54 protein-coding genes and 2 pseudogenes (1 of these 56 running past the window's edge) are annotated in these 53,837 nt (G+C 69.6%); 20 read left to right on the top strand and 36 right to left on the bottom strand.

Translation table 11 applies throughout. The features are described from left to right. Positions 1–849 carry the final stretch of an ATP-binding protein gene (locus E8A49_RS07785; protein WP_293378567.1) on the top strand. The gene continues 1,098 nt to the left of window position 1, outside the view, so the window shows 849 of its 1,947 coding nt (coding positions 1,099–1,947); the start codon falls outside the window, past its left edge; the stop codon is at positions 847–849. A 271-nt stretch (positions 850–1,120) separates the two neighbouring features. On the opposite strand, the gene E8A49_RS07780 is transcribed toward E8A49_RS07785, so the two are convergent. The 3 genes from E8A49_RS07780 to thiD all read right to left on the bottom strand — a co-directional run bounded on the left by E8A49_RS07780 (position 1,121) and on the right by thiD (position 3,415). Beyond that, entirely contained in the window at positions 1,121–1,942 is an 822-nt protein-coding gene (locus E8A49_RS07780; protein WP_293378564.1) for a PhzF family phenazine biosynthesis protein, read from the bottom strand. A gap of 70 nt (positions 1,943–2,012) precedes the next feature. Continuing rightward, positions 2,013–2,531 (bottom strand): nucleotidyltransferase family protein, encoded by a 519-nt coding sequence (locus E8A49_RS07775; protein WP_293378603.1) that lies wholly within the window; start codon positions 2,529–2,531, stop codon positions 2,013–2,015. 83 nt (positions 2,532–2,614) lie between these two features. Beyond that, entirely contained in the window at positions 2,615–3,415 is an 801-nt protein-coding gene (gene thiD / locus E8A49_RS07770) for a bifunctional hydroxymethylpyrimidine kinase/phosphomethylpyrimidine kinase (protein WP_293378562.1), read from the bottom strand. An 84-nt stretch (positions 3,416–3,499) separates the two neighbouring features. On the opposite strand from thiD, the gene E8A49_RS07765 reads away from it, so the two are divergent. Genes E8A49_RS07765 through E8A49_RS07755 form a run of 3 tightly spaced genes read left to right on the top strand, consistent with a single transcriptional unit; the run spans position 3,500 to position 4,835 of the window. Next, complete coding sequence (locus E8A49_RS07765) at positions 3,500–3,802, top strand: metalloregulator ArsR/SmtB family transcription factor (protein ID WP_293378559.1); 303 nt, start codon at positions 3,500–3,502, stop codon at positions 3,800–3,802. Continuing rightward, positions 3,799–4,323, top strand: coding sequence for an SRPBCC family protein (locus E8A49_RS07760; protein ID WP_293378557.1), 525 nt, complete (start codon positions 3,799–3,801; stop codon positions 4,321–4,323). Before E8A49_RS07765 ends, E8A49_RS07760 begins: the two co-directional genes overlap by 4 nt. Beyond that, positions 4,320–4,835 carry an SRPBCC family protein gene (locus E8A49_RS07755; protein ID WP_293378554.1) on the top strand — a complete coding sequence of 172 codons (516 nt, stop codon included), beginning with the start codon at positions 4,320–4,322 and terminating at the stop codon, positions 4,833–4,835. Before E8A49_RS07760 ends, E8A49_RS07755 begins: the two co-directional genes overlap by 4 nt. Here the strand turns inward: E8A49_RS07755 and folP are convergent. The 3 genes from folP to rpsU form a co-directional block, all read right to left on the bottom strand. After that, positions 4,814–5,644 (bottom strand): dihydropteroate synthase, encoded by an 831-nt coding sequence (folP, locus tag E8A49_RS07750; RefSeq protein ID WP_293378551.1) that lies wholly within the window; start codon positions 5,642–5,644, stop codon positions 4,814–4,816. The two genes, E8A49_RS07755 and folP, sit on opposite strands and share 22 nt — an antisense overlap. Before the next feature lie 72 nt (positions 5,645–5,716). Beyond that, the gene (gene ftsH / locus E8A49_RS07745) at positions 5,717–7,597 is read right to left on the bottom strand and encodes an ATP-dependent zinc metalloprotease FtsH (RefSeq protein WP_293378548.1); all 1,881 of its coding nucleotides are present in this window, start codon (positions 7,595–7,597) and stop codon (positions 5,717–5,719) included. Positions 7,598–7,811: 214 nt separating this feature from the next. After that, positions 7,812–8,048 (bottom strand): 30S ribosomal protein S21, encoded by a 237-nt coding sequence (rpsU, locus tag E8A49_RS07740; protein ID WP_199622309.1) that lies wholly within the window; start codon positions 8,046–8,048, stop codon positions 7,812–7,814. Positions 8,049–8,272: 224 nt separating this feature from the next. On the opposite strand from rpsU, the gene E8A49_RS07735 reads away from it, so the two are divergent. Then, entirely contained in the window at positions 8,273–8,935 is a 663-nt protein-coding gene (locus E8A49_RS07735; protein WP_293378545.1) for a COQ9 family protein, read from the top strand. Between the two features lie 6 nt (positions 8,936–8,941). On the opposite strand, the gene E8A49_RS07730 is transcribed toward E8A49_RS07735, so the two are convergent. Then, positions 8,942–10,027, bottom strand: a complete 1,086-nt coding sequence (locus tag E8A49_RS07730; RefSeq protein WP_293378543.1) for a 5-(carboxyamino)imidazole ribonucleotide synthase — start codon at positions 10,025–10,027, stop codon at positions 8,942–8,944. Continuing rightward, positions 10,024–10,518 carry a 5-(carboxyamino)imidazole ribonucleotide mutase gene (gene purE, locus E8A49_RS07725; RefSeq protein WP_293378540.1) on the bottom strand — a complete coding sequence of 165 codons (495 nt, stop codon included), beginning with the start codon at positions 10,516–10,518 and terminating at the stop codon, positions 10,024–10,026. Before purE ends, E8A49_RS07730 begins: the two co-directional genes overlap by 4 nt. A 130-nt stretch (positions 10,519–10,648) precedes the next feature. On the opposite strand from purE, the gene E8A49_RS07720 reads away from it, so the two are divergent. Beyond that, positions 10,649–11,362: a GGDEF domain-containing protein gene (locus tag E8A49_RS07720; RefSeq protein WP_293378538.1), complete on the top strand. Its 714-nt coding sequence runs from the start codon at positions 10,649–10,651 to the stop codon at positions 11,360–11,362. Positions 11,363–11,396: 34 nt separating this feature from the next. On the opposite strand, the gene E8A49_RS07715 is transcribed toward E8A49_RS07720, so the two are convergent. The 3 genes from E8A49_RS07715 to E8A49_RS07705 are packed head-to-tail and all read right to left on the bottom strand — an operon-like array spanning position 11,397 to position 12,664. Beyond that, positions 11,397–11,606, bottom strand: a complete 210-nt coding sequence (locus tag E8A49_RS07715) for a DUF465 domain-containing protein (RefSeq protein WP_293378535.1) — start codon at positions 11,604–11,606, stop codon at positions 11,397–11,399. A gap of 9 nt (positions 11,607–11,615) precedes the next feature. After that, positions 11,616–12,059: a TIGR02444 family protein gene (locus tag E8A49_RS07710; RefSeq protein ID WP_293378532.1), complete on the bottom strand. Its 444-nt coding sequence runs from the start codon at positions 12,057–12,059 to the stop codon at positions 11,616–11,618. Between the two features lie 5 nt (positions 12,060–12,064). Beyond that, positions 12,065–12,664, bottom strand: coding sequence for a UbiX family flavin prenyltransferase (locus E8A49_RS07705; protein WP_293378529.1), 600 nt, complete (start codon positions 12,662–12,664; stop codon positions 12,065–12,067). A gap of 141 nt (positions 12,665–12,805) precedes the next feature. On the opposite strand from E8A49_RS07705, the gene E8A49_RS07700 reads away from it, so the two are divergent. Beyond that, a complete protein-coding gene (locus E8A49_RS07700; protein WP_293378526.1) occupies positions 12,806–12,979 on the top strand; it encodes a DUF465 domain-containing protein in 174 nt (57 codons plus the stop codon). 160 nt (positions 12,980–13,139) lie between these two features. On the opposite strand, the gene E8A49_RS07695 is transcribed toward E8A49_RS07700, so the two are convergent. From E8A49_RS07695 to E8A49_RS07675, 5 genes are all read right to left on the bottom strand, one after another. Beyond that, positions 13,140–13,844: a cell cycle transcriptional regulator TrcR gene (locus E8A49_RS07695; protein WP_293378523.1), complete on the bottom strand. Its 705-nt coding sequence runs from the start codon at positions 13,842–13,844 to the stop codon at positions 13,140–13,142. Positions 13,845–14,013: 169 nt separating this feature from the next. Beyond that, entirely contained in the window at positions 14,014–15,162 is a 1,149-nt protein-coding gene (ribB, locus tag E8A49_RS07690) for a 3,4-dihydroxy-2-butanone-4-phosphate synthase (protein WP_293378520.1), read from the bottom strand. Then, positions 15,159–15,743, bottom strand: a complete 585-nt coding sequence (locus E8A49_RS07685; RefSeq protein ID WP_293378517.1) for an NADPH-dependent FMN reductase — start codon at positions 15,741–15,743, stop codon at positions 15,159–15,161. The genes ribB and E8A49_RS07685 overlap by 4 nt, the downstream gene beginning before the upstream one ends. Further along, on the bottom strand, positions 15,740–17,467 hold the full coding sequence (locus E8A49_RS07680) for a class I adenylate-forming enzyme family protein (protein WP_293378596.1): 1,728 nt from the start codon (positions 17,465–17,467) through the stop codon (positions 15,740–15,742). Before E8A49_RS07680 ends, E8A49_RS07685 begins: the two co-directional genes overlap by 4 nt. 170 nt (positions 17,468–17,637) lie before the next feature. Then, positions 17,638–18,963 (bottom strand): acyl-CoA dehydrogenase family protein, encoded by a 1,326-nt coding sequence (locus tag E8A49_RS07675; protein WP_293378514.1) that lies wholly within the window; start codon positions 18,961–18,963, stop codon positions 17,638–17,640. A 161-nt stretch (positions 18,964–19,124) separates the two neighbouring features. On the opposite strand from E8A49_RS07675, the pseudogene E8A49_RS07665 reads away from it, so the two are divergent. Continuing rightward, positions 19,125–19,474 (top strand): annotated as a pseudogene (locus tag E8A49_RS07665) (DMT family protein). A 17-nt stretch (positions 19,475–19,491) separates the two neighbouring features. Here the strand turns inward: E8A49_RS07665 and E8A49_RS07660 are convergent. Next, a complete protein-coding gene (locus E8A49_RS07660) occupies positions 19,492–20,289 on the bottom strand; it encodes a crotonase/enoyl-CoA hydratase family protein (RefSeq protein WP_293378505.1) in 798 nt (265 codons plus the stop codon). An 83-nt stretch (positions 20,290–20,372) separates the two neighbouring features. Here E8A49_RS07660 and E8A49_RS07655 point away from each other — a divergent pair, with 83 nt between their 5' ends. Together E8A49_RS07655 and E8A49_RS07650 are read left to right on the top strand one after the other, a co-directional pair. After that, complete coding sequence (locus tag E8A49_RS07655) at positions 20,373–21,626, top strand: serine hydrolase (RefSeq protein WP_293378502.1); 1,254 nt, start codon at positions 20,373–20,375, stop codon at positions 21,624–21,626. 78 nt (positions 21,627–21,704) lie between these two features. Beyond that, positions 21,705–22,844 (top strand): alpha/beta hydrolase, encoded by a 1,140-nt coding sequence (locus E8A49_RS07650; RefSeq protein WP_293378499.1) that lies wholly within the window; start codon positions 21,705–21,707, stop codon positions 22,842–22,844. Between the two features lie 9 nt (positions 22,845–22,853). Here E8A49_RS07650 and E8A49_RS07645 read toward each other — a convergent pair whose 3' ends face one another. Next, a complete protein-coding gene (locus tag E8A49_RS07645; protein WP_293378496.1) occupies positions 22,854–24,383 on the bottom strand; it encodes an MATE family efflux transporter in 1,530 nt (509 codons plus the stop codon). A gap of 99 nt (positions 24,384–24,482) precedes the next feature. Continuing rightward, on the bottom strand, positions 24,483–25,922 hold the full coding sequence (locus E8A49_RS07640) for an amino acid permease (RefSeq protein ID WP_293378493.1): 1,440 nt from the start codon (positions 25,920–25,922) through the stop codon (positions 24,483–24,485). 230 nt (positions 25,923–26,152) lie between these two features. Here E8A49_RS07640 and E8A49_RS07635 point away from each other — a divergent pair, with 230 nt between their 5' ends. After that, the gene (locus E8A49_RS07635) at positions 26,153–28,231 is read left to right on the top strand and encodes a redoxin family protein (RefSeq protein ID WP_293378490.1); all 2,079 of its coding nucleotides are present in this window, start codon (positions 26,153–26,155) and stop codon (positions 28,229–28,231) included. A 64-nt stretch (positions 28,232–28,295) separates the two neighbouring features. Here the strand turns inward: E8A49_RS07635 and E8A49_RS07630 are convergent, their stop codons facing one another. Continuing rightward, the gene (locus E8A49_RS07630; protein WP_293378487.1) at positions 28,296–28,928 is read right to left on the bottom strand and encodes a TetR/AcrR family transcriptional regulator; all 633 of its coding nucleotides are present in this window, start codon (positions 28,926–28,928) and stop codon (positions 28,296–28,298) included. A gap of 157 nt (positions 28,929–29,085) precedes the next feature. Here E8A49_RS07630 and E8A49_RS07625 point away from each other — a divergent pair, with 157 nt between their 5' ends. The 4 genes and pseudogenes from E8A49_RS07625 to E8A49_RS07610 all read left to right on the top strand — a co-directional run bounded on the left by E8A49_RS07625 (position 29,086) and on the right by E8A49_RS07610 (position 32,283). Continuing rightward, complete coding sequence (locus E8A49_RS07625) at positions 29,086–29,889, top strand: UDP-2,3-diacylglucosamine diphosphatase (RefSeq protein ID WP_366928800.1); 804 nt, start codon at positions 29,086–29,088, stop codon at positions 29,887–29,889. A 91-nt stretch (positions 29,890–29,980) separates the two neighbouring features. Next, positions 29,981–30,169, top strand: a pseudogene (locus tag E8A49_RS07620) (helix-turn-helix domain-containing protein); the annotation flags it as partial. 129 nt (positions 30,170–30,298) lie between these two features. Continuing rightward, positions 30,299–31,396 (top strand): glycosyltransferase family 1 protein, encoded by a 1,098-nt coding sequence (locus E8A49_RS07615; protein ID WP_293378593.1) that lies wholly within the window; start codon positions 30,299–30,301, stop codon positions 31,394–31,396. A gap of 146 nt (positions 31,397–31,542) precedes the next feature. Then, positions 31,543–32,283: a PEPxxWA-CTERM sorting domain-containing protein gene (locus E8A49_RS07610; protein ID WP_293378484.1), complete on the top strand. Its 741-nt coding sequence runs from the start codon at positions 31,543–31,545 to the stop codon at positions 32,281–32,283. A 9-nt stretch (positions 32,284–32,292) separates the two neighbouring features. Here the strand turns inward: E8A49_RS07610 and E8A49_RS07605 are convergent, their stop codons facing one another. From E8A49_RS07605 to E8A49_RS07560, 10 genes are all read right to left on the bottom strand, one after another. Next, positions 32,293–32,916 (bottom strand): response regulator transcription factor, encoded by a 624-nt coding sequence (locus tag E8A49_RS07605; protein WP_293378481.1) that lies wholly within the window; start codon positions 32,914–32,916, stop codon positions 32,293–32,295. A 10-nt stretch (positions 32,917–32,926) separates the two neighbouring features. Further along, positions 32,927–34,261, bottom strand: coding sequence for an ATP-binding protein (locus E8A49_RS07600; protein ID WP_293378478.1), 1,335 nt, complete (start codon positions 34,259–34,261; stop codon positions 32,927–32,929). A 109-nt stretch (positions 34,262–34,370) separates the two neighbouring features. Beyond that, the gene (gene pstB, locus E8A49_RS07595) at positions 34,371–35,186 is read right to left on the bottom strand and encodes a phosphate ABC transporter ATP-binding protein PstB (RefSeq protein WP_293378476.1); all 816 of its coding nucleotides are present in this window, start codon (positions 35,184–35,186) and stop codon (positions 34,371–34,373) included. Continuing rightward, on the bottom strand, positions 35,183–36,037 hold the full coding sequence (gene pstA / locus E8A49_RS07590) for a phosphate ABC transporter permease PstA (RefSeq protein ID WP_293378473.1): 855 nt from the start codon (positions 36,035–36,037) through the stop codon (positions 35,183–35,185). The genes pstB and pstA overlap by 4 nt, the downstream gene beginning before the upstream one ends. Next, on the bottom strand, positions 36,034–37,005 hold the full coding sequence (gene pstC / locus E8A49_RS07585; RefSeq protein ID WP_293378470.1) for a phosphate ABC transporter permease subunit PstC: 972 nt from the start codon (positions 37,003–37,005) through the stop codon (positions 36,034–36,036). The genes pstA and pstC overlap by 4 nt, the downstream gene beginning before the upstream one ends. 97 nt (positions 37,006–37,102) lie before the next feature. Further along, complete coding sequence (gene pstS, locus E8A49_RS07580; protein ID WP_293378467.1) at positions 37,103–38,143, bottom strand: phosphate ABC transporter substrate-binding protein PstS; 1,041 nt, start codon at positions 38,141–38,143, stop codon at positions 37,103–37,105. A 131-nt stretch (positions 38,144–38,274) separates the two neighbouring features. Beyond that, positions 38,275–39,081: a phosphonate ABC transporter, permease protein PhnE gene (gene phnE, locus E8A49_RS07575; RefSeq protein WP_293378464.1), complete on the bottom strand. Its 807-nt coding sequence runs from the start codon at positions 39,079–39,081 to the stop codon at positions 38,275–38,277. Next, positions 39,078–40,097 (bottom strand): phosphate/phosphite/phosphonate ABC transporter substrate-binding protein, encoded by a 1,020-nt coding sequence (gene phnD / locus E8A49_RS07570; protein ID WP_293378461.1) that lies wholly within the window; start codon positions 40,095–40,097, stop codon positions 39,078–39,080. Before phnD ends, phnE begins: the two co-directional genes overlap by 4 nt. Further along, positions 40,094–40,888, bottom strand: a complete 795-nt coding sequence (gene phnC, locus E8A49_RS07565; RefSeq protein ID WP_293378458.1) for a phosphonate ABC transporter ATP-binding protein — start codon at positions 40,886–40,888, stop codon at positions 40,094–40,096. Before phnC ends, phnD begins: the two co-directional genes overlap by 4 nt. A gap of 103 nt (positions 40,889–40,991) precedes the next feature. Beyond that, entirely contained in the window at positions 40,992–42,575 is a 1,584-nt protein-coding gene (locus E8A49_RS07560) for a tetratricopeptide repeat protein (protein ID WP_293378456.1), read from the bottom strand. A gap of 205 nt (positions 42,576–42,780) precedes the next feature. On the opposite strand from E8A49_RS07560, the gene E8A49_RS07555 reads away from it, so the two are divergent. Together E8A49_RS07555 and E8A49_RS07550 are read left to right on the top strand one after the other, a co-directional pair. Continuing rightward, a complete protein-coding gene (locus tag E8A49_RS07555; protein WP_293378453.1) occupies positions 42,781–44,052 on the top strand; it encodes a type III PLP-dependent enzyme in 1,272 nt (423 codons plus the stop codon). Positions 44,053–44,154: 102 nt separating this feature from the next. Next, the gene (locus E8A49_RS07550) at positions 44,155–45,210 is read left to right on the top strand and encodes a deoxyhypusine synthase (protein WP_293378450.1); all 1,056 of its coding nucleotides are present in this window, start codon (positions 44,155–44,157) and stop codon (positions 45,208–45,210) included. A gap of 342 nt (positions 45,211–45,552) precedes the next feature. On the opposite strand, the gene rplS is transcribed toward E8A49_RS07550, so the two are convergent. Then, positions 45,553–45,954: a 50S ribosomal protein L19 gene (rplS, locus tag E8A49_RS07545; RefSeq protein ID WP_293378448.1), complete on the bottom strand. Its 402-nt coding sequence runs from the start codon at positions 45,952–45,954 to the stop codon at positions 45,553–45,555. A 20-nt stretch (positions 45,955–45,974) separates the two neighbouring features. Continuing rightward, the gene (trmD, locus tag E8A49_RS07540; RefSeq protein WP_293378445.1) at positions 45,975–46,685 is read right to left on the bottom strand and encodes a tRNA (guanosine(37)-N1)-methyltransferase TrmD; all 711 of its coding nucleotides are present in this window, start codon (positions 46,683–46,685) and stop codon (positions 45,975–45,977) included. Between the two features lie 90 nt (positions 46,686–46,775). Between trmD and E8A49_RS07535 the strand changes: the two genes are divergently transcribed. After that, positions 46,776–47,636: an acyl-CoA thioesterase II gene (locus E8A49_RS07535; protein ID WP_293378442.1), complete on the top strand. Its 861-nt coding sequence runs from the start codon at positions 46,776–46,778 to the stop codon at positions 47,634–47,636. A 165-nt stretch (positions 47,637–47,801) separates the two neighbouring features. Here E8A49_RS07535 and rimM read toward each other — a convergent pair whose 3' ends face one another. The 4 genes from rimM to E8A49_RS07515 all read right to left on the bottom strand — a co-directional run bounded on the left by rimM (position 47,802) and on the right by E8A49_RS07515 (position 52,664). Next, entirely contained in the window at positions 47,802–48,317 is a 516-nt protein-coding gene (gene rimM, locus E8A49_RS07530) for a ribosome maturation factor RimM (protein ID WP_293378438.1), read from the bottom strand. Between the two features lie 120 nt (positions 48,318–48,437). Continuing rightward, complete coding sequence (rpsP, locus tag E8A49_RS07525) at positions 48,438–49,043, bottom strand: 30S ribosomal protein S16 (RefSeq protein WP_293378435.1); 606 nt, start codon at positions 49,041–49,043, stop codon at positions 48,438–48,440. Positions 49,044–49,067: 24 nt separating this feature from the next. Beyond that, the gene (gene ffh / locus E8A49_RS07520; protein ID WP_293378432.1) at positions 49,068–50,606 is read right to left on the bottom strand and encodes a signal recognition particle protein; all 1,539 of its coding nucleotides are present in this window, start codon (positions 50,604–50,606) and stop codon (positions 49,068–49,070) included. Positions 50,607–51,299: 693 nt separating this feature from the next. Next, positions 51,300–52,664, bottom strand: coding sequence for a methyltransferase domain-containing protein (locus tag E8A49_RS07515; protein WP_293378430.1), 1,365 nt, complete (start codon positions 52,662–52,664; stop codon positions 51,300–51,302). Positions 52,665–52,760: 96 nt separating this feature from the next. Between E8A49_RS07515 and E8A49_RS07510 the strand changes: the two genes are divergently transcribed. Together E8A49_RS07510 and E8A49_RS07505 are read left to right on the top strand one after the other, a co-directional pair. Continuing rightward, positions 52,761–53,345 carry a methylated-DNA--[protein]-cysteine S-methyltransferase gene (locus tag E8A49_RS07510; RefSeq protein WP_293378427.1) on the top strand — a complete coding sequence of 195 codons (585 nt, stop codon included), beginning with the start codon at positions 52,761–52,763 and terminating at the stop codon, positions 53,343–53,345. Positions 53,346–53,355: 10 nt separating this feature from the next. Then, complete coding sequence (locus tag E8A49_RS07505; RefSeq protein ID WP_293378424.1) at positions 53,356–53,739, top strand: DUF4345 family protein; 384 nt, start codon at positions 53,356–53,358, stop codon at positions 53,737–53,739. Positions 53,740–53,837 lie beyond the last annotated feature (98 nt).

Below are 53,837 nucleotides of genomic sequence, written 5' to 3'. Positions count from 1 at the left end.
GCCGAGGCCGAGGGCTGGTGGCGCGGCGACGCCGACCGCCTGCGCCAGATCGTCGGCAACCTGTTGTCCAACGCCGTCAAGTTCACGCCCGAGGGCTCGGTCGAAGCCTTCGTCGACATCACCGAGAACGCCCAGGCGCTGCGCCTGGTGGTCAGGGACTCGGGCGTCGGCATCGCGCCGGAGAAGCTGCCGGCGCTGTTCGAGAAGTTCACCCAGGCCGACAACTCCGCCACCCGCCGGTTCGGCGGAACGGGCCTGGGCCTGGCCATCTGCCGCGAGCTAACCCAGATGATGGGCGGCTCCATCGACGTGGAAAGCCGCGAGGGCCACGGCTCGACCTTCACGGTGGAGCTGCCGCTGTCGCGCGGCGAAGCGGCCGGCGCGGCCACCGAGGCGGCCGCCCACGACACCGGCGACCGCAACATCCGGCTGCTGGCCGCCGAGGACAATCCGACCAACCAGCAGGTGCTGGCCGCGGTGATGGAATCGCTCGGCATCGACATCGACATCGTGGGCGACGGCAAGCAGGCGGTCGACGCCTGGAAGGTCGGCGGCTACGACCTGGTGCTGATGGACATCCAGATGCCGGTGATGGACGGCATCGACGCGGCCCGCGCCATCCGCGACCACGAGGCCGCCGAGCAGCGCAAGCGCACGCCCATCGTGGCGCTCACCGCCAACGCACTGACCCATCAGGTGGACGAGTACCTGGCCGCCGGCATGGACGGCCACGTGGCCAAGCCGATCGAGATCGCCAAGCTCTACGAGGCGATCAGCGCCGCGCTCACCGCCGCGGCTACCGGCGCCTCGGGCCGCACGCCCCAGCCCGCCGCCACCCAGGTCGCCTAAGGCCGCCCAGCCCGCCGAGACGGCGCCGAAGGCTTTTCCACAGCCCATCCACAGGCTGTCCACAACAACCCGCCGCATGAACACCGGACAACACGGACCTCAGCTTCCCGTGAGCCGTTTCGTGGTCTCTTGGTCCCTGGCGCTGAACAGCGCCCCTTCCGGATCGAGGCTACGACGGTCCGCGGCTACGGCACGCGATCGACCGCCGAACCAACATCCGGAGTGCGGGAGCGCCCTGGGACCTTCGCGGTCCCGGGGCGTTTTCGTTTGTTCAGGCGGCGCCGACCCGCAGGGTCCCGTCCAGCACCGTCACCGCCCGCCCGCGCAGCAGCACCCGCTCGCCCGTCATCTCGCAATCGAGGTCGCCGCCACGGCCCGGATAGGCCTGGCGGAAGCTGACCCGCGCCCGTCCGAGCTTGTCGGCGTAGAGCGGCGCCAGGATGGTGTGCAGCGAGCCGGTGGCCGGATCCTCCGGAATGCCGGAGCCCGGCGCGAAGAAGCGGTCGACGACGTCGTAGGCCGCTCCGGCGTCGGCCAGGGCGGCCACGCCGACATTGCCGCGTCCGCCGGTGGCGCTGGAGGACACCGCCTCCAGCTTGACCAGGTCCGGAGCCGCGCCCAGCACCTGCGCCTCGTCATTCAGCACGGCCACCAGATAGGTCGAGGCCCAGACCTCAAGCGGCTCGACGCCCAGGGCCTCGGCCAGGCCGGCAGGCGTCGCGATCTGGCGTGGCGGCTGGGCGGGGAAGTCCATCTCGTAATCCTCGCCGAACCGACGCACGGTGAGCGGGCCGGACTTGGTGTCGAAGACCACGGCGTCGGCCGTCAGCCCCAGCTCCGCGAACAGGACGTGGCCTGAGGCCAGGGTGGCGTGGCCGCAGAGCGGGACCTCCAGCGCTGGCGTGAACCAGCGCAGGCCGAAGCGCGCGGGATCGGCGGTCCTGAGCAGGAAGGCGGTCTCGGCCTGGTTGTTCTCGGCGGCGAGGGCCTGCATCCAGGCGGCGTCCGGCCAGTCGGCGAAGGGCTCGAGCACACAGGCCGGGTTGCCGCGGAAGGCCTCCGCGGCGAAGGCGTCGACGGTCCACTGGCGCATGGCGGGCTCCTCTAGGGCGAGCTTGCACATAGCGACGGTAAGGAATTAGGCAAGCGGCTAATTGATCAGCTCAGCCGTCGATCACCGTCAGTTCCGGCCAGCGCGCGAGCGCCGAGGCCGCGGTGCGCGCAAAGCCGTTGGTCTTGCGGATCGGATTGGGCCGCAGGCGCAGGGCGAAGAGGTCCTCTAGGCCGAAAGGCGCGATGACGGTCAGGCCATCGTCCGCTTCCAGCCGCACGCCCACCGCGAAGGTCGTGCTGACGAACCGCTCCAGGGCCCCGGCGGTCTCCCGCAAGGGCGCGTAGGGCTCGCCGAACTTGCCCTCGAACCACAGGTGGACGCGGGCCTGGTTTCGCACCTCGACGAGGTCGCGCAGCGGCGGGTCGAAGGCGGCGGCCACGCGCCGGATCACCACGTCCTCGGCCTCGTAGGAGGTGTCGGCCGCGTCGAAATAACCGACGTCATAGTCCTTGATCCCATAGTCGGGATCGCGGCCGGTCAGCCGGTTCAGAACCCGCTGGTAGACCGCGCCGGAGAACACCAGCCAGTCGGGCAGGCCAAGGTCGCGGACCGTGCTCAGCACCCGCATCAGGCTGGGCGCGGCGCGGACGATGGCCTCCAGCCGGCGTTCCAGCTCCGGGTCGGCGAGGCTGGGGTCGGCGGGTTTCACGCTCACGCCTTGCCCCGCAGCGGCCAGCCGTGATCCAGCGGGCCGTGGCCGGCGCCGAAGCCCGGCGCGCGGGCGATGGCCTCCTGCACATAGGCCCAGGCGCGCGCGGCGGCGGCCTCCAGCGACATCTGCTGGGCGAGGCCGGTCGCCAGGGCGGAGGCCAGGGTGCAGCCGGTGCCGTGGGTGTGGCGCGTCTCGATCCGCTCGGCCTCGAACAGGGTCTCGCCATAGGGCGTCATCAGGACGTCGATGACCCGGTCGCCCGGAATGTGCCCGCCCTTCAGCAGCACCGCGCCGGCGCCGGCCGCCAGCAGGGCGTCGCCCGCGCGCCGCAAGTCGTCGGTGGTGGCGACGGTCAGGCCGGTCAGGGCCGCGGCCTCCGGCGCATTGGGCGTCAGCACCGCAGCCCGCGGCACGAGCAGATGCATCAGGGGCCGGTCCGCATCCTCGGCCAGCAGCCGCGCCCCGCCCTTGGCGACCATCACCGGATCGATCACCGCCGGAACCAACCCCTCGTCCAGCAGGCGCGCGACCGTCTCGACCATCTCCGCGTCGCCCAGCATGCCGGTCTTGATCACGTCCGCGCCGATGTCGCGCAGCACCGCGCGCGCCTGAGCGGCGACGAGGTCGGGGGACAGGGGCTGGACGGCGCTGACGCCCAGGGTGTTCTGCACTGTGATCGCGGTGACCGCCGTGGCCGCATAGCCGCCCAGCATGGTGACTGTCTTGATGTCCGCCTGGATACCCGCCCCGCCGCCGGAGTCGGATCCGGCGATGATCAAGACGCGGCCAGGCAGGGTCATGGCTCCCGATAGCGCGGCGCCGGCGGATTCGCACGTCTGAAGAATTTCCTTGACAGTTATATTTCCTGAAGAGAATATAAAGCCATGAGCCCCTTCGAAGCCATCGCCGAGCCGAACCGCCGCCAGATCCTCGACCTGCTGCGCGCCGGTGAGCGGCCGGCGGGCGACCTGGTGGCGGCCACGGGCCTGAGCCAGCCCGGCGTTTCCAAGCACCTGAAACTGCTGCGCGAGGCCGGCCTGGTCAGCGTTCGGCCGGACGGCCAGCGCCGGCTCTACCGCCTGGAGCCCGGCGAACTCGCCGCCCTCGACGCCTGGCTGAAACCCTTCCGCCAATTCTGGGCCGATCGCCTCGACGCCCTGGAAGAGCACCTGGAGAAAGAGCAATGAGCACCGCGACCGCACCCCTGCTGAGCGACGCGCCCCTGGGCGTGGTCACCGCCACCGACGACGCCTTGCAGGTGGTCTTCCACCGCCGTTATCGGCAGCCGGTGGAGAAGGTCTGGGCGGCGCTGACCGACCCGGACCGGCTGGCCGATTGGTTCGCCGTCGCCGAGGTGGATCTGCGGGTGGGCGGGACCCTCAAGCTGAACTGGAACGGCGGCGCCCACGAAGCCGAGATGACCATCACCGTCTGCGAGCCCCCCCGGGCGCTGGCCTGGCGCTGGACCATCGGCGAGCGCGAGACCCTTGTGCGCTTCGACCTCTCACCTGACGGGGACGGCTGCGCGCTGACCCTCACCCATTCGGGCCTCAGCCTCGACGGCGCGCGCGACGGCGGTGTCCGCAGGGGCTGGCACGCCCACCTGGAAGCCCTGCCCGACGCCATGGACGGCCGCGCCACGCCCTGGGCGACCAAGGTCGCACGGGAGGACGCCTTGGCCGGCCGCTACCCGAGCCTGGGGTCATGAGCCTCCTGCTGAACGACGCCCTGTTGAACGGGAAGGTGGGCGAGGTCCGCGAGGCCGGTGGCCTCTACGAGATCACCTTCACGCGCCGCCTGGCGCGGCCGGCGGAGAAGGTCTGGGCGGCGCTGACCGTCCCGGAACGCCTGGCGGACTGGCTGGCCGAGGCCGAGGTCGACCTTCGGGTCGGCGGCCGCTTCGCGCTCTACTGGGCGACCCACGACTACCGGATGGCGGGCGTCATCACCGAGCTCGACCCGCCCCGGGTCTTCGCCTGGACCTGGCCGTCGCCCGAACATCCGGACTCCGTCGTGCGCTGGAGCCTCGAGCCCGAGGAGGGCGGCTGCCGGCTCACCCTGCGGCAGACCGGGCTCAGCGCCCCGCCGCTGCGCAGCGTCGCCGCCGGTTGGCACACCCATCTGGAGGGCCTGCAGGGCGCGGCCGATGGCGCGCGCACGCCCTGGCGGGCCGAGCGCGAGCGCGAACTCGCGGGGCTCTACGCCGGCCTGCCCGCCTGAGCGATCGCCCGCCAGACGGCCAGCGCCTGGACCGTCTCGCGCACATCGTGGACGCGCACCGCCGCCACGCCGGCCTCGGCGCCCCAGAGCGCGCCCGCGATGGAGCCGCCCAGCCGCTGATCGGCCGGGACATGCCCGCCGTCCACCGCGCCGATGAAGCTCTTGCGGCTGACCCCCAGCAACACCGGGAAGCCGAGCGCCGTGACCCGCGCCAGGCCCGCCAGCAGCGGCAGGTTGTGGCGGATCATGTGCTTGCCGAAGCCCACGCCGGGATCGAGCCAGATGCGCGCCTGCTCCACGCCGGCGGCCATCGCCTCGGCGGCGCGGCGCGCCAGGAAGGCGGCCACCTCCTCCACGACATCGCCATAGTGCGGCTCGGCCTGCATGGTGGCGGGCTCGCCCTGCATGTGCATCAGCACGACCTCGCAGCCGAGCTCGGCTGCGACGGCCAGGCTGTTGGGGGCGTGGCGAAGGGCGGTGACGTCGTTCCACATCGTGGCCCCGGCTTCCACGACGGCTCGGGCCACGGCGGGCTTCATGCTGTCCACCGAGATCGGGATGGCGCTCTCGGCGCGGATGGCGCGGACCAGGGGGACGACGCGGCCAATCTCGTCGGCTTCCGAGACCGGGGCCGCGCCCGGCCGGGTGGACTCGCCGCCCAGGTCGAGGATGTCGGCGCCCTCGGCGATCAGCTTGCGCGCCTGCGCCAGCGCGGCGTCGAAACCGGCGAACCGGCCGCCGTCGGAGAAGCTGTCCGGGGTGACGTTGACCACGCCCATGACGCGGACGGGAGATGCGGGGGCGCTCATCGCCGGACCCCATAACGGAAAAGGGCGGCCCCGTCGCCGGAGCCGCCCCTGTCTTGGTTCAATTGGTCCCGATTACGCCGGCTCGGGGCGCGGCGAGATCGGCACGGCCACGGCCGGCCCGTTCGGGCGCTTGATGTCCAGGTCCTCGCGGTTCGGCGGCACGCCCTTCAGGGCGCCGATGATCTCGTCGCCGCTCAGGGTCTCGTACTCGAGCAGGGCCTTGGCCAGGGTGTGCAGGTCATCCAGCTTTTCGGTCAGGATGCGCTTGGCCTCGTCATAGCCGCCCTTCACCAGGCGCTTGACCTCGGCGTCGATCACATTGGCGGTCTCTTCCGAGACGTTCTGGGTGCGCGACACCGAGTGGCCGAGGAAGACCTCTTCCTGGTTGTCGCCGTAGGAGACCAGGCCCAGCTTGTCGGAGTAGCCCCAGCGCGTGACCATGTTGCGGGCCAGGCTGGTGGCCGCCTGGATGTCGCTGGAGGCGCCGGAGGTCACCTTGTCCTTGCCGAAGATCAGCTCTTCGGCGACGCGGCCGCCCATCATGATCGCCAGGCGCGAGGTCATCTGCTCGTAGTTCATGGAGTAGCGGTCGCCTTCCGGCAGCTGCATCACCATGCCCAGAGCGCGGCCGCGCGGGATGATCGTGGCCTTGTGCACCGGGTCCGCCGAGGGGACGGTCAGCGCCACCAGGGCGTGGCCGCCTTCGTGGTAGGCGGTGTTCTTCTTCTCGTCCTCGGTCATCACCATCGAGCGGCGCTCGGCGCCCATCAGCACCTTGTCCTTGGCCTGCTCGAAGTCGTGCATGGTGACCATGCGGCGGTTCTTGCGCGCGGCCATCAGGGCCGCCTCGTTGACCAGGTTGGAGAGGTCGGCGCCGGAGAAGCCCGGGGTCCCGCGGGCGATGATCTTCACTTCCACGTCGGCGGCCAGCGGCACGTTCTTCATATGCACGCGCAGGATGCGCTCGCGGCCGTTCACGTCGGGATTCGGCACCACCACCTGGCGGTCGAAGCGGCCGGGGCGCAGCAGGGCCGGGTCCAGCACGTCGGGGCGGTTGGTGGCGGCGATCAGGATGATGCCTTCGTTGGCCTCGAAGCCGTCCATCTCGACCAGCAGCTGGTTGAGCGTCTGCTCGCGCTCGTCGTTGCCGCCGCCCAGCCCCGCGCCGCGGTGGCGGCCGACGGCGTCGATTTCATCGATGAAGATGATGCAGGGGGCGTTCTTCTTGGCCTGTTCGAACATGTCGCGCACGCGGCTCGCGCCGACGCCCACGAACATCTCCACGAAGTCGGAGCCGGAAATGGTGAAGAACGGCACGCCCGCCTCGCCGGCGATGGCGCGGGCGAGCAGGGTCTTGCCGGTGCCTGGAGGGCCGATCAGCAGGGCGCCCTTGGGGATCTTGCCGCCCAGGCGCTGGAACTTCTGCGGGTCCTTCAGGAAGTCGACGATCTCGACGACCTCTTCCTTGGCCTCTTCCACGCCGGCCACGTCGTCGAAGGTGACGCGGTTCTTGTTCTCGGTGAGCAGGCGGGCCTTGGACTTGCCGAAGCCCATCGCCCCGCGCGCGCCGCCCTGCATCTGGCGCATGAAGAAGATCCAGACGCCGATCAGGAGCAGCACCGGCAGGCTCTGCAGCAGGAAACCCACCAGGGTCATGCCGCCGGCGGCCTTGAAGGAGATGTTGGCGCCCTGCGCCTCAAGCCGCTTGGTCAGGTCCTGCTGGTCGGTCGGCGTCACCGCCGTGAACGACTTGTTGGCGCTGTCGGTGACGATCACCTGCGGTCCGCGGAACTCCGCGCTTTTGACCTGGCCGCTGTTCACCTTTGTGAGCAGCTGCGAATAGGTGATCTCGCCGGCGCTCGCGGCCTTGCCGCCGCCGCCGGTGACCATCGAATAGAGGCCGATCAGGACGACGACGATGACGCCCCAGATGGCGAGATTGCGCAGGTTCATCGGTTAGGACCGCCTCGATTAGGGCTTGGCGCCGGATTTCCTAAAATAGGAGCCTCTTCGCCATTTCACCAGTTGGCTGGACGCCGCGCGACCGAAGACCGCGCCCAGCCTGACCATGCACCCCCAAACACGAAGGGCCGCGCCTGGTCGGACGCGGCCCAGATAGGCACGAATTCAATGAATTAAGCGCTACCGCGCGCTTGAATCTTCAGTCCTACCGCGGCGCCGGCTTCTTCGGCGCAGCGATCAGGCCTTCGCGTTGGGCGCGCTTGCGGGCCAGCTTACGGGCGCGGCGCACGGCCTCGGCCTTCTGGCGGGCGCGCTTCTCGGAGGGCTTTTCGTAGTGGACGTGGCGCTTCATCTCGCGGAACGAGCCTTCGCGCTGCATCTTCTTCTTCAGCGCCTTCAAGGCCTGGTCGACGTTGTTGTCGCGGACGAAAATCTGAACCAGAGGTCTCTCTCCCGTTGACCGTTACCGCCCGGCCCCCTGGCTCCCTCAAGCTTGGGGGCGGCGGCGAGCGGACCAAAAGAAAATTGATCCCGGAGGCGGGCGGCCTTCGGGACAGAGCGCGGCGAGATACCAGAAGAGCCCCGCCATGTCCACGCCGCAGGAGAGGCTTTTCAGTGTCACACGCAGGCTTTCCTCTGAGGGCGGGAGGTGGCTTAAGGTGGGCCATGGCCGAAGCCCACTCCACCGACACAGCCGCCGATTGGGCGGCGGCGACCGAGCAGCAGGTGCTGGACGCTGCGCTGAAGATCGCGCCGACCGAGGGCTGGACCGCCCGGATGGCGACCCTGGCCGGCCAGGCCTGCGGCCTTTCCGCCGGCGAGACGGAGCTTCTGCTGCCGCAGGGCCCCGCCGACCTGGCCGCCCTGCTCTCGCGGCGGCACGACGCGGCGGCTATGGTGGCGCTGGCGGCCATCGACCCCAAGGCGCTGAAGATCCGCGAGCGCATCGCCCGCGGCGTCGAGGCCCGGCTGGCCGCCGCGTCCGCCGACGAGGCCGCCGTGCGCCGGGCCGCCGGCTTCCTGGCGCTGCCGGACCACGCCGTCCTGGGCGCGCGCCTCGCCTGGGAGAGCGCCGACGTCCTCTGGCGCTGGGCGGGCGACACCGCCACCGACGAGAACCACTATACGAAGCGCCTGCTGCTGGCCGGCATCCTGACCGGCGCGATCGCGATCCAGCTCAGCTCCGGCCAGGAGGCGGCGCTGGCCTTCACCGACCGTCGCATCGCCAATGTCATGGCCTTCGAGACCTGGAAGCGGACGACGAAGTTCCGGCCGTCGGAATTCCTGGATAAGGCGGCCGGCGCGCTGGGCCGGATGCGATACCGCTGACTGCTCTTAGAGCGGCCGCACCCGGTTGACGTGCCCCATCTTGCGGCCGGGCTTGGCCAGGCGCTTGCCGTAGAGGTGGATGCGGGTCTCCGGCTCGGCGGCGTATTTCGCCCAGGCGTCGGCCTCCTCGCCCAGGAGGTTCAGCATCTCGACGTGGGCGATGGCGTGGGTCGGGCCGAGCGGCCAGCCGGCGACGGCGCGGATGTGCTGTTCGAACTGGTCGACCTCGCAGCCGTCCTGGGTCCAGTGGCCGGTGTTGTGCACCCGGGGCGCGATCTCGTTCACCAGGAGGCGGCCGTCGGCCATCTCGAAGAGCTCGATGCCGATCACCCCCACGTAGTCGAGGCCGGCCAGCACCCGGGCGGCGATCCGTTCGGCCTGGTCGGTGAGCGCCTGGCTGACCCGGGCCGGGGCGATGGAGCGGCGCAGGACGCCGCCCTCGTGGTGGTTCTCCGCCAGGGGATAGACCGCGGTCGCCCCGTCGCGGCCCCGCGCGGCGATCACCGACAGCTCACGGACGAACTCGGCGGCCGCTTCGACGATCACCGGGACGCCGCCCAGGGCCTCGAAGGCCGCCGCCGCGTCGGCGGCGTGCTCCACCCAGCGCTGGCCCTTGCCGTCATAGCCCTCGCGCCGGGTTTTCATCAGCGCGGGCACGCCGATGGCCGCCAGGGCCTGCTGCGCCTCTTGCGGCGTCCGCGCCGGGGCGAAGGCCACGGTGGGCGCCCCGTGGGCGTTCAGGAAGCTCTTCTCCTCGAAGCGGTCCTGGGCGACGGCCAGGGCGCGGGGACCGGGCGCGACCTCGACGCCGTGCTCCGCCAGCCAGGCCACCGAGGCGGCCGGGACGTTCTCGAACTCGTAGGTGACGAGGCCAGTGAGACTGGCCAGCTCCGCCAGCGCCGCCTCATCGGCGTAGTCGGCGACGATCAGCCTGGCCGCCGTGCGGCCCGCCGGGCTGTCGGCCTGCCGCTCCAGCACCACCACGTCGAAGCCCAGCCGGGCAGCGGCCAGCGCCAGCATGCGGCCGAGCTGGCCGCCGCCCAGGATGCCGATGGCCGAGCCGGGCGCCAGCGGCAGGTTCGCCTGGCTCATGCGTCCTCGACCGTTTCGGGGATGCCGGCGGTCTGGCTGGCGGTGAAGGCCTCCAGCCGCGCGGCGACGGCGTCGTCCGACAGCGCCAGGATCTTGGCCGCCATCAGGCCGGCGTTCTTCGCTCCCGCCTCGCCGATGGCAAGTGTCCCCACCGGGATGCCGGCCGGCATCTGGACGATGGAGAGCAGGCTATCCATGCCCTTCAGGGCCTTGGATTCGATCGGCACGCCCAGCACCGGCAGCTCGGTCAGCGAGGCGGTCATGCCGGGCAGGTGCGCCGCCCCGCCGGCCGCGGCGATGATCACCTTGAAGCCCGCGGCCTTCGCCCCCTTGGCGAACTGGTACATCCGGTCGGGCGTGCGGTGGGCGGAGACCACCTTGGCCTCATAGGCCACGCCCAAGCTCTCCAGCATCTCCGCCGCATGGCGCAGGATCGGCCAGTCCGAGCGGCTGCCCATAATGATGGCGACGGGCGCTGACGGCGCGCTCATGTCGATCCGACCCCCTTGTCCGAAGGGCGCGGAGTATAGGCGCCGACTTTGCAGGAGCAACCGAGGACGGCTAGATTCACCAAATCACCGCGCGTCTGTTTCGCCCACGCTCTCCCCAGGACTGAGCCTCATGAAGATCACCGGCGCGCGCAATGAACCCTTTTCTGCCATGCGACGACGCGCGCTGATCCAAGCGGGCGCCCAGCTGCCTTCGGCCGGACCCGTTGATTCCACGGAGTTCCTGGGCATTGGCGAGCTGGAGATGACGCCGGCGGTGAAGGCCGCCATCCAGGCCCTGCTGAGCGAGATCGACGACCTGCGCGGCGAGGTCGGCCGCCTGAAGGGCCGGCTGGCGGAGATGGAAGATCTTGCCGACCGTGACGCTTTGACCCCGCTGCTCAACCGCCGGGCCTTCGTGCGCGAGCTCGGCCGGATCCGGACCTTCTCCCAGCGCTACGGCTCGCCGGCCAGTCTGGTCTACATCGACCTCGACGACCTGAAGGGCGTCAATGACCGCCTGGGCCACGCGGCGGGCGACGCGGCGCTGAACGCGGTGGCCGAGCGCCTGCTCGCCCATGTGCGCGAGAGCGACATCGTGGGCCGCATGGGCGGCGACGAGTTCGCGGTGATCCTGGCGCAGGCCGACCAGCAGACCGCCGAGGCCAAGGCCGCGGCGCTGGCCCGCGCCATCGAGGCCGAACCGCTGCAGTTCGGCGAGTGGTCGGCGCCGCTGCACATCTCCTGGGGCGTGCGCGAGATCTCCGCCGACGCCGAGCCTGAGGCCCTGGTCGCCCAGGCCGACGCGGCCATGTACGCGCTGAAGCGCGGGCGGAAGAGCGCCTAGAGAAATTCCTCCCCTTCGGGGGGCAACTGATCAGTCAGGCGATGATGTCGGGGTTGAGCTGGTCCTCGATGCGGGCGATCTCGTCCTTCAGGGCCAGTTTCTTGCGCTTCAGCCGTGCGATCAGCAGCATGTCCGGCAGGGGCGAGAGCGCGATGGCCTGCACCGCGGCGTCGAGGTCGGCGTGGTCCTGCCGCAGCATGCTGAGGTGGGCGTGGAGGGCGGCTTCGGAGAGGTCGTCGTTCATGAGCGGGCCCTAACCCAGGGCTGCGGCGAGCGCCGCCAGGGCGTCGGCGGGCGCAGGCCTTCCCCAGGCCTTGGACGCCGCCTCCAGCGCCGCCAGGGCGGGCGCGCCGCCGGGTTCGCCGCCCAGGGCCTCGAGAGCTTCCATCAGCACCCGCTCGGCGCGAAGTTCGGCCGCCTTCACATCTTCGCGCAGGCCCTCGCGCTCGCGGTCCTCGACGCCCGCGAACGCCGGCTTCAGTGCGCGGCGCAGGTCGCGGAGCGGCCCGACCGCCAGGGCGTCCCAGCGGTGCGCGAGGTCGGCGGCGCGGGCCAGCAGGGCTGGATCGTCGGCCTCGGCCCAGACCGCCCAGAGCAGCAGGGGCGTGTTCTGGCCGTGCGCGTCCTGCAGCGTCAGGCAGGTGTCGGGGACGCCCGGCTGGCCATAGGCCCTCAGCGTCCAGTCCCAGAGCGCCATGCGCCTCAAGCCTCCGCCTGCAGGGGACCCACGTCCTCACCCCAGCGCTTAACCGGCGTCCATGACAGTCCGAAAAGGTCGAGGGCGCGGCCCACCGACTGGTCGACCATCGCCTCCAGCCCGGCGGGCCGGGCGTAGAAGGCCGGCATCGGCGGAGCGATCACCGCGCCCATCTCGGCCAGGCGGACCATGGTGCGCAGGTGGCCCAGGTGCAGCGGGCTCTCGCGCACCATCAGCACCAGCGGCCGGCGCTCCTTCAGGGTCACGTCGGCGGCGCGGCTGAGCAGGGTGGAGGTCACGCCGGTGGCGACCTCGCTCATGGTGCGCACCGAGCAGGGCGCGACGATCATGCCGAGCGTGCGGAACGAGCCCGAGGCGATCGCGGCGCCGATGTCGGAGACCTTGTGGACCACGTCGGCCTTGGCGTTGACCTCGGCCACCGAGAGCTGGCTCTCCTGCGCCAGGGTCAGCGCCGCGGCCTTGCTGAGCACCAGGTGGGACTCGACGCCCAGCTCGCGGCAGGCGTCGAGCGCGCGCAGACCGTAGACGATCCCCGAGGCGCCGGAGACGCCCACCACCAGCCTTGGCCGTTCCGCGCTCGCCATCAGGACCCGTCTCTACCGCCCGCCCGCCGACCGGACTCCGGAACAGGGTCCGAAGCGCGCCGGTTTGCAAACATATGTGATCTGACAGCCGCGCACAGCGGGTGTTCACTCAAGCATCCAACAGCAAGGAGATTTCTCGTCATGGCGTTGGAAGCCCGGATCCGCGAGCTCGGATCCCGTCACCAGTCCCTGGAACAAGCCATTCAGGATGAACTGAGCAGACCCGCCGCAGACGATATCCGACTGAAGGAACTCAAGCGACAGAAGCTGAAGCTGAAGGAAGAGATGGAAGCCCTGCGCGAGCGGATCCACTAGCCGAAGCGCCCATCCCTCCTCTTCAGGGGAGGGACAGATCGCGGAGCGATCAGGGTGGGGGGTTCGAGGCGGATGCTGACTCAGCGCTCCGGCCCACAGTTCCCCATCCGTCTCGGCTTCGCCTCGCCACCCTCCCCCAAAAAGGGGAGGGACGATTCCACTAATCCTCGTCGTCTTCGTCGTCGTGATCGGCGAAGACGGACTGGGCGGTGTGCGTCCGCTCGCGGTCGTCATGTTCGTCGTGCTCGGGCTCATCCTCGACCACGCCGGTTTCGGAGGCCGGCATCAGGGTCGGGCCTTCCGGCTCGACGATGCCCTTGCGCTTGTCGTCACGGGCCTTCTTCTCGGCGGCCTTCTTCACCACCGCGTCCAGCTCGAGCTGGGTCGAGAGGCCCAGCGTCACCGGGTCCACCGGCTTGATGTTGGCCGAGTTCCAGTGGGTGCGGTTGCGCACCTGGTCGATGGTGGCCTTGGTGGTGCCGAGGATGCGGGCGAGTTGGGCGTCGGCCACTTCCGGGTGGTTGCGCAGGAACCAGGCGATGGCGTCCGGGCGGTCCTGGCGGCGCGACACCGGGGTGTAGCGCGGGGTCTTCTTCTGCGGCTTCAGGTACTCGGCGTGGCGGCTCTTGAGCGCCACCAGCTTGTGCTTGGGGTTCTTCTCGGCGGCGTCCAGCTCTTCGCGGCTCAACTGGCCATTGGCGATCGGGTCGGCGCCGCGGATGTCGCGCGCCACCTCGCCGTCGGCGATGCCCTTAACCTCCAGCGGGTGCAGGCCACAGAAGTCGGCGATCTGCTCGAAGGTGAGCGAGGTGTTGTCCACCAGCCAGACGGCGGTCGCCTTCGGCATCAGGATGTCGGTGCTCATGGTCTCAAGTCTTTTCTGCGCGTGTCCGGCGCCGCTTGCGGGCGGCGAAAATGAAGGCGCCCGGCCTTTCGGCCGGGCGGTGTGACAAAATCTATAGGCCGGTTCCGCGACTTAGGAAACGGGATTATCGAATCCGGCGCGTCTGTTGGCCCCGGAAATCCGGGCCGGCTCAGTCCAGCGGCTGGCGGCCCAGGATGCGCAGGCCATAGCCGCCGGAGCCCGGCAGCACGGTCTTCGACGAGGACAGGAGCGTCATGTCGCGCACGCCGAGGTCGATGAGGATCTGGGCGCCCACCCCATAGTCGCGCAGCACGTTCTCGGTCTGGTTCAGGTCCGGGCGGCCGTAGCGCTCGGAGAGCCAGGCGGGATTGGAATCGCGGATGAACACCGCCGCGCCCGCGCCGTCGTAGGCGGCGATGGCGGCCAGCGCCTTGGGCACATAGTCCCGCCGCGCCTCGACGTGGCCCAGCATGTCGGCGGCCATGTCGACGCGGTGCATGCGCACCAGAGTGGGCTTGTCCGGATCGATCTTGCCCTTGGTCAGCACCACGTGCTCGGTGCCGTCCAGGATGTTGCGGTAGATCACCATCCGGAAGCGGCCGCCGTAGGAGGAATCGAACGGCGTCTCCAGCACCCGCTCGACCTGTCGCTCGGTGCGGCGGCGGTAGGCGATCAGGTCGGCGATGGCGCCGATCTTCAGGCCATGCAGCTGGGCGAAGGCGACGAGATCGGGAAGACGGGCCATGGAGCCGTCGTCCTTCATGATCTCGCAGATCACGCCCGCCGGGTTGAGGCCCGCCATGCGGCTGATGTCGACGGCGGCCTCGGTGTGGCCGGCGCGGACCAGCACACCGCCGTCCTTGGCCACCAGCGGGAAGACGTGGCCCGGCGAGACGATCTCGTCGGGGCCCTTGGTCGGGTCGACCGCCACGGCGATGGTGTGCGCCCGGTCGTGGGCGGAGATGCCGGTGGTGACGCCCTCGCGCGCCTCGATGGAGACGGTGAACGCGGTGCCGTGGCCCGACTGGTTGTCGCTGGCCATGGGCGGCAGGCGCAGGGTCCGCGCCCGCTCGGCGGTGATCGAGAGGCAGATCAGGCCGCGGGCGTGCTTGGCCATGAAGTTGATCTGTTCGGGGGTGGCGAACTGGGCCGGGATGATGACGTCGCCCTCGTTCTCCCGGTCCTCGGCGTCCACCAGGATGTAGGGCCGCCCGTTGCGGGCGTCCTCAATGATGTCCTCAATGGGCGAGATGGCCGAGGTGAACGCGTCCTCCGCGCCGGACCGGTCGCTGGGCGGGACGAGATAGGGGCGCTTCATGGCTTCGCCTTCGAAAGAGTGGCCCGCATGGTCGCGAACTCCATGACCTGGTCGGCCACCATGGTGATCTGCCAGGCGTCCTTGGCCTCGCGGCACTCGCCGCCGGCGTCGAACAGGTTGGCGGCGTTCAGCGCCGCGCCGAACGGCGTGGGCCAGCCCCGCATGGCATGTATGACGCCGCGCACCGCCATCAAGGTCGTCCCGCCCGCCTGAGCGCCGTCGGCGGTGATGATGATCCCCACCGGCTTGCCCTCGAAATAGGGGCTGGGATCGCCGCGGGTCAGCTCCAGGGTGTCCAGCGCGTTCTTGACCACGCCCGAAAGCGAGCCGTGGTAGCCGGGCGTCGCCAGGATCACCCCGTCGGCGGCGCGGATGGCGTCGGCCAGCTCGGCCTGCTCCGGGCTGGGTCCCGCCGGGCCGGGGTTGAAGTGCGGCAGGCGCTCCAGGAACTCGCCGCCGAACAGCTTCGTCCGCGCGCCGCCGGCTTCGGTATGGCGCAGCGCCAGCGCCAGCGCACGCTCGGTGGACGATCCCGGCCGTGGCGTGCCGCCGATGCCCACGATGAGGGGGCGCTCGCTCATGCGCCCGCGGCTTCCGGGGCGAACACCTTCTTGAGCTCGGTCTTGACGATCTTGCCGTTGGCGTTGCGCGGCAGCATCTCCGGCCAGAACACCACCTTCACCGGGACCTTGAAGGCCGCCAGCCGCGCGCGGACGAAGGCCCGCAGCTCGGCCTCGGTGGCCGAGGTTCCCGGCTTCAGGTGGACCACCGCGCCGGGCTCTTCGCCCAGGGTCTTGTGCGGGATGCCGACGATAGCCGCGTCCATCACCGCCGGGTGCTCGTAGAGGGCGTTCTCCACCTCAACGCAGTAGATGTTCTCACCGCCGCGGATCAGCATGTCCTTGGCCCGGTCGATGATGAACAGGAAGCCCTCCTCGTCGATCCGCGCCAGGTCGCCGGTGCGCAGCCAGCCCTCGACGAAGGTCTCGGCCGTGGCCTGCGGCTTGTTCCAATAGCCCTTCACCACCTGCGGGCCCTTGCACCACAGCTCGCCCACCGCGCCGGCCGGCAGGACGGTCGCGCCGTCGGCGGGGTCGCGGATTTGCATCTCGCCCACCGGGGCGGCGGGACCGGCGCTGTCGGGGCGGTTCTCGTAGTCCTTGCCGAGGTGGCTGGTGAAGGTGGCCGTGGTCTCGGTCATGCCCCAGCCGTTGCCGGGCTGCGAGCCCGGGAAGGTCTCGGCGATCTTGCGCACCAGCTCCGGCGCCGAAGGCGCGCCGCCGTAGGTCACCGCCATCAGGGACGACAGGTCGTACTTCGCCCGGGCCAGATGCTCGATCAGCTGCCAGGCGATGGTCGGCACGCCGCCGGTGGAGGAGACCTTCTCCGCCTCAATCAGCCGCATGGCGGGTTCGGCGTCCCAGCGGCGCATCAGCACGATCTTGCCGCCGCTGTTCATGGTCGGCCCCAGCGTCGCCGAGAGGCCCGTGGCGTGGAAGAAGGGCACGACCAGCAGGGTCACCCGTTGCGGCAGCTTGTGCGGGTCGCTCTCCGGCAGGGGCTGGCCGGCACGCAGGAAGCCGCGCATGGCCGCGATGCCGGTGGCGCCGACGTTGGAGGTCATGTTGCGATGGGTGCCGAGCGCGCCCTTGGGCTTCCCCGTCGTGCCGGAGGTGTAGAGGATGGTGGCGTCGTCCTCCGGCCCCAGCTCAATTTCAGGCAGCGGCAGGTCGGGGAGGTCCTTCCAGCCGTTCACCGGGCCGATGACCTCCTCCAGGCGATGCACCTTGGCGTGGGCGTCCGCCTCGGTCAGGCGCGAGGCATAGACCTTGGTGAGATCGCCCAGGCTGTCCAGGTGCTCGGCGATGCGGCCCAGGCGCTCGTCGTCGACGATGGCGACCTTGGCGCCGGAATCGGCCAGGCCGTACTCCAGCTCCGGCCCGGTCCACCAGGCATTCAGGGGCGTGACGATGGCGCCGGCCAGGACGCCCGCGAAGAAGGCCACCGGCCATTCGGGCAGGTTGCGCATGACGATGGCGACCCGGTCGCCCTTCTGGACGCCATCGGCCTGCAGCTGGCGGGCCAGGGTGATCGTGGCCCGGGCGAAGGCCTCGTAGGTGGCCCGCTCGCCCTCGTAGACCAGGAATTCGCGCTCCGGAAAGCCGCGGGCGTTCGCGAAGATATCGCGCAAGGTCGCCGGGGCGTTCTTCCAGACCCGGGTCACGATCCCGCGGATCGGGATCTCCTCGATCTCCAGCCGCTCGCCCGGCGCGGTCAGCCGCGCATGGGCCTCGGCGATGGACATCACGGGCCAGACTTGGTCGCTCACACCTTCACTCCAAAAAAGAGACGTCATCCCGGACGGCCGCAGGCCGACCCGGGACCCAGGAGGCGACGCTTGGGCCATCCTTCTGGGTCCCGGCTCTCCGCTACGCTCCGGCCGGGATGACGGCAATAGAACCGAGAAACCGGAACTCAGGCCGGCGCCTTGTCCCGCCGCTCGGCGTGGGCCGCTTTCAGCTCGCCCAGTTCCTTGGCGTACTTCTCCTGGGCCGCCTCGCGCAGCTTGGGGATGTGGTAGGCCGGGAAGAGGTCGTTGTCGGGGCGGTAGTCCTTCAGCACCTGCTTGGCGAGGGTGACCTTGTGCACCTCGGTGGGCCCGTCGGCGATGCCCATGACCAGCGAGCTCGTCACCATGTGCATGAAGGGCATCTCGTTGGAGACGCCGAGCGCGCCGTGCAGGTGGGCGGCCTTGGTGGCGATGTCGTTGTAGACGCGGGGCATCATCACCTTGATGGCGGCGATGTCCTTGCGGACCATCTGGTAGTCCTGGTGCTTGTCGATCAGCCAGGCGGTGCGCAGCACCATCAGGCGGAAGCTTTCCAGCTGGATCCAGCTGTCGGCGATGTCGGCTTGCACCATCTGCAGGTCGGAGAGCTGGCCGTCGCGGGTCTTGCGGCTGACCGCGCGCCGGCACATCAGGTCGAGCGCGTTCTTGCAGGCGCCGACGGTGCGCATGGCGTGGTGCACGCGCCCGCCGCCCAGCCGCACCTGGGCGATGACGAAGGCCGCGCCGCGCTCGCCCAGCAGGGCGTCGTAGGGCAGGCGGACGTTGGTGTAGCGGACATAGCCCTCTGTGCCGCCGCCGATCTCGCCGCCGCCGCCCACGGCGACGTTGCGGACGATTTCCACCCCGGGGGTGTCGGTCGGCACCAGGAAGATCGAGGTGCGCTTGTAGGGGTCCTTGGCGTCCGGGTCGGTGACCGCATAGAGCACCAGCACCTTGGAGAAGCGGGCGTTGGTGGAGAACCACTTCTCGCCGTTGATCACCCATTCGTCGCCCTCCAGCACTGCGCGGGTGCGGAAGGTCAGCGGGTCGGAGCCGCCGGTGGGCTCGCTCATGGAGAAGGCCGAGCGGATCTCGCCGTTCAGCAGCGGCCAGAGGTATTTCTCCTTCTGCGCCTCGGTGCCGTAGTGGGCGATGATCTCGGCGTTGCCTGAGTCCGGCGCCTGGCAGCCGAAGACGGTGGGGGCCAGGCCATTGCGGCCGAGCTTCTCGTTCATCAGGCCGAGCTTCAGCTGGCCATAGCCCTGGCCGCCGAGCTCGGGGCCCAGGTGGCAGGCCCACAGCTTCTCCGCCTTCACCTTCTCCTGCAGCGGCTTGATGAAGGTCTCGCGGCCGAGCGGGCCGTGTACGGCCATGCCAAGGTGCGAGAGCGGCTCGACCTCCTCGCGCATGAAGTCCTCGATCCAGTCGAGCTTCTTCTGGAACTCCGGATCCGTCTCAAAATCCCAGGCCATGGCGACCTCCCAATGCGCTCGGTTTTTCGAAATATCGGTATGAAATGAGCGTCCTGGCATTATCAAACGGCCGTTCGGATGACGCAACGCCGCTGTCGGTTTGAACAGCCCCCGCGCCGATCGGTTATAGGAAGGCGCCGCCGAGGGGAGCTTTCCGAACCATGCCGTCCTGGACCGCCGTCGCGCCGATCCTGATGCTGATCGGGTCCAACGTCTTCATGACCTTCGCCTGGTACGGCCACCTGAAGGTCGAGAACCGGCCGCTGTGGTGATCGTGGTGGCGAGCTGGAGCATCGCCTTCTTCGAATACTGCCTGGCGGTTCCGGCCAACCGGATCGGCCGCCACGTCTATGACCCGGCCGAGCTGAAGGCGATGCAGGAGGTGATCACGCTCTGCGTCTTCGCCGTCTTCTCGGTGACCTATCTGGGCGAGCGGCTGACGGTGAACCACCTGGTGGGCTTCGCCTGCATCGCGCTGGGCGCCTGGTTCGTCTTCAAGGGCCCCTTCTGACCCCGGAACTTCTGACCTCAGAACCTGCCGCCGCGGCCCTCGCCGGCGGCGAAGCGGGCCGCGCCCTCCTGGCTCTGGCCGGAGCGCAGGGTCTCCTGACCGAGCGCGATCTCCGCGGCCGTCGCCTGGTCCCAGTCCAGCGACCACTGGCCGATGGCCGAGAGCCGGTCGTTGCGCAGGCAGAGCTGCGGGAAGGCCGAGAGCTGGGCGGCCAGCTCGAGGGCCGCGTCCAGGGCCCCGCCTTTCGGCGCGAGGCGGTTGGCGAGGCCGATGGCGTAGGCCTCCTCCGCCGCCACCGGCCGGCCGGTGAGGATCAGGTCCATGGCCCGCGAGGCGCCGATCAGCCTGGGCAGGCGCACGGTGCCGAGGTCGATCAGCGGCACGCCGAAGCGGCGGCAGAACACCCCGAACACCGCCCCCTCGGCGGCGACCCGCAGATCCGCCCAGCAGGCCACCTCCAGGCCGCCGGCCACGGCGTGGCCCTCGATGGCGGCGATCACCGGCTTGCCGAGCGCCAGGCGCGTCACGCCCATGGGGCCGAGGTCGCCCTCGCGATGCACCGGATTGCCGCGCCCCTCGGCCACGCCCTTCAGGTCGGCGCCGGCGCAGAAGGCGCCCCCGCGCCCTTGCAGGATGGCCACGTCCAGGGCGTCGTCGGCGTCGAAGGCCTTGAAGGCGTCGTAGAGCCGGCGCGCCGTCGGCCCGTCCACGGCGTTGCGCGCCTGCGGCCGCTCGATGGTGACGACGAGCGTCCGGCCGCGGACCTCGGTGCTGACGGTGTGGGGGCTGACGGTTTCGGGGCTTGCGGTCTGCATGGCGGGTCTCCCTGAATCGCAAGCTGACGCTTGCGACCAGGCGGAAGGCAAGGGCAAGACGGAGAGACAACGGAGGACGCGCCATGAGCAAGGCCAAAGACCTGGGATTCTCGAAGGACCGGCTGAAGCGGATCGAGGCCCACCTCCAGGCGAAGTACGTGGGCCCGGGCCGCATCCCCTGCGCCCAGATCGCCGTCGCCCGAGACGGGGAGACCGCCTACGAGGCGGTCCTCGGCCTGGCCGACGTGGAGCGCGGGGTCCCGCTGAAGGACGACGCGGTCTTCCGCATCTACTCCATGACCAAGCCGGTCACCTGCGTGGCGCTGATGACCCTGGTCGAGGAAGGCCTGATCGCCCTGGACGACCCGGTGGCCAAGCACATCCCGGCCTGGAAGGACCTCAGCGTCTTTTCCGCCGGCGTCGGGCCCTACGCCACCACGCCGGTCGCCCGGCCGATGCAGGTGGTCGACCTGATGCGCCACACCTCGGGCCTGACCTACGGCTTCCAGAGCCGCACCAACGTCGACGCCGCCTACCGTAAGCTCAAGGTCGCCGACCAGTACGGCGACGACGACCTGGAAGGCTTCATCGAGACCCTGGCCAAGCTGCCGCTGGAGTTCTCGCCGGGGGAGGCCTGGAACTATTCGGTCTCCACCGACGTGGTCGGCTACCTGGTGCAGAAGATCGCCGGCAAGCCGCTCAGCCAGGTGCTGCAGGAACGCATCTTCGACCCGCTGAAGATGGCCGACACCGGCTTCTTCGTGCGCGAAGACCAGCAGAGCCGCTTCACCGCCTGCTATAGCGCCAGCCCCACCGGGCCGATGGACCTGCAGGCCAAGCCCACCGGCGTCCTGACCCTAAACGACGATCCGGCGAAGAGCCCCTTCCTCAAGCCGCCGAAGCTGGAGTCCGGCGGCGGCGGCCTGGTCTCGACGACGGCGGACTACTTACGCTTCTGCAACATGCTGGCGAACGGCGGCGAACTCGAGGGCGCGCGGATCCTCGCGCCGATGACGTTGCGGCTGATGGCGTCCAACCATCTCCCGGGCGGCCAGGACCTGACCCAGATGTCGCGGTCTCTGTTCTCGGAAAGCACCTATGCCGGGATCGGCTTCGGCCTGGGCTTCGCGGTGGTGTTCGATCCGCCCCAGACGCTGATCCCCTGCTCCAAGGGCGAGTTCTACTGGGGCGGCGCGGCGTCCACCGCCTTCTGGGTCGATCCGGTCGAGCACATCACCGTGGTCTTCATGACCCAGCTGATGCCATCGGCCACCTATCCGATCCGCCGCGAGCTACGGACCTTGGTCTATTCGGCGCTGATGGAGAGCCGGGCCTAGCGCCCATTAAATCGCGGCAATCCGCATCCACGGCGCCGCGCGCGGGGCTCTCCCCCACAGATTGTGCGTGGAGTGACGATGAACCTTCAAACGAGAACCGCGGCCCTGGCGGCGGCGGCCGCCTTCGCCCTGAGCGGCTGGAGCGCCCAGGCGGCGCCCGACTTGTCGGGAGCCAAGTTCCGCCAGATCCTGGGCGGCGCCCAGAAGATCGCCTCCGACCACGGAATCGACGAGGCCAGGGCGGTGATCATCGGCGGCATTCCGCAGTGGATCACGGTGCGCGGCCGCGACCGGCGCAACCCGATCCTGCTGGTGCTGCACGGCGGCCCGGCGGCGCCGGAGCTGCCAAACCGCTACCTCTTCGAGGCGCCGTGGACGGACTATTTCACCGTCGTGGAGTGGGACCAGCGCGGGGCCGGCGAGACCTACGCCCTGAACGACCCAGCGAAGATCGCGCCCACGCTCACTGAGGACCGGATGGTCGCCGACGCCGAGGAGCTGGTCGGCTATCTGCGGACGACCTACGGCAAGAAGAAGATCTTCGCGCTGGGCCACTCCTGGGGATCGATCCTCGGCCTGCGCCTGGCGCATGACAAACCGCAGTGGCTCTACGCCTACATCGGCATGGGCCAGATCATCGACATGCGGGCCGGCGAGCAGGCGGGCTACGACTTCGTGCTGAAGGCCGCCGCGGCCGACCACAACGACAAGGCGCTGGCCGAGCTGAAGGCCATCGCGCCCTATCCCGAGGCGGACGGCGCCCTGCCCATCGACAAGATCGACACCGAGCGGAAGTGGTCGGTCCACTACGGCGGCCTGTCCCACGGCCACGACAGCTACGACTACCTGTCCGACGCCCAGCGGCTGTCGCCGGACTATGCCGAGGCCGACGTGGAGGCGCTGGTGGACGCGGCCAGCGGCTTCTCGTTTCCCAAGCTGCTGCCGCAGATGGCGCGGACGGACTTCACCGGCGTGAAGGCGCTGGACTGCCCGGTCATCATCTTCGCCGGCCGCTACGACTACACGACGCCGACGGCCCCCGTGGAGCGCTGGTATGACGCCCTGAAGGCGCCCCGCAAGCGCTGGGTATGGTTCGAGAACTCCGCCCACATGATGGCCACGGAGGAGCCCGGCAAGGTGCTGGTCCACCTGGTGGAGGACGCCCGGCCGCTGGCCGCGGCGGCAGGCGACGTCGCTCCGGCGGAACGCGAGAAATAGCCCCGGGGCCTAGCCGCCGGCGGCCTCCGCCAGGCCCAGTTCGCGCTGCTCCTCGCCGGTGATGGCCTCGCTCTCGTCCATCATCGGCTGGCCGAGGCCGGTGTCGGGGGCGTCGGCGCTGGGGGTCACCTGCAGCATCCGCGCGCGGCGCCAACCGCCCCAGCCGTTCCAGAAGTAGTAGGCGCCGGCGAGGGTGAGGGTCGTCAGGCTGCCGGCCGGGAAGGCCAGCCAGATCGCGTCGGCGTTCAGGTGCGGCTCCAGGAGCTTGGCCAGCGGCACGCGCACGCCCCACAGCGATATCACCATCGCCAGCAGCGGCGGCCAGACCGCCCCGGTGGCGCGCACGATGCCGGAGAGGACGAAGGCCACCCCGAACGGGATGAAGCCCCAGAGCGCGATCATGTTGATGTGCACGGCGATCGGCAGCGAGGGGCTGTCGGCGCGCAGGAAGGCCTGCAGCACATAGGGATCCAGCGCCTCCAGGATCAGGATCGGCACGCCGGTGAACAAGACCGCGTACATCGAGCCGATCACGGCCACCCGCTCGACCCGGTCCATCTTGCGCGCGCCAACGTTCTGGGCGGCCATGGACGACACCGCCGCGCCCAGCGCCATGGCCGGCATCTGGACATAGGTCCAGAGCTGCGAGGCGGCGTTGTAGGCCGCCGAGGTGTGCACCCCGTAGCGGTTGACGAAGGAGAGCATGGTCGCCGCCGCCAGGCTGATGACCATCATCTGGATGCCCATCGGCGTACCCTTCACCAGCAGGGTCCGGATGATCTGGAAATCGGGGATCAGCAGACGCCAGTCCGAGGGGCGCAGCGCCAGGATCGAGCGCGTCCGGTAGAGATGGATCACCATCATCGCCAGCGTCACGCTCTGGGCGATGAGCGTCGAGGTCGCCGACCCGGCGATCCCCATCTTCGGGAAGGGCCCGAGCCCCATGAGCAGCAGCGGGTTGAGCACGATATCCAGGCCCACCTGCAGCAGGGCGAAGTAGAAGGGCGTGCGGCTGTCTCCCGCGCCCCGCTGGGCCATCATCACGAAATTGAAGAAGAACATCGCCGGCATGGCGCCGAAGATCACGCGCAGGTAGGCGATGGCGTAGATTTGGGCCGCCGGCGGCGTGCGCATGGCCATCAGGATTTTCGGGGTCAGGATCCCGCCGGCCACGCCCACCAGGATCGAAAGCGCCGCGAAGAAGATGGTGGCGGTGCCCACAATCTTGCGGGCCAGGGCCTCGTCCTTCGCGCCCACCGCCTGGCCGATCAGGATGTTGGCGGCCATGGTGATGCCGAACGCCGCGCCCAGCATCATGAAGAAGATCTGATTGGCGTTGCCGGTGGCGGTGACGCCGGCCTCGCCGAACACCCGGCCGACCCAGAACATGTTCGCCGTGGCGTTCAGCGACTGCAGGATGTTGGAGCCCAGCACCGGCAGGGCGAAGGCGATCAGCGTCTTGCCGATCGGCCCCACGGTGAGGTCGGGCCCCTTGCGGCCGCCCGGCGGTCCCGATCCTGCTGCTGGCCCTCGCGCCACGGCCTTGTCCTCCCCGGCAGCTTCAAACAGCCGTTTGTCCGGGGATAGACCGCAACCGCCGGTTAGGCAAAGCGGCGGTTGCGCACAGAGCTTGCCACCTCAGGCGCGGATGGCGGTGTCGATGGCCCGAAGACGGCTATGGGCGCGGCCGTAGACCAGGTAGGCCACCACGCCGATGGCGTTCCAGACGAAGAAGAACTCGATCGTCTTCGCCGAGAGGCTGGTGAACAGGTAGAGGCAGCCCAAGACCGCCGCCGGCCCGATCAGCCAGACGAGCGGGGTCACGAAGGGCCGGGTCAGCTCCGGCGACCGGCGGCGCAGCGTCATCACCGCCAGCGCCGTGGCGATGAAGGCGCAGAGCGTGCCGGCGTTGGCGAGCGAGGCGATCTCCGACAAGGGCATGATCCCGGCCACCGCCGCGGCGATCAGTCCGGTGAGGATGGTCACCGCCGAGGGCACGCCGCGCTTGTTGACGGTGGCCAGCGCGGTGGGCAGCAGGCCGTCGCGGGCCATGGCGAAGAACACCCGGCTCTGACCGAACATGAAGACCATGATCACGGTCGGCAGCGCCACGACCGCGGCGCCGGCGATCAGCGAGGCCGCGCCCGGCTGGCCCAGCTGGCGCAGGACGAAGGCCAGGGGCTCGCCGCTCTTGGAAAAGACGTCATAGGGCGAGGCGCCCAGGGCGCAGGCGGCCACCACCATGTAGATCAGGGTGCAGAGGATCATCGAGCCCACGATGCCGATGGTCAGGTCGCGCTTGGGGTTCTTGGCCTCCTCCGCCGCCGTGGAGATGGCGTCGAAGCCGTAGAAGGCGAAGAAGATGATCGCGGCCGCGCCCATCACCCCGTACTTCTTGCCGTCGATCTCGTGCGCCGCGAAGCCGAAGGGCGCGAAGGGGTGGAAGTGGCTGGCGTCGAAGCTCGGCAGGGTGAAGGCCACGAAGCCGGCCAGCGCCACCAGCTTCACGCAGACCAGGATGAAGTTGACCGTGGCGCTCTCGCGCGTGCCCACCAGCAGCATGCCGGTGACGACCAGGGCGATGAAGGCCGCCGGCAGGTTGACGATGCCGCCCGCGTCCGGCCCGGCCAGCAGGCTTTCGGGGACCGGGATGTGCGCCCCGTGGATCAGGCCCGCGGCGTAACCCGCCCAGCCCACCGAGACCGCGCTGCACACCAGGGTGTATTCGAGGATCAGGCTCCAGCCGACCACCCAGGCGATCAGCTCGCCGAGCGTCATGTAGGAATAGGCGTAGGCGCTGCCGGCCTGCGGGCTCAGCGAGGCCATCTCGGCGTAGCAGAGCGCCGCGCAGGCGCAGACCACGCCCGCCACCGCGAAGGACAGGATCACCGCCGGCCCCGCCAAGCCCGCCGCCACCCCGGTCAGGGTGTAGATGCCGGTGCCGATGATCGCGCCGACGCCCAGGGCCATCAGGTGCGGCCAGCCCAGGGTGCGCTTCAGGCGGCGGCCCTCATCGTCCGCCGTTCCCTGACCCGGCTGGCCAAGCTCGATGGACTTGCGGCGCGTGAGAAAGTTCATGGAAACGTGACCCCCGGGTCTTCGAAGCCGCGCACCATGGCCCACGTCGCCGGCCCGCGCCAAGCCCGGGGCGCCGGCGCCGGGCTCCGCGCCTTGGCGCAGATGACAAATTTGAAACCAAGCCGCGGTGGATTTTCCTGCCTGAACGGTGTTAAGTTAAGGCCTCGATAGGGCTCTGCGCCTAGGTTCCGCCGCGCGAGTCAAAAACGCCCGTTCGATGAGGAAAGCTCATGATGTCTGCGCGACTTGGTGTGTTTGGAGCGGCGGTCAGCGCCCTCCTGGTGTCCGGCTTCTCCGCTGCGCCGTCGGCCGACAGCGCCCAGCAGCAGGCGCAGAACGCCTCGGCCATGTCGGCCATGCCGGCGCGGGTCGACAACTTCATGCTGGTCGACGCCCAGCACCTGGAAGCCCACGAGCTTTACCGGATGGCCGACGACAAGGCGATCGTGCTGGTCTCCACCGGCGTGGGCTGCCCGATCGCACGCGCCATGACGCCGGCGCTGAAGGCGCTGCGCGACAAGTACGCCAAGCAGGGCGTCGAGGTCATGCTGATCGACTCCAACCTGCAGGACAGCCGCGACGCCATCGCCGCCGAGGCCAAGGAGTACGGGATCGACATCCCGATCCTGATGGACAGCAATCAGATCATCGGCGAGGCCCTGGGCGTCACCCGCACCGCCGAAGTCTTCGTGGTCAATCCGAAGACCTGGCAGATCGCCTACCACGGCCCGCTGGACGACCGCTCCGACTACGGGGTGCAGAAGGCCGCGACCAAGATGTTCGCCGACGACGCGCTCTCGGCGGTCCTGGCGGGCAAGGTCGCGCCGGCGGCGACGCAGGCTTCCAAGGGTTGCCTGGTCGACTTCCCGGCCCGCGATAAGAAGGCCGAGATCACCTACGTGAAGGACGTGGCCCCGATCCTGGAAGCCAAGTGCGTCGCCTGCCACGAGGAAGGCGGCATCGGCCCCTTCGCCATGAAGGACTATGCGACGGTGAAGGGCTTCTCGCCGATGATCCGCGAGGTCATCCGCACCGACCGCATGCCGCCCTTCAACGCCGACCCGCACGTCGGCAAGTTCTCCGACGACCGCAGCCTCTCGGCCGCCGAGATCAAGACCATCGTCCACTGGGTGGAAGAAGGCGCGCCGCGCGGCGAGGGCAAGGATCCCCTCGGCGTCGTGCATCACGTCGCCGCCGAATGGCCGCTGGGCAAGCCGGACGCCATCCTCGACGTGCCGGCCTACACCATCCCCGCCTCCGGCGTGGTGGACTACCAGCACCCGTGGGTCGCCAACCCGGAGAAGGAAGGCAAGTGGCTGCGGGCGTCGACCGTCAAGGTGGAAAGCCGCCAGGGCGTGCACCACGTGCTCACCGGCTACATGACCGACGTGCCGAAGCCGGGCGAAGAAGCGTTCGAGAACAAGTGGGGCGTCTCGGTGGGCGGCTACGCCGTCGGCGCAGAGAGCGAGATCGCGCCGAAGAACGTCGGGACCTACATCCCGCCGGGCGGCGCCATCGGGTTCCAGACGCACTACACGCCGTTCGGCAAGGAAGTGACCGACCACACCCAGATCGCGTTGTACTACTACAAGGACAACGAGAAGCCCGAGATGGTGATGCACAACTCGGTGCTGGTGAACAACACCATTGTCATCCCGCCGAACGACCCGCACCACAAGGAAACCACCTACCTCAGCTTCCCGAAGGACGCCCTGCTCTACGCGGCCTTCCCGCACGCGCACTACCGCGGCGCCTCGGCGGACCTGTGGATCCGCTATCCGGACGGCGCGGAGAAGCTGCTGCTCTCCCTGCCGCGCTATGACTTCAGCTGGCAGCGGGACTACACCTTCGCCGAGCCGATCAAGGTGCCGGCGGGTTCGAAGCTGATCGCCCACTTCGTCTACGACAACTCCAAGCGCAACCCGAACAACCCCGATCCGAACAAGACCGTGGTCTGGGGCGACCAGAGCTGGGAGGAGATGTTCTACACGGCGATCCGCTATCGCTGGGTCGACGAGACCTCCAAGCACATGGTCGACTACGACGACGCGCTGAACGCCGGCCACCTGATGGGCATGCTGGACACCAACGTCGACGGCAAGATCGAGAAGTCTGAACTGAAGGGCCAGGTCGGCGACCAGATCCTCAAGTACTGGGATGTGCTGGACAAGAACCACGACGGCGTCCTCGACCAGGACGAACTCAACGCGATGGAGAAGATGGGCCATCGCCGCGAGGCCGCGGCCGCCCCGAAGCCGGCGGCCCCGGGCGCGGCGCCCGCAGGCACGCCGACGGCGGGCGGCAAGTAGGCCCGAGCATCTGATCTGAGTTGGAAAAGGCCCGGCGGCGACGCCGGGCCTTTTCATTGGGGCGCTATTCCCACAGGTCGTGGATGTCGCCCTTGCGGTTGAGCATGCGCACGGCGCGCTTGACCACCGCCAGCAGGCGTTCCTTGCGGGCCTGCTCGTCATAGGTCATCGACCCGCGCGCCAGGCCTTCCAGCAGGAAGCGGCCAAGGTCGCGGCTGGTCTGGAAGCGCGGATCGGCGCCGGCCTGCACCAAGGCCCCGAAGCCGCCGCCCATCTGGGCGCGGTCGAAGGCGGCCTGGGCGGCGGCCAGGCGCGCGCGCAGCATCGGCTCGGTGCGCGCGGCGGCCTCCAGCTCGGCGAAGGCGATGAACGGCGCCTCGTGCAGCAGGGCCCAATAGGCGTCGATGGCCGCCTCCGAGGCGTCCTGGCCGGGTGCGGCCGACGCGCGCGCCGCCTCCTCGAACAGCCGCGCCCGGGCGAGGTCGATGTGGGTGACCGCGGCCTCCACCAGCTCCTCGCGGGTCGCGAAATGGTAGAGCATGGCGCCGCGGGTCAGCTTGGCCGCATCGGCGATCAGGCCGTTGGTGGCCGCCTGGTAGCCGATCTCGGCGAAGAGCTTCATGGCCGCATCGAGGATGCGCGTGCGGGTTCGCAGCGACTTCGGCGTCGCCTTCATCGTCGGGAGTCTGGCGTCCATCTGGACCAATTCGAAGGGCGACCTGGGGAGGGCCTGCTCAAGGCCGGAACCCCTACAGCTTCTGTAGGGCGCACAAAAGGCCGCAGCGTGGCCTTCGTAAAAGCGACACGGAATCAGGGCACGGCTGCCTGCAATATGGGCGATCCTGGGGCGTGACGTGACCGAGGCCGCAATCCGCCACTACCGCAGCGTGTTCATCTCCGACGTGCATCTGGGCACCCGGGGCTGCCAAGCCGACCTCCTCCTCGACTTCATCCGCCACATGGACTGCGACACCCTCTACCTGGTCGGCGACATCGTGGACGGCTGGAAGCTGCGTTCGGGCTGGTACTGGCCGCAGGCGCACAACGACGTGGTGCAGAAGATCCTGCGGATGGCCCGCAAGGGCGTCTCTGTGATCTATGTGCCCGGCAACCACGACGAGGTGGTGCGCGACTTCATCGGCGTCCACTTCGGCGGCGTGGTGGTGGCGCGCGACGCGATCCACGAGACCGCCGACGGCCGCCGCTTCCTGGTCACCCACGGCGACGACTTCGACGCGGTGGTGCAGCACGCCAAGTGGCTGGCCCTGCTGGGCGACTGGGCCTACCGCGCGCTTTTGGCCTCCAACACCCTGATCAACCGCATCCGCCGGCGGCTGGGCTTCGGCTACTGGAGCTTCTCGGCCTTCGCCAAGACGCGGGTGAAGAAGGCCTTGCAGTTCATCGAGAACTTCGAGCAGGCGGTGGCCGACGAGGCGCGCCGGCGCGGGGTCGACGGGGTGATCTGCGGCCACATCCACAAGGCCGAAAGCCGCGACATCGACGGCATCGCCTATCTGAACGACGGCGACTGGGTGGAAAGCTGCACCGCGCTGGTGGAGCACGCCGACGGCACGCTGGAGATCCTCGAGTGGCCGAAGGTGCGCGCCAGCCTGGCCGCGCCGACGCCGATCGGCCTGCCGGAACCCATCGCGGCCTGACCCCTTCACAAAAGAACCGCCGTTCGCGACAGCCCCGCTGCCGCCGCGCGGCATTGACATAGCAATACAACCTGGTGACAGTCCGGCTGCCATGAAAAGCCCGTCCCCGAGCCCGAACCTGCGCGACCGGCAACGGGAGGAGACGCGGGAGCAGATCCTGCGCGCCGTGGGCCGCCAGCTGGAGCAAGGCCCGCTGGAGGACCTGAGCTTCGCCGAGATCGCCAAGGACGCCAAGGTCGGCGAGCGCACGGTCTACCGCTACTTCCCCACCAAGGAGGCGCTGCTGGGCGCCTTCTGGTCGTGGATGCAGACCCAGGCCATCGCCCAGGCCGAGCCGAAGCCCCGCGCCTCCCGCGCCCTGCCGCGCATCCGCGAGGCGATCACCGCCCCACACGACGCCGGCCGGCCGATGCGTATCCTGCTCGCCACCGACGCCTGGGAGCCGCAGGTGAACGGGGTGGTGCGCACGCTCACCCGCGTGGTCGCCGAACTGCGGGCCATGGGCCATTCCGTCGAGGTGATCAGCCCCGACCAGTTCAAGACCTTCCCGCTGCCCACCTACGCCGAGATCAAGGTGGCGATCGGGGTCTATGAGCCGGTGCAGGAGCGCTTCAAGGCCTTCGAGCCGGAGGCCATCCACATCGCCACCGAGGGCCCCATCGGCCTGGCGGCGCGGCGCATCTGCGTGGAATGGAAGCTGCCGTTCACCACCAGCTACCACACGCGCTTCCCGGAATATGTCTCCGCGCGCCTGCCTTTGCCGCTGGCCGCCGGCTACGCCTACATGAAGTGGTTCCACAAGCCGTCGGGGCGGCTGATGGTGGCGACGCCCACCATGCGCGACGAGCTGGCCCAGCACGGTTTCCGCAACATCTCCTCCTGGTCGCGCGGCGTCGACACCGAGTCCTTCCACCCGCGCGGGGAAGGCGATGCGGACATCTTCGCCCACCTCCCGAAGCCGATCTTCCTCTATGTCGGCCGGGTCGCCGTGGAGAAGAACATCGAGGCCTTCCTGGGCCTCGACCTGCCGGGGACCAAGGTGGTGGTGGGCCCGGGGCCGCAGCTGGACGAGCTGAAGGCCAAGTACGCCAAGGTGGTGTTCACCGGCTCCAAGTCCGGCGAGGAGCTGGCGGCGGCCTTCAACTCGGCCGATGTCTTCGTCTTCCCTTCGCTGACCGACACCTTCGGCCTGGTGATCCTGGAAGCCATGGCGTCCGGCACGCCGGTGGCGGCCTATCCGGCGCCGGGGCCCATCGACATCATTCCCAACTCGGGCGCGGGCGTATTGGCCGCCGGCGCGACGGAGGGCCTGCGCGAGGCCTGCCTCGAGGCCCTCAACCTCGACCGCAAACAGGTGCGCGCCTTCGCCGAGAAGTTCAGCTGGCGCGCCTGCGCGGAGGACTTCGTGCGCAACCTGCAGCCCTATCCCGAGCCGGAAAAGACCCGCTTCTGGCGCCGGCTGCGCCGGCTGGCGCGGGTGCGCCGGCGCAGGCCGGAAGCGGCCTGAGCCGGCGGGTTCCGGGCGGCCGGCGGCTTCGGCCAGGGCCATGCAACTTCCTGCATCCCGGCGAACTTCGATGCAACTCAACGCATCGCGGACCCGGCGATAGGTCCGGGCGGCGCCCAAGTCGGGCGTGGAAATCCGGTGCAGGCATGAAACCCAGAACCTTTTCGGCGGCGGCCACGGCGCTCGCCCTCTCCCTGGCGGCGATCGCCGCTCCCCTGTCGGCTCACGCCAACGATGTCTTCCTGAGTTCCGCGCCCGGCGACGGCGGCCAGCTGCAAGACTTCGGCGGCCCCACGGGCCTGCTCGAGATGGGCGAGGTCTTCACCGCTCCGGTCACCGGCATGTTGAACAGCGTCGAATTCGTGCTGGCCAGCGGCGTCACCAACGTCAACGCCTATCTCGGCGTCTGGAACGGCGCGGCGACCTTCACCCCGGGCGCCGGGGTCTCGCAGCTCCTCTACCAGAGCGGCAGTTCGCCCGCCCCCACCGGCGGCGACTACACCTTCGCCCCCCAGATCGGCGTCGTCGCCGGTCAGCAATACGTCGCCTTCCTGTCGACCTATATGGAATCCTCCACTCAGACCGGAGGGGTCGAGACCGGCTCCACGCGCCCGCCAGGAATCGACTATGTGGTCTACAACACCGGCCTGCCGACCGACACCAGCTGGGACGGTCAGCCGACGGGGACCAACCTGCTCTTCACCGCCAGCTTTACGCCTGACACCACCTGCACGGACGCGCCGTCGGCCACCTGCGTCCCCGCCGGCCCGGGCGGGCCGAACGGCGGCAGCGGCGCGCCGGAGCCGGAGACCTGGGCCCTGCTGATCGCGGGGTTCGGCGCCGCCGGCTCGGTCCTGCGCCGCCGCCGTGTCCTGCGCGCCGCCTGAGCCGCCGCCCTACTCCGCCGCCGGCTCGGTCAGCTCCACGGCCAGGCGGATCAGTTCGCCGGTGCGCGAGACGCCGAGCTTCTCCTTCAGCTGGGTGCAGCCGTTGGCGGCGGTCTTGTAGGCCACGCCGAGGGCCTGGGCGATCTCGCTGAGGCTCCTGCCCTGGGCCAGGAGGCGTAGGGTCTCCAGGTCGCGCGGGGTGAGCGAATCCAGCCGCGCGCCGGAGCCGACGCCGAGCGCGATGGCCTGGGCGACCTTGGCCTCCACATAGCCCTCGCCGCGGGCCACGGCGCGGACCGCGGCGGCGATCTCCGAGGGCGCGGCGGCCTTGCTCACATAGCCCTTGGCGCCGGCCTTGAGCGCGCGCGCGGCATAGAGCGGCTCGGCGTGCATGGTCAGCACCAGGACGCGGACCGCGCGGTCCTCGCGCAGCAGCCGGGCCAGGATCTCCAGCCCGCCCAGGTCCGGCAGGTTGAGGTCGAGGATGACCAGCCCCGGCCGCTCGGCGCGGGCGAGGTCGAGGGCGGCGCGGCCGGTGGCCGCCTCCAGGATCGGCCCCGCGCCCAGGTCGGCCAGCAGGCGCTTCAGCCCGTCGCGGACGATGGCGTGGTCGTCGACCAGCAGGACTTTCATGGCAGGGCCTTCATGAGAGAGCCTCGGACAGGCGCAGCGGAACGCGCGCGGTCACCGTCCATCCCTGCCCGGTCCCAGGGTCGATGGAAAGCTCTCCGCCGAGGCCCGCGATACGTTCGCGCATGCCGGCCAGGCCGAAGCGCAGCCGCCCGCCCGGGCGCTCGGCCGTCGCGCCATTGTCGGCGACGCGCAGGACCGCGGTCTCGCCGGCCTCGGTGTCGAGAGCCAGGCTGATCCGCGAAGGGCCGCCATGGCGCACGGCGTTGCTGAGCGCCTCCTGGGCCACCCGGTAGAGCGCCTCGCGCAGGCCGACGCCGAGCGCCGCGTCGTCGACGGTCACCGCCAGATCGAAGGCGACGTCGGGCCGCCGCGCGCGCCAGAAGGCGACCAAGTCCTCCACCGCGCCGGTCAGGCCGAACTCGACGGCGCGCAGCGGCCGCAGGCGGCGCAGCATGTCGGTGACCTGGGTCTGCATGTGCGCCACGGCGGTCTGGATCAGCTCCACCCGCGGCGGCTCGGCGGCCGCGTCGATGCTGACCGCGAACAGGTAAGGCCCGATCTCGTCGTGCAGGTCGCGGGCGATCTCGGCGCGCTCCTCCTCCTGCACGGTGGCCAGCTGTTCGTGCAGGCGGCGGTTCTCGCGGTCGATGGCGTCGAGCTGGCCGGCCATGGCGTTGAAGCCCTGCGCCAGGCGCTCGATCTCCACCGTACCGGCCGCCGCCACCCGCGCCTCGAAGTCGCCGGCGCCCACGCGGGCGAAGGCCCCGGAGACCGCCTGCAGGGGCCTGAGCGCCCGGGTGACCGCCCGGCGGATCAGAACGAGCGCCAGGACCGACAGGAGGCCCACGATCAGGAGGGCGTCGCGCAGGCCCGTCCACACCTCGCCGATCTCGTTGACCGGCGTAGGCTCCAGGCGGATGGCGGCGTAGCCGGGGGCGGACACCTGGCGGGCGGGCGCGTGCGGGTCGATCAGGGCCACGAACCAGCCGGGCGGCGGATCGGCGGGGACGTAGGGCCGCGAGACGGCCTGCGGGACGCCGCAGCTGTTCAGCAGTATGGCGCGTACGTGGCGGTTGCCGTCGAAGACCCGCACCAGGCGCGGCAGGCCGGCGCCGGGCGCGGCCTCCTCCTGGACGCCGGTGCGCACCGCCTGGGCGGCGCTGGCCATGGCCGAGGCGAGCTCGGCGTCGACCGAGCGGCGGGCGTCCCAGACCAGCGCCAGTGCGCCCACCGCCAGGCTGGCGGCGAGGGCCGCGCAGGCCGCCAGCATCACCCGGCCATGCAGGGTCGCCGGCCCGCGCAAGAGCCGGGCGAACCGCCTGGAAACCTGGGGGAGCCGCGCCATTGCCGCTCTGAAGCACCTCTAGGACCGCACGGTCAAAAGATCATGCGGCCCGGCGCAAGGAAATGGGCCTGGGGAAATGGGCGCCGGAAACCGGACGCCGGCCGAGGCCCTAGCCGAAGCGGCCGGTGATGTAGTCGGAGGTGCGCTTGGTCGCCGGGCGGGTGAAGACCGCGTCGGTGGCCCCAAACTCCACCAGCTCACCCAGGTACATGAAGCCCGTGTAGTCGCTGACCCGCGCGGCCTGGCCCAGGTTGTGGGTGACGATGATGATGGTGTGGTCGGCCTTCAACTGCATCACCGTCTCCTCCAGCTTGGCGCTGGAGATCGGGTCGAGGGCCGAAGTGGGCTCGTCGAGCAGCAGGACTTCGGGGCGCACGGCGACGCCGCGGGCCACGCAAAGCCGCTGCTGCTGGCCGCCGGAGAGGCCGAGGCCGGGCGAGGAGAGCTTGTCCTTCACCTCGTCCCACAAGGCCGCGCGGTGCAGGCTTTCCTCGACGCGGGCGTCCATGTCGGCCTTGCCGAGATTCTCATAGAGCCGCACGCCAAAGGCGACGTTGTCGTAGATGCTCATCGGGAACGGCGTGGGCTTCTGGAACACCATGCCGACCCGGGCGCGCAAGCGGGCAAGGTCGACGCGCGAACCCAGGATGTTCTCGCCGTCCAGCACGATCTCGCCCTCGGCGCGCTGGCCCGGATAGAGGGCGTACATGCGGTTGAGCGTCCGCAGCAGGGTGGATTTGCCGCAGCCGGAAGGACCGATCAGCGCCGTCGCCTTGTTACGGGCGAAGGGGATGGTGACGTTCTTCAGGGAGTGGCTCTTGCCATAGTAGAAGTTGAGGCCCTTGACGTCGACCTTGACCTCGGCGCGGTCGACGTCGGCGATGCTGGTCTCGAATTCTTCCACGGCCGGATTGAGGGTGTTCATGAGCGTCGCTGCTCCTGGGCGACGATACGCGCCACGATGGTGACCGCCAAGACCGTGCCGGCAATCAGGAGGGCCCCGGCCCAGGCGAGCCTGCGAAGGTCGTCATAGGCGCTAAGCGCGCCGTTGAAGATCACCACCGGCAGGTTCGCGGTCTGCTGGCGCAGGTCGAACCAGGGGTTGTTGAAGAACTGGTTGTTGAGCGCCGTGAACAGCAGGGGCGCGGTCTCGCCGCTGATCCGGGCGAAGGCCAGGAGCGCGCCGGTGAGCAGGCCGCCACGCGCCGAACGCCAGAGCACCTGGCGAATCACATAGGAAAGCGGCGCGCCCAGAGCGACGCCCGCCTCGCGCAGGGTCGCCGACTGCAGGAGCAGCACGTCCTCGGTGGTCCGCGTGATCACCGGCACAGCCAGCAGGGCAAGGGCCACCGAGCCGGCGAAACCCGAAAACCCATGGAAGGGCGCGACCAGCAGCTCATAGACGAAGAGGCCGACGAGGATCGACGGCGCCGAGAGCAGCACGTCGTTCAGGAAGCGGATGGTCGCGCCGTAGCGCGAGCGGCCGCCGTATTCGGCGAGCCAGGTGCCGGCCAGAACGCCGACGGTGAGGGCGATGACCATAGCCAGCACGCACATCAGGATCGATCCAACGATGGCGTTGGCCAGGCCGCCGCGCGAGCCGGCCGCCGGCGTCGCCATGGTGAAGACATCGAGGTTCAGGCCGCCGAACCCCTGGACCATCAGCGACCAAAGGATGGCCGCCAGGGCGATCAGGGCGAGCGCGGTGACCGCCACGCAGAAGACCTTGAACAGGATGTCGCCGATCCGGCGGCGGGCCAGCTTGGCGGCGTTCACAGCTTGGCCCCCTGCTGGCGCAGCAACAGGCGCGCGAGGCCCAGCACCGCGAAGGTGATCAGGAACAGCACGAGGCCGAGCGAGATCAGGGCGGCGGTATGGATCGGGCTGGTGGCCTCGGTGAACTCGTTGGCGATGGTGGACGCGATGGTCGAGCCCGAGTCGAAGAGCGACTTCGGGAAGGTGTGCGAATTGCCGATGATGAAGGTCACCGCCATGGTCTCGCCGAGCGCGCGGCCCAGGCCCAGCATCACCGCCCCGATGGCGCCCTGGCGCACATAGGGCAGGGTCACCGACAACACCACCTCGGCGGTCGTGGCGCCCAGGCCGTAGGCGCTCTCGCGCACCGCGGCGGGCACCGTCAGCAACAGCTCGCGCAGGGTCGCGGCCATGAAGGGCAGGATCATGATCGCCAGGATGATCGAGGCCGGCAGGATGCCCGAGCCGTTGGGGATGCCGGTGGTCAGGGTTTCCAGCAACGAGCCCGGCTTGGCGGCGCTCATCAGCGGCAGCTGGATGAAGCGGGCGAACAGCGGGGCGAAGACGAACAGGCCCCACATGCCGTAGACGATCGAGGGGATGCCGGCCAGGAGCTCCACCGCCGTGCCGATCGGCCGGCGCAGGCGCGCGGGGCACAGCTCGGTGAGGAAGAAGGCCACGCCGCCGGCGATCGGCAACGCCAGCAGGAGGGCCAGCGCCGCGGTGATCAGGGTGCCGACGATCGGCCCGGCCGCGCCATAGACATCGGTCACCGGGTTCCAGGCCGCCGAGAACAGGAACCCGACGCCGAACTTGGAGAGCGCCGGCCAGCCGCCGATCACCAGCGAGACGATGATCCCGCCCAGCGCCGCTAGCAGCAAAGTGGCCGCCCCGAAGCACAGGCCCTCGAAGACCTGACCGATGAGGGCTCCGCGCGGAGCGGATCGTCGGCGGACCGGAGCGGCGTCGGGAATGGCGGTTTCGGTCATCGCACGGGGTCTGGAGCGGGACTTAAGCGAGCGTACTTTAGAGACCCGGACGCTCCGCCACGGCGTGACCGCAGCGGAGCGCCGGAAGCTTTCGCGTCTACTTGTAGACGGGCTTGCCGTCCGGGCCGACGATCTTGGACCAGGACTTGCGGATCAGGTCCTTCACGTTGGCCGGCAGCGGCACGTAGTCAAGCTGTTCGGCGGCAGCGTCGCCGTTCTTGTAGGCCCAGTCGAAGAAGGCCAGGACGTCCTTGCCCTTGGCCGCGTCGGTCTGTTTGGCGTGCATCAGGATGAAGGTGGCGCCGGTGATCGGCCAGGCGTTGGCGCCCGGCTGGTCCAGCAGCAGCAGGTAGAAGCCGGGGGCTTCGGTCCACTTGGCGTTGGCCGCGGCCGCCTTGAAGTTCGCCGCCGTGGGGGCGATGAACTGGCCGGCCTTGTCCTGCATCAGCGCGTAGGTCATCGCGTTCTGCTTGGCGTAGGCGTACTCGACGTAGCCGATCGAGCCGGGCGTCTGCTTCACGAAGGCCGCGACGCCGTCGTTGCCCTTGCCGCCCAGGCCCACCGGCCATTGGACGCTGTCGTTGGCGCCGACTTCGCTGGCCCAGTGCGGGGCCTCGAGGCTGAGGTAGCTGGTGAACAGGAAGGTGGTGCCCGAGCCGTCCGAGCGGTGCACGACGGTGATCGGCAGGTTCGGCAGCTTCAGGCCCGGGTTGGCCTTGGCCAGGATCGGGTCGTTCCAGTTCTTGATCGCGCCGCGGTAGATGTCGGCGAGGTTCGCGCCGGTCATCTTCAGCTGGCCGGGCTTGAAGCCGGGCAGGTTCATCACCGGGACGATGCCGCCGATCACGGTCGGGAACATCACCAGGCCGTCCTTGGCCTGGTCTTCCAGCTTCAGCGGCTTGTCGCTGGCGCCGAAGTCGACGGTGGAGGCTTGGATCTGCTTGATCCCGCCGCCCGAACCGATCGCCTGATAGTTCAGGGCGGTCTGGGTCTGGGCCTTATAGGCCTCGGCCCACTTGTTGTAGACCGGGGCCGGGAAGGTCGCGCCAGCGCCCGAAATCGAACCCGCGGCGGCGGCCTGCGTGGCCACGCCAACGATCAAGGCCGCGCCGAACGCCGCCCCTAGAATTTTCAACATGGTTCTCTCCTGAAAAGAGCGCCCCATCCATGCCGCTCTCGCGACGGTGCTTACTGATCGGCGACGACAGTTTGGTGACACCGAGGGGCTTCCGTGACGGTTCTGAAACGTCCGCCCCCGGACTTTGCCGCCTACTGCAGGCGGCTGCGCATCAATTGCGACAGCAGGTCGATCAGCGTCACGGCCACGATGATCACGATCACGATCGCCGAGAGCTTGTGATAGTCGAAGGCGTTCATCGTCTCGAACAAGAGCTGGCCAATACCGCCCGCGCCGATTAGGCCGAGAACCGTGGCCGAGCGCGAATTGGACTCGAACCGATAGAGCGCGAATGAGGTCCAGTGCGGGGCGACCTGCGGGATGACCCCCCAGACGATCTCGTGCAGCCGGGTGGCGCCGGTGGCCCGCACGCCCTCGACCGGGCCCCGGTCGATGGATTCCACCGCCTCGGAGAACAGCTTGGCCAGGACGGCGCCGGTGTTGACGGCGAGCGCCATCACGCCGGCGAACGGGCCCAAGCCCACGGCGACCAGGAACAGGGTGCCCACCACCAGGTCTGGAACCGAGCGCAACAGGTTCATCAGGAGGCGCATCGGCTGCTGCAGCCAGGGCGGTGAGATGTTCTTCGCGCAGGCCAGGCCGAAGGGCACCGCGATGACCACCGCCAGACAGGTCCCCCACATGGCGATCTGGATCGTCAGCCACATCTTGTCGACATAGAGCCGCCAGTCGGTCCAGTCGGGATGCAGGAAGTCCTTGCCGTACTCGCGCATGTTCTCCGAGTTGGTGAACAGCTTGACGAACTGGCTCATGTTCACCGGGCCGAAGCTGATCAACAGCAGCACGATGACCGCGCCCCAGACCAGGATATCGGGGGCGCGTTGGGCCAGGGACCGCCGCGGCGGACCCGGGATCCCCGTGGGCGTCACCGCCGTCATGAAGCGTCCGGCTCCTTGGCCCGCTTGGCCTCGGCGGCGGCGTGGATCTTTTCGAAGGCCGCCTGGGCCGCGGCGGTCTTGGCCGGGTCGCCTCCGCGCTTGGCCTCGGCCAGGGCTTCGGAGGCCTGCATCTCGCGCACCGGGTCGAGATAGGAATTGTCCGCCGGGCGGAAGCCGCCATAGGCCAGGTTCTTGAGCACCGTGCGCTGCTTGTCGGCCACGGGACCCGTGCCGGTGCCGTAGGTCAGGAAGAACTGGCGCATCTTCTCCTTGACCGCCGGGTCGAGGTCCTTGCGCGCGACGATGGAGCTTTCCGGCAGGGGCGGCGACGTCCAGATGGTCTCGATCTTCGCGCCCAGCTCCGGCTTCTCGCGATTGAAGAAGACGATCCCCACCGTGTTGTTGGTGGCCACGTCCAGCACGCCGTTGGCGACGGAGAAGGAATTGGCCTGGTGGCTGGCGGAGCGCACCGCCTTGAAGCACTTGGTGGGATCGATGCCCTTGGGCGTGAAGAGATAGGCCATGGGCGCCAGCGTGCCCGAGGTCGACTGCGGATCGCCGATGCCGAAGTTGTACTTCTGGCCGCAGGCCAGGACCTTATCCAGGGTGATGCCCGAGCCCTTGCGGACGATGATCACCGACTTGTAGGTCGCATCGCCCCCGGCATCGATCACCCGGCCCAGCACCTCGCCGTCGGCGCGCTCCACGGCGTCCAGGGCCGGCAGGGCGGAGAACCAGCCCACCTGCACCTGCTTGAAGCGCATCGCCTCGATCTGGGAGGTGTAGTTGGACGAGAAGTAGGGCTTCACCTTCACCCCGATCTGCGCCGACATGTCGTCCAGCAGCGGCTGCCAGAGCGGCTGCATGGAGGCCTGGTTCTCCGCCGACAGGATGGAGAAGGTGATCTCCTTGGGCGTATCGCCGGCCGGGGATCCCGCCTTGGGGCTGCAGCCGGCCAGCGCCGCGGCGGCGAGGGCGGCCGCGGCCAGGCCGCGGAAGAGGCGACGCGCGATCATTTGGGGGCTCCTTCCCAGAACACGTCTTCGAATTCGGGACCGTAGATGTCGATCAGCTGCGGGGTCGAGAGCCCGTCGGCAGGGCCATCATAGACGATGCGGCCGGCTTTCAGCGCCACCACCCGGTCGCAATAGCGCATGGCGTAGTCGACCTGGTGCAGGGTGACGAGGACGGTGAGCCCGTCCTGGCGGTTCAAGTCGCGCAGGCTTTCCATGACGCGCCGCGCGGAAACCGGATCCAGCGAGGCCACCGGCTCGTCGGCCAGGACGATCTTGGCCTGCTGCACCAGGGCTCGAGCGATGGCGCCACGCTGCTGCTGGCCGCCGGAAAGGGTGTTGGCCCGTTGGCCGGCGTAGTCGGCGACGCCCACCCGCGCCAGCGCCGCCATGGCCGCGGCCTTGGTCTCCTCCGGCCACAACCCTAAGAGCCCGCGCCAGGTCTCGATACGGCCGAGCGAGCCCAGGGCCACGTTGGTGAACAAGGACAGCCGGCCCACCAGGTTGAACTGCTGGGCGATGAAGCCGATGCGGGTGCGGGTCTGCCGCACTCCGGAATGGATGTGGCCGTTCTCCTGCACCAGGCCGCCGAAGGCCTCGATGACACCCTCGCCCGCGTCGATGGTCTGCAGGCCGCTGATCGAGCGCAAGAGGGTCGACTTGCCGGAGCCCGAGGGGCCGATCAGCGCGATCATCTCGCCCTTGCGGACGTCCAGCGAGACGCCGTCCAGGGCGCGGCGCGGACCGAAGCTCTTGGAGGCCTTGCGGATGGAGAGGACGGCGGCGTCGGACATGGACGTCTTTTGAAGGCTTTCCCCGCTTGGCGGCGCCTGGATGCAGACGCTGCGCCGCCTGTCCTCGCCCCCGCGCTTCATGGCACGCCCGCCCGCGTCCGGTCTAGCGCGACCGGCGCGGGCCGGCGAGGGCGGCGAGGTCCTGGGCGAGCGCCGCCAAGGGGGCCGACCAGTCGCCGCGCGCGGCCTGCCGCAGGACGCGCGCGGTCGGATACCAGGCGCTGGCCTCGCCGGACACGCCCCAGCGCCAGTCCGGGTCGAAGGCGATGAGGATATTGACCGGACGGGCCAGGGCCCCGGCCAGGTGGGCGACGCCGGTGTCGACGCTGACCACCAGGTCCATGAGCTCGCAAAGGGCGGCGGTGTCGGCGAAATCCGTGAGGCGTTCGGCCCAGATGCTCACGTCCCGCGCCATGGCGGCGTCGCGCTCGGCGGCGGAGACTTCCTTCTGCAGCAGATGGAGCTCCAGCCCCTGGGGCGCGGCGGCCAGCAGATGGGCCAGCGGCAGGCTGCGCAGATGGTCGGCGCGATGGCTCGGGCTTCCGCTCGCCACCAGGCCGACGCGGGGGCGCGACGCCGGCCCCAGCCGCTCGCGCCAGGCCGCGCGGCGCTCGGCCGAGGGCGCGAGATAGGGGACGTCAGTCCGCGGCGGATCGAAGGCGCCCAGCGCCAAGGGCAGGCTCATCAGCGGGCATTGGAAGTCCGTGACCGGCGGCGCCGCGCTGCGCGGCGTGACTTCGGCGACGCCGTCGGCGGAGCGGAACAGTTCGATGAGCGTCGGAAAAGCCTCGACGATCACCCGGGCGCCTCGTGCGGCGGCCTGCGTCGCGAAGCGGATGAACTGGACGGAATCGCCCAGACCCTGCTCGCAATGGAGCAGAAGGGTCTGGCCCGTCAGCGGCTCGCCCTGCCAGAGCGGCGCGGCCAGGCCGCGCGGCCGGCTCTCCCGCGCGTCGCGCCGCCAGCGCCACTCATATTCGCGCCAACCGGCCTCGAAGTTCCCCATCAGCAGGTTCAGCAGGCTGCGGTTCCAGTGGGCGTCCACGGAGCCGGGATCGAGGGCCAGGGCGGCGGCGTAGCGGTCCAGCGCCTCCTCGCGCCGCCCCAGGTCCTGCAGCACATTGCCGGCGTTGGTGTGGGCCTGGTGAAGGCCTGGATCGAGCGCCAGGGTCTTTTCCAGACTGGCCAGGGCGGCGTGCGGCTGGCCCACGTCGCGCTGCGCATTGGCGAGGTTCAGCCAGACGATCGCGTCCTCCGGCGTCAAGGCCGCCGCCAGCTCCTGGGCCTCGAGGGCCTCAGCCGGCCGCCCCAGCCGCAAGAGCGCGTTGCCGCGGTTGTTCAGCGCAGGCGCGAAGTCGGGGAGCAGGGCGAGCGCGGTGTCGGCGCTGGCCAGGGCCGCCTCGAAGGCGCCGGCCTCGAAGCGGCAGGCGCTGAGCGCGTTGTGCGCCAGGACGTCCTGCGGCGCGGCGGCCACGGCCCGCTCCAGGAACGGCGCCGCACCGGCGAAATCGCCCCGGGTGGCCAGGATGATCCCGAGCTGCTTGTTCACCTCCGGATGGGCCGGATCGAGGGCGTGCAGGCCCTGGAACACCTGCGCCGCGGCGTTGGCCTTGCCGGAGTCCGCCAGGCCGCGGCCCAACGCCACCAGCTCGGCGATTTGGCCCGCCACGTCCGCCTCGGTCGTCATGCCTGGCCCCCTGTGGATAAGCTGTGAGGGGACCGTGCGCCGCCCCCGGCGTCAAACCCCTGGGACACCCGCGTCGAAAAGCCTGGATTCAATACTTTACATCCCCGTCCGATGACCCTATGTGGCGCCTTCCGGCGGACCCGATGTCCTGAAAAGCGCTGCTAACGCCGGATTGGGTTCAACTATCCGTTGGGGGTTACGTGAATTGCACACGTATCATACGCCCCTGGACCTGGTCCGCGATCGCTCCCCGGAACGTCCCGTCGCCCTTGCGCGACCGGATGCCGTAGCGACCGCGGCGCGCTGGTTCCAGGACAAGTTCAAAGGCGACGTTTTCTACGCCGTGAAGGCCAACCCTTCGCCGTGGGTGATCGAAACCCTTGCGGCCAATGGCGTGAACTCGTTCGACGTGGCCTCGGTCCCCGAGATCGAGCTGGTGTCCCAGTTCGCGCCCGGCGCGCGGATGGCCTTCATGCACCCGGTGAAGAGCCGCCGCGCCATCTCCCAGGCCTATTTCGACCATGGGGTGCGGACCTTCTCCTTCGACACCCATGACGAGCTGGCCAAGATCCTCGACGCCACCGGCGGGGCCAAGGACCTGAACCTGATGGTCCGCCTGGCCGTGCAGGCGGAAGGCGCGGCCTATTCGCTCTCCGGCAAGTTCGGCGTCGACGCGCATGACGCGCCGGCCCTGCTGTTGGCCGCGCGCCGCGCGACCCAGGAGCTGATGGGCGTCTCCTTCCATGTCGGCAGCCAATGCATGCGCCCGACCGCCTTCCAGGCGGCGATGAGCCAGGCCTCCCGCGCCCTCGTCCGCGCCGGCGTCTTCGCCGACGTGGTGGACGTGGGCGGCGGCTTCCCGAGCATCTACCCGGGCATGGTCCCGCCGGACATGGCCGACTATCTGGACTCCATCGACCGCGGCTTCGCCGAGATGATGGTCCACGAGACCACCGAGCTGTGGTGCGAGCCGGGCCGGGCCCTGGTGGCCGAGGCCTCCTCGATCCTCACCAAGGTCGAGCTGAAGAAGGGCGACGCGCTCTATCTGAACGACGGCAGCTATGGCAGCCTGTTCGACGCGGCGCACACCAAGTGGCCCTTTCCGGTGAAGCTGTTCCGCGGCGCCGACGGCCAGGCCTGCGAAGTGGAGGGCCCCCTGAAGCCCTTTCGTTTCTATGGGCCGACCTGCGACAGCCTCGACCACATGCCGGGTCCGTTCTGGCTTCCGGAGGACGTCCGCGAGGGCGATTATGTCGAGATCGGCATGCTGGGCGCCTATGGCGTGGCGATGAACACCCGCTTCAACGGCTTCGGCGACGCCGAGACCGTGGAGGTGTCCGACGCCCCCATGGCCTCGATGTTCGGCCTCGCCGGCCGCACCATCCGCCTGCCGCGCGAGCAGCAGGAGGAGGACCGCAAGGTCGTCCGCCTGTCGCGTCCGAAGGGCCGGGCGGGCAAGTCTCGCCGGCGGCGGTAACACTCGTCGCATTCTGCGTGTTAAAGGCGCGGCCGGTCGCTCCGTCCCGGTCGCGCCTTTCCTATGGACGGGCGATCACCTCTCAGAAGGGAACTTCCGAAGATGAACGCTGACGTTCAGAACTCGAACCGCAAGGCCGAACTGCTGGCCAACACCGTCGAGCACGTCGCCATCGACCAGTACGATGCGCGGCCCGTCATCGACGCCATGCGCAAGATGAGCTTCACCAGCCGCGACACGGCGCGCGCCGCCGACATCTGGTCGATGAGCCTGGAGGACGCCGACTGCTCCACCTGGCTGACGCTCGCCGGGTCGACCAGCGCCGGCGGCTGCATGCACATCTACCGCGACATGCTGAGCTACGGGATGATCGACGTGGTGGTGGCCACCGGCGCCTCCATCGTCGACATGGATTTCTTCGAAGCCCTCGGCTTCAGGCACTACCAGGCCCAGTCGAACGTCGACGACCGCGACCTGCGCGAGCTCTACATCGACCGCATCTACGACACCTACATCGACGAGGAAGAGCTGCAGAACTGCGACAGCACCATCTACGCGATCTGCGAGATGCTGGAGCCGCGCCCCTATTCCTCACGCGAGTTCATCTACGAGATGGGCAAGTGGCTGGCGGCCGGCAACGCCAAGAAGCCGGGCTCCCTGGTGCAGACCGCCTATGAAGAGGGCGTTCCGATCTTCTGCCCGGCCTTCGTGGACAGCTCGGCCGGCTTCGGCCTGGTAAAGCACCAGGTGGAGCGGATGAAGGCCGGCAAGCCGTACCTGACCATCGACGCCGTGGCCGACTTCCGCGAGCTCACCGAGATCAAGCTGAAGGCCGGGGCCACGGGCCTCTTCATGGTGGGCGGCGGCGTGCCGAAGAACTTCGCCCAGGACACCGTGGTCTGCGCCGAGATCCTCGGCCACGAGGTCGAGATGCACAAATACGCCGTGCAGATCACCGTCGCGGACGTGCGTGACGGCGCCTGCTCGTCCTCGACGCTGAAGGAGGCCTGCTCCTGGGGCAAGGTCGACGTGACCTGGGAGCAGATGGTGTTCGCGGAAGCCACCACGGTGGTGCCGTTGATTGCGTCGGACGCCTGGCACCGCGGGTCGTGGAAGACCCGCAAGAAGCGCCGCTGGGCCGAGCTGTTCGCCAAGTGAGCGAGGGCGGCCGCTATACGGGCGGCCGCCTCTGCGGCCAGGTGCGACGGCAGTTGTGGCAATGGCGGAGCCGCACATTGACCGGCTCGCACATCTGGATCAGCGAGAAGCTGGACTGGGTGACAATCGACGACAGCCTGCCGCAGTATCCGCACGGGAACTGAAATTCCTCCCCTTCGGGGGAGGTGGCGCGAAGCGCCGGAGGGGGTCGGCTCCAAAGCCGCTGACGACCCCATCAGTCAGCTTCGCTGACAGCTCCCCCAGCGGGGGAGCAATTCACCAACGAAAACGGCGGCCACAGTGCTGTGGCCGCCGCTTCGAATTTGCTGACGCTGGAACGCCTTAGGCGTCCGAGGCCTCGGGCTCCGGGGTTTCGGCGCGGGCGCCCATGGCGCGCTCGGCGATACGGGCCGACTTCCCGCGGCGGTCGCGCAGGTAATAGAGCTTGGCGCGGCGCACGACGCCGCGGCGCTTCACCTCGATGGACTCGATCATCGGGCTCATCACCGGGAACAGGCGCTCGACGCCCTCGCCGAAGCTGATCTTGCGCACGGTGAAGCTCTCGTTGATCCCCTGGCCGCCGCGGGCGATGCAGACGCCCTCGTAGGCCTGGACGCGCTCACGGTCGCCTTCCTTGATGCGCACGTTGACGCGCACGGTGTCGCCGGGCTGGAACTCGGGAATCTTGCGGAGACTGAGGAGGCGGTCGGCCTCTTCCTTCTCGAGGGTCTCGATCACGTTCATGGTCTTGGTCCTTACTGGGCTTAATCGCCCTTTGCCTGTTGATTGGCGGGAAGCTTGGCCCACAAGTCCGGCCGCCGTTCCCGCGTGGTCTTCTCCCGCTCCGCCCGCCGCCACTTGCCGATTTCGGCGTGGTTGCCGGAAAGCAGGACCTCGGGGATGTCCAGCCCTTCGAACGTCCGCGGCCTGGTGTACTGCGGATGCTCGAGGAGCCCGTCCTCGAAGCTTTCTTCACTCAAACTCGCGGCCTGGCCCAACACACCCGGGACAAGCCGTACGCACGCCTCGATCACCACCAGCGCCGCGGCCTCGCCACCGGCCAGGACCGCGTCGCCCACGGCGACCTCCTCGAACCCGCGCGCCTCTAGGACACGCTGGTCCACCCCTTCGAACCGACCGCAAAGCACGATCAGCCCCGGACCTTCGGCCCACTCACGCACCCGCGCCTGGGTCAGGGGCTCGCCCCGGGCGCTCATGTACAAAAGCGGACGCCCGCGCCGCTCCACGCTGTCGAGCGCAGAGGCGATCACGTCCGCCCGCATCACCTGCCCCGGACCGCCGCCCGAGGGGGTGTCGTCGAGGAAGCCGCGCTTATCCTTGGAAAAGCTGCGAATGTCCAGCGTTTCCAAGGTCCAGAGTCCCTGTTCGCGCCAGGCCGTTCCGATCAGGGAAACCCCCAGCGGGCCCGGGAAAGCCTCGGGGAACATGGTCAGGACGGTGGCGTCGAACGGCATGGCGCCTCAAAGGGCCGCAGACGGCCGATCCGTCAAGGTTGCGGGCCGCAAAGGTTGCGGGCGCGCCGGGGCCAGCGTAAGCGGCGCCTCATGGACATCGAGACCCTGACCGAGACGCTCCAGCTGGAGCGCATCGAAGTGAACCTGTTCCGCGGCACGACGGCGGACAACTCCCCCGGCCGCATCTTCGGCGGCCAGGTGATCGCCCAGTCGCTGCTGGCGGCCTACGAGACCGTCGAGGAACGCGTCTGCCACTCGCTGCACTGCTATTTCATCCGGCCGGGCGACCCGACCGTCCCGATCGTCTTCGAGGTCGACCGCAGCCGCGACGGCGGCAGCTTCACCACCCGGCGCGTGGTCGCCATCCAGCACGGCCAGCAGATCTTCAACCTCGCCGCCTCGTTCATGGAGGTGCAGGAGGGCTTCGAGCACCAGGCCGAGATGCCGCCGGCGACGCCCTGGCAGGACCTGCCCGACGACTTCGAGATGCAGAAGAAGGCCATGGAGAACGCGCCGGACGAGGCCAAGAAGTGGCTCTCGCGCCCCCGGCCCATCGAGATGCGCTCCATGGACGCGCGCAGCTACTTCCAGGACGGGCCAAAGGATCCGATCAGCCAGACCTGGTTCCGCGCCCGCGAGCCGATCGGCGCGGACCCTCACATGCACCAGGTGATCATGGCCTACGCCTCGGACATGAACCTGCTATCCACCGCCATGCGGCCGCACAAGGTCCACTGGCAGACGCCGGGCTTCCAGTCGGCCAGCCTCGACCACGCCATGTGGTTCCACAAGCCGACCAACTTCAACGACTGGCACCTCTATTCGCAGGACAGCCCCAGCGCCTCGGGCGGCCGCGGCTTCATCCGTGGTTCGATCTTCCACGAGGACGGCACCCTGGTGGCGAGCGTGGCCCAGGAAGGCCTGATGCGGATGCGCAAGGCGAAGGCGTAGCGCCGAAATTCCTCTCCCTCTGGGGGAGGTGGCGCCCCCGGACTCGGCCGAAGGCCCATCCGAGGACAGGCTCCGCGCCGGAGCGGGTCATCCACGGCGGATAAGGACCCCCTCAGTCGGCTTCGCCGACAGCTCCCCCAACGGGGGAGCAACCAAGCGGACGTTTTACTCCACCTCGTCCGGCCGCACAGCGACGATCCGGCCGGAGTCCATCTGGACCTCCGGCACGGCCTCGCGGGTGAAGGGCAGCCACCAGCTCTCGCCGGCGGGGACGGGCGTCACCTCCAGGAGGTCGCCGGCGCCGAAGTCGCGCACGGACCTCACCTGGCCCAGGAGCTCGCCCTCCAGGCTGACCACGTCCAGGCCGATCAGGTCGGCGATGTAGAATTCGTCCTCGTCCGGCTCCGGCAGGGCCGCACGCGGGACATGCAGCTTCAGGCCGCGCAGGGCCTCGGCCTCTTCGCGGGTGGCGACTTCCTTGGCGCGGGCCACAACCCCGCCCTTGGCCGCGCGGCCGGCGGTGAGCGTCAGCGCCGCCTGGCCGTCTTCACCCAGCAGGGTCTTGTAGCCCAGCAAGGCCAGCGGCTCGGCCGTGAAGCTGGTCAGCCGCACCTCGCCCTTGACGCCAAAGGCGCCCGCCACGCGCGCGACGAGGATGAGGTCGTCCCTCCCCACCGTCATCCTCCGGTCGCCCGAAAGGGCGATCCGGGGGACCCAAGCCGCTGTGGAAACATCACGGACTCAGCTTGGGTCACCCGGGCAAGCCGGGTGATGACAAACGATGGGGAGTTGGCTCGCAGATCAGCCTTCCGAGGCTTCGCCGGCTTCGGCGGCAGGCGCTTCGGCGGGCGCTTCAGCAGCAGGAGCTTCTTCGGCGGGCGCTTCGGCCGCGGGCTCTTCCGCCGGAGCGGCTTCAGCGGCCGGAGCCTCCTCAGCAGCCGGGGCTTCTTCGGCCGCGGCTTCGGCGGGCGCTTCTTCAGCCACGGCCTCGGCGGCCGGCGCTTCCTCGACGACTTCCGGTTCGGGCTCGGGGGGTGGGTTGTTCTTGGCTTCCTCGATGGCCGCCGCGCGGTCGGCGTCGCGCTGGGCGCGTTCCTCGGCGCGTTCCTTGGCCTTGGTCCCCGGCTCGCCCTTCTTCGGGTTGTTGCCGGCCTGCCATTGGGCGAGGCCTTGCTTCGAGAGCTCGCGCGCCACGCGGTCGGTGGGCTGGGCGCCCTTCTTGATCCACTCCTGGATACGCTCGACGTTCAGCGTCACCCGGGCCGGGTCGTCCTTCTTCAGCAGCGGGTTGTAGGCGCCCACCTTCTCGATGAAGCGGCCGTCGCGCGGCGAATGGCTGTCGGCGACGACGATCGAGTAGTAGGGGCGCTTCTTGGCGCCGCCACGGGCGAGACGGATCTTCAGCATTTCTCTTAGTCCTTGGTTTTCTAGCTATTTCTTGAAGGGGTTGAAGCCGGGGGGCAGGCCTGCGCCCCCAAGGCCGGGTAGTTTGAAGCCGCCGTCGCCCGACTGGAGCTTGGCGGCCATCTCTTCGATCTCTTTTTCCGAGGGCATGGGCATCTTGCCGCCGCCCAGATTCTTCAGGCGGTCCATGCCGCCGCCGGGACCGCCCCCAAGACCACCGGGGCCGCCCAGCATCTGGGCCATCTGGGCGAAGCCGCGGCCGCCGCCCTTGCTCATCATCTTGAAGGCGTCGGCCATCTGGCGGTGTTGCTTCAGGAGCCGGTTGACCTCGGCCACGTCGACGCCGGCGCCGGCGGCGATGCGGCGCTTGCGCGAGGCGGCCAGGATGTCGGGCTTGCGGCGCTCCAGCTTGGTCATCGAGGAGATGATCGCCGCCTGGCGGTCGACCATCTTGTCGCTGATGTTGGCCTCGGCGATCTGCTTCTTGATCTTCTGGACCCCGGGCAGCATGCCCATCAGGCCTTCCATGCCGCCCATGCGCTTCATCTGCTGAAGCTGCTCGGCCATCATGTCCAAGTCGAACTGGCCCTTGGCCAGCCTCTTGGCCATGGCCTCGGCCTTGGCGACGTCCAGCTCCTGGGTGGCCTTCTCGACCAGGGCCACCACGTCGCCCTGGCCCAGGATGCGGCCGGCGACCCGGGCGGCGTCGAACACCTCCAGCCCGTCGATCTTCTCCGAGACGCCGAAGAACTTGATCGGCAGGCCGGTGACCGCGCGCATGGAGAGCGCGGCGCCGCCGCGGCCGTCGCCGTCGGCGCGGGTCAGCACCAGGCCGGTCAGCGGCAGGCGCTCGTGGAAGGCCTTGGCGGTGCGCACCGCGTCCTGGCCGGTGAGCGCGTCGGCGACCAGCAGGGTCTCGGACGGGTTGGCGATGCGGGCGATATCGGCCGCCTCGCTCATCATCGCCTCGTCGAGGGTGGTGCGGCCGGCGGTGTCGAGGATGACCACGTCGAAGCCCTGCAGCTTGGCCGACTGCAGCGCGCGGCGCGCGATGTCGGGTGCGGCCTGGCCGGCGACGATGGGCAGGCTGTCGACGCCCGCCAGGCCCGCCAGCGTCGCCAGCTGCTCCATGGCGGCCGGGCGGCGGGTGTCGAGCGAGGCCAGCAGCACCCGCTTGCGGTCCTTGCCCAGGCGGAGGGCCAGCTTGGCCGCCGTCGTCGTCTTGCCGGAGCCTTGCAGGCCGGCCATCAGGATCACGGTCGGCGGATTGAGCGACAGGTTCAGGCCCTGGGCCTCATCCGCGCCGCCCAGCATCTCCACCAGGCCGTCGTAGGTGATCTTCACCACCTGGTCGGCCGGGCGGACGGAGCGGATCACCGCCTCGCCGGTCGCGGCCTCCTTGGCCTTGGCGATGAAGTCGCGGACCACCGGCAGGGCGACGTCGGCCTCGAGCAGGGCCACGCGGACCTCGCGCAGGGCCTCGTCGACATCCTTCTCCGACAGGACGCCCTTGCCGCCCAGGCGGTCAAAGACGCTGGAGAGCCGATCTGTAAGCGCGTCGAACAAGCCGAACTCCTAAAGCCCAAACGCAGTCGACCCCCGTGCACGATTGCGTGGACGGGGGGCCTCGCCGCCCTCGTCCTACATAAGAGCAGGGGTCGTGACGGTGGAGGGCGCTGACCGAGGTTGGCGCCGGAAGGGCGCGCTTATGCGCCTAAGAGGGGTGCTGGGTCAAGGAAGGGTCCTTCTAGGTCAACTCCCACAGAGCTATTCCCGCAGCGAGCGCCGCGCACGGCGCCAGCATCCACAGCAGGTATCGGTAGGTGTCAGCCCGATGCTGCAGTCCATCTTTGGTTAGATTGCGATCATCTAGGAACCATACTCCCGTCAGTCTCTGCGCCAGGGATGCATGAGATTCCGCGTGCATTCTCTTCGAACTGTGAGCGGCGGCTATGAGACCCAGAAACAGGCCGATGACGCCCAGGGCTTCAAGCATCAATCCGACGTAGTGCAAGAAAGTCATCTTTGCCTATGTGGCATCTTCCAGATGCCACCCGCCCTTAGATCTCATGGTCAGATGCGAGCCTTGGGGCCTCGGCTTGTCAAGGACGCGCCTGCGGCGCGCCGCGGAGCGGCTGGCCTTTGGCCAGTCCTTGAGAAGCCGAGACCCCAAGGCAAACTGGCCGCCATGAGATTTAAGCCGCAGACCGCGGGCTAGCTCTTCGCCCTCGGCGGAGCCGAAGAGAGGGCAGCGAACCGCTACCCCAGCATCCCCGCCAATTCGGCGCGCAGCGCCTCGACGTTGCGGCGGACCTTGGCCTTGTACATCCGCACCGCATCGCGCTCGACGGGGACGAACTGGCGCTGCGGCAGGTCGCGGCCGAAGATGTCGAGGAACAGGCCGCGGAACTTGCCGGAGGGCGCGTCGCCGCCATCCGAGCCGATCTGCTCCACATAGGCGACCTCCTCCGCCGAGGTCATGGCGCAGAGCAGCGGGTGCAGGCGCGGCGAGGCCACCCGGCGGCTGGCCTGGTAGCGGGCGATCAGCCGGTCCAGCGGCGCGTCGGCCAGGGCCTCCTGTCCCACCTGCAGGGTCTCGTCGCGCGTCCAGCGGGCCAGCGGGAAGGCCTCGATCAGCCAGTCGCCCAGGTGGCGCGCGTTGGCGCGGCCGCGGCCGTAGAGCAGCACGTCCTCCTCGGCGCGCGCCCACCAGCTGTCCAGCCGGTCGATCAGCGCCCCCAGGCGGTCGGCGTCCAGGCTCTGGCGGTACTGGGTGCCGAACACGCCCACGGCGCGGTCGGCGCGGCCGACCAGGCTGAGAAGCTCGTCGGTGAGCACCGGTTGGAAGAGGCTGTTGCAGAGGCCCAGGATCAAGAGGTCGGGCTTGCCGGCCGGGGCCGCCTCCAGCGCGCCCAGGTCGATGTGGGTCACCCGGGCGTGGTCGGGCAGCACCTGGGCCAGCACCTGGGCGCCCAGGCGGTCGCCGAAGTTGGGCAGGCTGGAATAGCTCACCACCCAGACGTCACGCTCGGGCGCGACGACGGCGGGCTGGGGCGCCAGGCGCAGGAGGAGCTGGCCCGGGCTGATCTCGCGGCCGGTGATGCGGGCGAAGCCGGCGGCGTTCAGCAGCGCGATGAGCTGATCCGTCGCGTAATCGTTGACCCAGCCCAACGCGCGGCGGTCGGCCGGGCCGCGCTCGGCCACGGTGCAGTAGCTCAACACGACGGGCCGGTTCAGGGCGTGCAGCCGCTTCAGGAAGCCCGGCGCGTCGTTCAGGTATTCCAGCACGCCCAGCACCGCGACCACGTCGGCCGAAACGCCGGCCGGGAACTCGCCGGCGTTGAAGTCGCAGACCAGGGTGCGTTCGTCGCGCGGAGTGAGGTCGCAGGGGATGTAACGGCACCCCTGCGGCAGGGCGCGCTCCAGGGCCATGGCGCCGCAGCCGAGGTCGAGCACCACCGCGCCCCTCGGCACGTGCTCCGCCGCCAGGACGGCGCGCCGGTCCCAGGCCGGATCGAGCTGGTCCCCGTCCGTCCAGCGGACGGTGTCGGTGCGGCCGGATTCAGCCACGGCCCGGCGGCGCGTCGCCTCGCGCTCCCTGGCCGCGTCGATCTCCAGCATCATGCCGCGGTGGTATCATGCCAGCGCTCAGGGGCCTTTTATGGGTTTGATATCCGAAAACCGCCAGCGGCCCCGGCGAACCGACCTATATTCCAAAGCATGACCCAGTACGCCCTTTTTGAAACCGCCATCGGGTGGGCGGGCCTGGCCTGGGGCGCCGACGGCCTGGTCGCCGCCCACCTGCCGGACGCCACGCCGGAGATCGCGCGCAAGAGCTTCACGCGCCGCTTTCCGGAGATCGTGGAAGGATCGCCGCCGGCCTATGTGCTGGACGCCATCGACCGCATCCGCGCCCTGATGCTGGGCAAGCCTGCCGACCTGACCGGCGTGCCGATCGAGATGGGCCGTGTGCCGGACTTCAACGCCCAGGTCTATGCCATCGCCCGCGCCATTCCGCCCGGCGAGACCCTGACCTACGGCCAGATCGCCGAAAAACTGGGCGACAAGCTGCTGGCCCGCGACGTCGGCGCGGCGCTGGGCCAGAACCCCTGGCCGATTGTGGTGCCCTGCCACCGGGTGACGGCGGCCGGCGGCAAGCTCGGCGGCTTCTCGGCTCGCGGCGGGGTCAACACCAAGGCCCGCCTCCTGGCCATCGAGGGCGCCAAGGCGCTGGAGCCCCCGCCACCGAAGCCCGCGCGGACCAGGGCCGCGGCCCAGGCGCCGCAGCCGTCGCTGTTCGATTGAGCCCTGTTCGGTGAGCCCGGCCGCCGAGCGACGTCTGCTGCAGGCCGCCATCGCCATAGCCGGGATCGTGCCGGTGGACGGCGGCCTGTGGGGCGTGTTCGGCCACATGAGCACGACAGGCGCGCTCTCCACCAGCAACGCCCGCTATCTCTCCGGCCTGCTGCTGGGCATCGGCCTGACCTTCTGGATCGCCATCCCGACCATCGAGCGTCGCGGGACCATCGTGCGCGGCCTGGCGGCCATCGTGGTGATCGGCGGCCTGGCGCGGCTGGCCGGCGCCCTGCTCGTCACCGGTTTCCCGCCGGCGGTCGCCCTGCCCTTGGTGATGGAGCTCGGGGTCACGCCAGCGATCGCGGTCTGGCGCGAACGGGTGGAGCGGCGGCTGACGGCCTAGGTGTCGTTTCCAAGAAGGTTGTTCACCCTGGCCCAGGGCGTGAGGCCGGCGATGCCGGCGTGGGGTCGGGTGAGGTTGTAAGCGTCGGTCCATGGCCC

It is taken from the genome of Phenylobacterium sp. (assembly GCF_004799515.1).
In the GTDB taxonomy this organism is placed as follows: domain Bacteria; phylum Pseudomonadota; class Alphaproteobacteria; order Caulobacterales; family Caulobacteraceae; genus Phenylobacterium.
This window is presented reverse-complemented; position numbering and strand designations above follow the sequence as displayed.

What these genes read in the sequence shown, in the direction of transcription:
- E8A49_RS07780 (WP_293378564.1), bottom strand. Translation starts at nt 1,942, where the DNA reads ATGCGCCAGTGGACCGTCGACGCCTTCGCCGCGGAGGCCTTCCGCGGC.
- E8A49_RS07775 (WP_293378603.1), bottom strand. Translation starts at nt 2,531, where the DNA reads ATGCGGGTGCTGAGCACGGTCCGCGACCTTGGCCTGCCCGACTGGCTG.
- thiD (WP_293378562.1), bottom strand. Translation starts at nt 3,415, where the DNA reads ATGACCCTGCCTGGCCGCGTCTTGATCATCGCCGGATCCGACTCCGGC.
- E8A49_RS07765 (WP_293378559.1), top strand. Translation starts at nt 3,500, where the DNA reads ATGAGCCCCTTCGAAGCCATCGCCGAGCCGAACCGCCGCCAGATCCTC.
- E8A49_RS07760 (WP_293378557.1), top strand. Translation starts at nt 3,799, where the DNA reads ATGAGCACCGCGACCGCACCCCTGCTGAGCGACGCGCCCCTGGGCGTG.
- E8A49_RS07755 (WP_293378554.1), top strand. Translation starts at nt 4,320, where the DNA reads ATGAGCCTCCTGCTGAACGACGCCCTGTTGAACGGGAAGGTGGGCGAG.
- folP (WP_293378551.1), bottom strand. Translation starts at nt 5,644, where the DNA reads ATGAGCGCCCCCGCATCTCCCGTCCGCGTCATGGGCGTGGTCAACGTC.
- ftsH (WP_293378548.1), bottom strand. Translation starts at nt 7,597, where the DNA reads ATGAACCTGCGCAATCTCGCCATCTGGGGCGTCATCGTCGTCGTCCTG.
- E8A49_RS07735 (WP_293378545.1), top strand. Translation starts at nt 8,273, where the DNA reads ATGGCCGAAGCCCACTCCACCGACACAGCCGCCGATTGGGCGGCGGCG.
- E8A49_RS07730 (WP_293378543.1), bottom strand. Translation starts at nt 10,027, where the DNA reads ATGAGCCAGGCGAACCTGCCGCTGGCGCCCGGCTCGGCCATCGGCATC.
- purE (WP_293378540.1), bottom strand. Translation starts at nt 10,518, where the DNA reads ATGAGCGCGCCGTCAGCGCCCGTCGCCATCATTATGGGCAGCCGCTCG.
- E8A49_RS07720 (WP_293378538.1), top strand. Translation starts at nt 10,649, where the DNA reads ATGAAGATCACCGGCGCGCGCAATGAACCCTTTTCTGCCATGCGACGA.
- E8A49_RS07715 (WP_293378535.1), bottom strand. Translation starts at nt 11,606, where the DNA reads ATGAACGACGACCTCTCCGAAGCCGCCCTCCACGCCCACCTCAGCATG.
- E8A49_RS07710 (WP_293378532.1), bottom strand. Translation starts at nt 12,059, where the DNA reads ATGGCGCTCTGGGACTGGACGCTGAGGGCCTATGGCCAGCCGGGCGTC.
- E8A49_RS07705 (WP_293378529.1), bottom strand. Translation starts at nt 12,664, where the DNA reads ATGGCGAGCGCGGAACGGCCAAGGCTGGTGGTGGGCGTCTCCGGCGCC.
- E8A49_RS07700 (WP_293378526.1), top strand. Translation starts at nt 12,806, where the DNA reads ATGGCGTTGGAAGCCCGGATCCGCGAGCTCGGATCCCGTCACCAGTCC.
- E8A49_RS07695 (WP_293378523.1), bottom strand. Translation starts at nt 13,844, where the DNA reads ATGAGCACCGACATCCTGATGCCGAAGGCGACCGCCGTCTGGCTGGTG.
- ribB (WP_293378520.1), bottom strand. Translation starts at nt 15,162, where the DNA reads ATGAAGCGCCCCTATCTCGTCCCGCCCAGCGACCGGTCCGGCGCGGAG.
- E8A49_RS07685 (WP_293378517.1), bottom strand. Translation starts at nt 15,743, where the DNA reads ATGAGCGAGCGCCCCCTCATCGTGGGCATCGGCGGCACGCCACGGCCG.
- E8A49_RS07680 (WP_293378596.1), bottom strand. Translation starts at nt 17,467, where the DNA reads ATGTCCATCGCCGAGGCCCATGCGCGGCTGACCGCGCCGGGCGAGCGG.
- E8A49_RS07675 (WP_293378514.1), bottom strand. Translation starts at nt 18,963, where the DNA reads ATGGCCTGGGATTTTGAGACGGATCCGGAGTTCCAGAAGAAGCTCGAC.
- E8A49_RS07660 (WP_293378505.1), bottom strand. Translation starts at nt 20,289, where the DNA reads ATGCAGACCGCAAGCCCCGAAACCGTCAGCCCCCACACCGTCAGCACC.
- E8A49_RS07655 (WP_293378502.1), top strand. Translation starts at nt 20,373, where the DNA reads ATGAGCAAGGCCAAAGACCTGGGATTCTCGAAGGACCGGCTGAAGCGG.
- E8A49_RS07650 (WP_293378499.1), top strand. Translation starts at nt 21,705, where the DNA reads ATGAACCTTCAAACGAGAACCGCGGCCCTGGCGGCGGCGGCCGCCTTC.
- E8A49_RS07640 (WP_293378493.1), bottom strand. Translation starts at nt 25,922, where the DNA reads ATGAACTTTCTCACGCGCCGCAAGTCCATCGAGCTTGGCCAGCCGGGT.
- E8A49_RS07635 (WP_293378490.1), top strand. Translation starts at nt 26,153, where the DNA reads ATGATGTCTGCGCGACTTGGTGTGTTTGGAGCGGCGGTCAGCGCCCTC.
- E8A49_RS07630 (WP_293378487.1), bottom strand. Translation starts at nt 28,928, where the DNA reads ATGGACGCCAGACTCCCGACGATGAAGGCGACGCCGAAGTCGCTGCGA.
- E8A49_RS07615 (WP_293378593.1), top strand. Translation starts at nt 30,299, where the DNA reads ATGCGTATCCTGCTCGCCACCGACGCCTGGGAGCCGCAGGTGAACGGG.
- E8A49_RS07610 (WP_293378484.1), top strand. Translation starts at nt 31,543, where the DNA reads ATGAAACCCAGAACCTTTTCGGCGGCGGCCACGGCGCTCGCCCTCTCC.
- E8A49_RS07605 (WP_293378481.1), bottom strand. Translation starts at nt 32,916, where the DNA reads ATGAAAGTCCTGCTGGTCGACGACCACGCCATCGTCCGCGACGGGCTG.
- E8A49_RS07600 (WP_293378478.1), bottom strand. Translation starts at nt 34,261, where the DNA reads ATGGCGCGGCTCCCCCAGGTTTCCAGGCGGTTCGCCCGGCTCTTGCGC.
- pstB (WP_293378476.1), bottom strand. Translation starts at nt 35,186, where the DNA reads ATGAACACCCTCAATCCGGCCGTGGAAGAATTCGAGACCAGCATCGCC.
- pstC (WP_293378470.1), bottom strand. Translation starts at nt 37,005, where the DNA reads ATGACCGAAACCGCCATTCCCGACGCCGCTCCGGTCCGCCGACGATCC.
- pstS (WP_293378467.1), bottom strand. Translation starts at nt 38,143, where the DNA reads ATGTTGAAAATTCTAGGGGCGGCGTTCGGCGCGGCCTTGATCGTTGGC.
- phnE (WP_293378464.1), bottom strand. Translation starts at nt 39,081, where the DNA reads ATGACGGCGGTGACGCCCACGGGGATCCCGGGTCCGCCGCGGCGGTCC.
- phnD (WP_293378461.1), bottom strand. Translation starts at nt 40,097, where the DNA reads ATGATCGCGCGTCGCCTCTTCCGCGGCCTGGCCGCGGCCGCCCTCGCC.
- phnC (WP_293378458.1), bottom strand. Translation starts at nt 40,888, where the DNA reads ATGTCCGACGCCGCCGTCCTCTCCATCCGCAAGGCCTCCAAGAGCTTC.
- E8A49_RS07560 (WP_293378456.1), bottom strand. Translation starts at nt 42,575, where the DNA reads ATGACGACCGAGGCGGACGTGGCGGGCCAAATCGCCGAGCTGGTGGCG.
- E8A49_RS07550 (WP_293378450.1), top strand. Translation starts at nt 44,155, where the DNA reads ATGAACGCTGACGTTCAGAACTCGAACCGCAAGGCCGAACTGCTGGCC.
- rplS (WP_293378448.1), bottom strand. Translation starts at nt 45,954, where the DNA reads ATGAACGTGATCGAGACCCTCGAGAAGGAAGAGGCCGACCGCCTCCTC.
- trmD (WP_293378445.1), bottom strand. Translation starts at nt 46,685, where the DNA reads ATGCCGTTCGACGCCACCGTCCTGACCATGTTCCCCGAGGCTTTCCCG.
- E8A49_RS07535 (WP_293378442.1), top strand. Translation starts at nt 46,776, where the DNA reads ATGGACATCGAGACCCTGACCGAGACGCTCCAGCTGGAGCGCATCGAA.
- rimM (WP_293378438.1), bottom strand. Translation starts at nt 48,317, where the DNA reads ATGACGGTGGGGAGGGACGACCTCATCCTCGTCGCGCGCGTGGCGGGC.
- rpsP (WP_293378435.1), bottom strand. Translation starts at nt 49,043, where the DNA reads ATGCTGAAGATCCGTCTCGCCCGTGGCGGCGCCAAGAAGCGCCCCTAC.
- E8A49_RS07515 (WP_293378430.1), bottom strand. Translation starts at nt 52,664, where the DNA reads ATGATGCTGGAGATCGACGCGGCCAGGGAGCGCGAGGCGACGCGCCGC.
- E8A49_RS07510 (WP_293378427.1), top strand. Translation starts at nt 52,761, where the DNA reads ATGACCCAGTACGCCCTTTTTGAAACCGCCATCGGGTGGGCGGGCCTG.